This is a genomic window from Pantoea sp. X-Soil-OKNW-556, from assembly GCF_059730695.1.
Map to the genome: position 1 here is coordinate 574979 of NZ_AP035990.1, position 57128 is coordinate 632106.

Sequence of the window (57128 nt, forward strand, 5' to 3'; positions counted from 1 at the left end):
GCTGCGCTGGATCGTGTTGATTCGGCAGGTCTGGCGTTGTTGGTGCATTTACGTGAAATCGTTCGTGCGCAAGGCAGCACGCCATGCTTTAGCGGTATTACCGAGAAACTCCAGTCACTGATTACGCTTTATAACCTCCAGCAGATAATTGTTTCTGCGGAACAAACCGCCTAATCATTATCCACATCTATAAAGCCCCTGATGCTTTCAGGGGCTTTTGCGTATTTAAGAGTCAGGAACTTTCCTCTAAGATGTCTGGCTTATTCTTATTAACTTGAAGCAAAGAGCGATGGAAAATAGTGAAGTTCAGGCTGTGCTGATGCAGGCGCTGCCGTTAGACGAAGTACATGTCCTCAGCAACGATGGCAGCCACTTTCAGGTGATTGCCGTCGGTGAGATGTTTGGCGAGCTGAGCCGGGTTAAAAAACAGCAGGCGGTTTACGCGCCTCTGATGGAATATATTGCGGATAATCGCATTCATGCGGTTTCTATTAAAACTTATACCCCTGCCGAGTGGGCGCGCGATCGGAAACTTAACGGTTTCTAAGCGCACAAGCCTGCTCAGGCGGGCTTGTTGGGATGGATATTGAGAACCATGTTAATGGACAAATTTCGTGTGCAAGGCCCGACCCGTTTGAGTGGTGAAGTCACCATCTCCGGGGCGAAAAACGCTGCGCTACCTATTCTGTTTGCAGCGCTGTTGGCTGAAGAGCCAGTAGAGATTCAGAATGTGCCGAAACTGCGTGACATCGACACCACCATGAAGCTGCTGAGTCAGCTGGGTGCGAAAGTTGAACGCAATGGTTCGGTACACGTTGATGCGCGCGAAGTTAATGTCTTCTGTGCGCCTTACGATCTGGTTAAAACCATGCGAGCCTCCATTTGGGCGCTGGGGCCGCTGGTTGCGCGCTTTGGTCAGGGACAAGTGTCACTGCCGGGCGGCTGCGCGATTGGTGCACGTCCGGTTGATCTGCACATTACCGGCCTTGAGCAGCTGGGTGCGGAGATCAAACTGGAAGAGGGCTATGTCAAAGCCTCGGTTGATGGTCGTCTGAAAGGCGCGCATATCGTGATGGACAAAGTGAGCGTGGGTGCCACCGTGACCATTATGAGCGCAGCGACCCTGGCGACCGGTACCACTATCATTGAAAACGCCGCGCGTGAACCGGAAATTGTCGATACGGCAAACTTCCTCAACACCCTGGGTGCGAAAATCAGTGGCGCAGGTACTGATAAAATCACCATCGAAGGTGTAGAACGCCTGGGTGGCGGCGTGTATCGCGTACTGCCAGACCGTATCGAAACCGGTACTTTCCTGGTGGCGGCGGCGATCTCGCGTGGCAAAGTGCTGTGCCACAATACCCAGCCTGATACGCTGGATGCCGTACTGGCTAAACTGCGTGATGCCGGTGCGGATATCGAAACCGGTGAAGACTGGATCAGCCTTGATATGCATGGTAAGCGTCCGAAAGCGGTCAATGTTCGCACTGCTCCGCATCCGGGCTTCCCGACTGACATGCAGGCGCAGTTCACGCTACTTAACCTGGTGGCAGAAGGTACTGGCGTGATCACCGAGACGATCTTCGAAAACCGCTTTATGCACATCCCTGAGCTGATCCGCATGGGTGCGCACGCGGAAATCGAAAGCAACACGGCGATCTGTCATGGCGTTGAAACTCTTTCTGGTGCTCAGGTGATGGCGACTGACTTACGTGCGTCGGCCAGCCTGGTATTGGCAGGTTGCATTGCGGAAGGCACCACGTTGGTTGATCGCATTTACCATATCGATCGTGGTTATGAGCATATCGAAGATAAGCTGAAAGCGATGGGTGCGAATATCGAACGCGTCAGCGGCGAATAACGATCTTATCGGCTTGAAATAAAGAAACCAGTCGCATGATGCGGCTGGTTTTTTTTGTCAGAGATCCGGGCAAGAGGCTTCAGGATCTACAGGCAATTCAGGATCTTTTTCAGCGGGCAGGCGTACTTTGCGATCGCGTAAGCAACGTGTCTTAGGATCATAATACCGGCTCGGCCAGATCTCTGAGGGATGAATATTGAGTGCTCCGGCAATCAACCATTCACCTTTCGGCCAGGGGCGAACGATTGCATTGGCCAGCGTTGATGAGCTCAGACCTGACTGTCGTGACAATTCCGCCATTGTCATCCCCTTTTTTCTCAGGCGGGCGATAATGTCAGCCGAATGCCAGTCTTTTCTCCTTATGCGCATAAACTTCTACTCCTTGTCCATGTTGCCATCTAATCCAACGGGAGAATATGCCTTTCCTTCGCAAAGGTAGCTGGAAAGTTACAGATATTTATAGCAAAAAGATTCCAGAAATTTCCAGTAAGTTTCAAGTAATGATCAATAACTGCGTGATATTTCGCAAAAGTTTTGCAAACGATGTAAAAGGATGGAGCAGAAGTGAGAGCGAGAAGGGGCCAGAAACGGCCCCATAGAGATTAAAAATCGCGTTGGACGGACATATGGGCCAGGGCCTCAAGTGCGCTACGCCACGGCGTTTCCGGCAGGATTTTCAGCGCAGCGATCGCTTTATCAGCCTCTTCTTCCGCGCGTTGGCGCGTCCACGCCAGCGAGCCGCATTGTTGCATCGCTTCCAGCACGGGTTCCAGCAGATGGCGGCCATTACCCTCTTCAATGGCGCGACGAATCATCTGCGCCTGCTCAGGCGTGCCGTGGTGCATGGCATGCAGCAAGGGCAGCGTCGGTTTCCCTTCACTCAGGTCATCACCGGTATTTTTGCCCAGCGTCTCACCGTCGGCGCTGTAGTCCAGCAAATCGTCAATTAACTGGAAAGCGGTGCCAATATAGCGACCATAATCCTGGAGCGCTTTTTCTTGTGCCGGGGTGGCTTCAGCGAGAATGGCGGACGCTTGCGAAGCAGCTTCAAACAGACGGGCGGTTTTGCTGTAAATCACCCGCATGTAATTCTCTTCAGTGATATCCGGATCGTTGACGTTCATCAGCTGTAACACTTCGCCCTCGGCGATCACGTTTACCGCTTCAGACATCAGTGCAAGGATCTTCAGGGATCCCATGCTGGTCATCATCTGGAAAGCACGGGTGTAGATAAAATCACCGACCAGCACGCTGGCAGCGTTGCCAAAGGCGGCATTGGCCGTCGCTTTGCCACGACGCATATCGGATTCATCCACCACATCGTCATGCAGCAGCGTGGCGGTGTGGATAAATTCGATCAGCGCCGCATTGGTGATATGTTGCGAACCCTGGTAATTCAGTGCGCGTGCTGACAGCACCGCAATCATCGGGCGAATACGTTTTCCGCCGCCGCTGATGATGTAATAACCCAACTGGTTAATCAGCGAGACATCTGAATTCAGCTGGTCGAGGATGGTCTGGTTGACGGCCGCCATGTCCTGCGCGGTTAATTCATTAATCTGTTCTAAGTTCATTCGTCTGTTCAGCTATGACTCGTTTCTCGGCATGGTAAGCGCTTTTACCCAGCGTGAGTTCAGGTAATCTGTTACTGATTGTACTTGAAAAATCGCCTCGATAAACGTTTGCATTCATCCTGCGCTTTTTTTCTGCAAGAGAGTGCAAAGTGCACTTGTCTTCTGCTGGAGATTTGCGTAGAATTCGCGCCCTATTGTGAATATTTATAGCGCCGCCTGATAAACAAAAAGGCATGCGCAGAAGCGGAGTTTTATATGTACGCGGTTTTCCAAAGTGGTGGTAAACAACACCGAGTAAGCGAAGGTCAGACCGTTCGCCTGGAAAAGCTGGACATCGCAACCGGTGAAACCATCGAGTTCGACCAGGTTCTGATGATTGCAAATGGCGAAGACGTGAAAATCGGCGCGCCACTGGTTTCAGGCGGCGTGATCAAAGCAGAAGTTGTTGCTCATGGTCGTGGCGAGAAAATTAAAATCGTTAAGTTTCGTCGTCGTAAGCACTACCGTAAGCAGCAGGGCCACCGTCAGTGGTTCACTGATGTGAAAATCACTGGCATCAGCGCCTAAGAGGAGATCTGACAAATGGCACATAAAAAGGCTGGTGGCTCGACTCGTAACGGTCGTGACTCCAATGCAAAACGTCTGGGTGTTAAACGTTTCGGTGGTGAATCTGTTCTGGCAGGTAGCATCATCGTTCGTCAGCGTGGTACCAAATTCCACGCTGGTAACAACGTAGGTTGTGGTCGTGACCACACCCTGTTTGCTACCGCAGACGGCAAAGTTAAATTCGAAGTTAAAGGTCCGAACAACCGTAAATACATCAGCATCGTTGCTGAGTAAGGTTGTCGTGACGCAGACGGTTAACGTCTGAACGAACGAATGAAAGGCCCCGCAGCTTTGCGGGGCTTTTTACATTCTGCTGCGGAGCGCGCGTAAGCCTGCATCCTGACGCAGATTGCTGTACAATTTATGTACACAAGGCATTGCCCATCCTGTATTATCCGCCGCCGGTCAGCGCAGAAGACCCTGGCGGACCCGTTCGCAGTTGGGAACCCGCTGAGAACGTTAGTGTGACGGAGAAAGAAAATGAAGTTTGTTGATGAAGCGACGATCCTGGTGGTCGCGGGTGATGGCGGTAATGGTTGCGTCAGCTTCCGCCGCGAAAAATACATTCCGAAAGGTGGTCCGGACGGTGGTGACGGCGGCGATGGCGGCGACGTTTACCTGCTGGCGGATGAAAACCTGAATACCCTGATCGATTATCGTTTCGAAAAATCTTTCCGTGCTGAGCGTGGCCAGAATGGCCAGAGCCGTGACTGTACCGGCAAACGTGGTAAAGACATCATCGTCAAAGTCCCTGTGGGGACGCGTGTCATTGACCAGGGCACCGGTGAAACGCTGGGCGATATGACACGCCACGAGCAGAAGTTGATGGTCGCCAAAGGCGGCTGGCATGGTCTGGGCAATACCCGTTTTAAATCCTCTGTGAACCGTACTCCGCGCCAGAAAACGATGGGTACGCCGGGTGAAAAACGTGACCTGCAACTGGAGCTGATGCTGCTGGCTGACGTCGGTATGCTTGGTTTGCCGAATGCAGGTAAATCGACCTTTATTCGTGCTGTTTCTGCCGCTAAGCCAAAAGTTGCTGATTATCCGTTTACCACCCTGGTGCCAAGCCTGGGCGTGGTGCGTATGGACAGCGAAAAAAGCTTTGTGGTCGCCGACATTCCGGGCCTGATTGAAGGTGCTGCGGAAGGTGCGGGCCTGGGTATTCGTTTCCTGAAACACCTTGAACGCTGCCGCGTGTTGTTGCACCTGATCGACATCGCGCCGATTGACGAGTCTGATCCGGTAGAAAACGCGCGCATCATCCTCGGCGAGCTGGAAAAGTACAGCGATAAACTGTATCAGAAGCCGCGCTGGCTGGTGTTCAACAAAACTGACCTGCTGAGCCGTGAAGAAGCGGAAAGCCGTGCTAAAGCGATTGCAGAAGCACTGGGCTGGGAAAATAAATACTATCTGATTTCCGCTGCCAGCCGTGATGGCGTCAACGACCTGTGTTGGGACGTGATGAGCTTCATCATCGCGAACCCGAAAGAAGTCGAAGAAGAAGCGAAAGAGCCGGAGAAAGTTGCCTTCATGTGGGATGATTACCACCGTGAAGCGATGGAAAACGCGCAGGAAGTGGAAGAAGACGAAGACTGGGATGACGACTGGGATGAAGATGACGACGAGGGCGTCGAAATCATTTACCAGCGTTAATTGCTCCAGCAAAAAGCGGCCAGATGGCCGCTTTTTTGTTGCCGATGCGTAGCGGCGCGATTTATCGCGCAATACCCTACACAATGCCGGAAACACCCGCGCGATAAATCGCGCCGCTACGGCAGAAAGGATGGCATACCAGGTCAAATTACCCGAGCACTGCCACCGTCAAACGGCTACTACAGCACAACTGATCGCGTCCATTGCGGATCTCGATCTGCCAGCTTTGATTACGTGCACCGAGATGCAGTGGGCGGCAGATACCGCGCACTTCGCCGCTGCTGACCGCGCGGTGATGACTGGCACTCACCTCAATCCCCACCACGCTTTTTCCCTCTTCCACGCTGAGATAGCCGGCAATCGATCCCATCGATTCCGCCAACACCACCGATGCGCCACCGTGCAACAAACCAAATGGCTGCTGCGTGCGTGCATCTACCGGCATGATGGCCTCCAGGTAATCGTCGCCGATCACGGTAAACACAATGCCCAGATGTGCCACCAGTGAGTTCTCACCCATCCGGTTCAGTTCATCCAGTTCTATCGATCGTTTCCAGATTGCCATGCATCAGGCTCCCAGCGTCGCGCCACCGTCCACCACGATATCCTGGAGTACCACATGGCTGGCGAGATCGGAAGCAAGGAACAGAATGTTGGCAGCGATCTCCTGCGGTTTGGCGATCTTACGCAGTGGGATCCCGAGTTTATATTGATCCTGGAAACCGTTGATCATCTCCTGCTCCGCCTCCGGGGTATGCCACAGGCTGCGCTGCATATCGGTATCGGTCGATCCTGGTGAGACGATATTGCAACGCACGCCGAGCGGAGCCATCTCCAGACCTACGGTAAGGCACAGGCTACGTAGCGCCGCTTTGGATGCGCCATAGGCAGACATGCCAAGGCGTGGTGCATGGGCGGCATTCGAAGCGATGGTGACGATAGCGCCGGCCCGTTGCTGGCGGAACACCGGCAGCGTCTGCTGGAACATATTGAACGCACCACCGGCGTTGACGGCGAGGCAAGCCTGCCAGTCCTCAAACGCCAGCTCTTCGGTGCTGCCAATACGCAGAATGCCAGCACCGTTTACCAGCACATCGAGACGCGGTTGATCCGCCAGCAGACGCTGGCAGACGGTTTTCACTTCAGCAGCATCAGCAACGTTCATCACCTGACAGGCAAACGGATAGTCTGCCTGATCAAAACGCAGATCGAAGCCCACCACCTGCGCGCCCGCCTGATGAAAAGCCAGCGCCGTATGGTAGCCGATGCCTTTACCGGCCCCGGTTACCCAGACAATTTTTCCACGGAAATCAAACGGCAGGCTCATTTCGTCGACTCCCGCGACAGCAGTGCCCACCAGCCGTCAATGCTGGGATTCTTCGCCAGGCTAACGAAATCGATATCGCTGTGCACCTGACGCCAGCGCGCTGCCAGCGCCATCACGCGTACGGAATCAAGACCGTAGTCGATCAGATTCTCATCATCTTCCGGCACATCGTCATCTTCCAACAGCGGCAGGATCAGCGCGCGCAGATCGTCTTTGCTCAGCGGCAGCGGCATCAGATCAGCGGTCATCACCACTTTGCCGCTACGGCCAGCGGTGTAGGTCAGCGCCATCAGATGTTCTTCACGGGTAAAATCAGCCAGCGCATCGGCCACCATAAATGGTTGGATGTTGCGCATAAAGGCGTCAGTGGCGGTGGTCAGGCAACCGATATGGGCGTAAACGCCGGTAATGATCAGCTGATCGCGGCCCATCTCTTGCAGGATCGACTCCAGCGGAGAACGATGAAAGGCGCTGTAACGCCATTTGGTCAGTACATGATCGTGCTGATCCGGTGCCAGAGCATCAACGATCTTCTGTTGATCGGGATGCTTGTTGAGGCCGGGTCCCCACATATCATTCAGTAGCGCACGATCTTCATCGCTCTGCTGGTTAGGCTGCGCGGTGTAGAACACCGGGATGCCTTGCGCTTTGCAGTAAGCCCGCAGCCGCGCGATGTTTTCGACAACCTGATTCACCAGCGGGCTGTTTTCGCCCCAAAAATTAAGGAAATAGGCCTGCATATCGTGAATCAGCAGCGCCGCGCGTTGCGGCTCCAGCGCCCATTTCACCTTGTTGGCAGGCAACTCGGTGGCGGTCGGCAGCGGATAAGAGGTCAACTTTGGAATAGCCATACAATCTCCGGAACAGGTCAGGCTTGCGCTTGTTGGTCGGCAAGTTGTTGGCGCAGACGTTTTTTATCTACCTTACCAACCGGGGTCAGCGGCAGGGCGTCTACGCAGGTAATACGATCGGGTAATTTGAACTCGGCTACGCCCAGTTCGCGCAGATGGCGACGCAGCACCACCGGCTTAATCGGCTGGCTGGCGACAATAAAGGCGCAGCTCTTTTCACCCATCAGCTCATCATTCATCGATACCAGCGCAGCGTGAATCACATCCGGGTGACGTTGCAGCAGGTTTTCGATCTCCTCTGCGGCGATCTTCTCTCCGCCACGGTTGATCTGATCTTTTTCGCGTCCCTGTACGGTGATGTAACCCTGCGGGTTAATCTCAATCAGATCGCCGGAACAGTAAAACCCGTCGGCATCAAAGCTGGCGGCGTTATGCTCCGGGCTGCGATAGTAACCACGGAAGGTATAAGGACCGCGTGTCATCAGACGGCCCACTTCACCCACCGGCAATGCATTGCCATCGGCATCGGCGACCCAGACTTCATCATCATCAGAAATTGGACGTCCCTGGGTGGTGAGGATGGTTTTCTCGTCGTCGTCGAAGCGTGTGTAGTTCACCAGCCCTTCCGCCATACCGAAAACCTGTTGTAACCGGCAGCCAATTTCTTGTTGGATGCGGGAAGCCAATGTCTCACCCAACTTAGCACCGCCCACCTGCATCCGTTCCAGTGAGGCCAGCTGTTTGTTGCTGCCCCATTCCTGAATCGCCTGCAACCACAGGCTCACCGCAGGCGGCACCAGGCCGGTATCGGTGATCTGATGTTTTTCGATCAACGGAAAGCACAGTGTTGCGCTGGGATCGGCGGCCAGTACCACCTGACCACCGGCATAAAACACGCCGAGTGCGCCGGGTGAACTCATCGGAAAGTTATGTGCCGCAGGCAGTGCCACCAGATAGCGGGTGCGGTCGGTCACGGCGCAAATATCCACGCTGCCACGAATGCTGTAGTAGTAATCGTTGTGGGTACGCGGGATCAGCTTCGGCGTACCGGTACTGCCGCCGGAGAGCTGGAAGAAGGCCACTTCATCACCCGCACTCGGCGTTGGGGTGAAATCACCGGCGCTTTCCGCCAGCAGCGTTTCCAGGGTGTTTTCCGGCTGGGTGTCATTGCGCAGAATCACCTGCTGCAACGAGGGATGGCTGCGGCACAGCACATCGATAAAGCTATCATCAGCGAACAGCGGATGGGTACGATCGGCAATCAGCAGCACCGGTTCAATCTGCGCCGCGTAGGCGGTCATTTCTGTGCGCTGATGGCTGAACAACGCATTGACGGGTGCCACGCCGATTTTAAATAAGGCAAACAGGGTCAGATAGAAATCCGCCACGTTGCCGAGCTGCACCAATGCGGTATCGCCGGTTTTCAGGCCGCGACGTTGCAGGGCAGCCGCCAGGTTGTCGGTCAGCTGATTCATTTCGCGATAACTGATTTGGCGTTCGCCGTCGATCACCGCGATGGCGTCATTCTGTTGCTGACGCGCCAGGATGTCGGTCATTGGTACGTCGAGCCAGTAGCCTTTTTCGCGGTAACGGGCGGCGAGTTCGTCAGGCCAGCGGTTGTAGGGAATACTCATGGTCTTTCCTTTATTGCAGTCCAAAGGCGCGCAACATGGTGTCCAGCTTCACGCCGGTTTCACGCCATTCTGATTCGGGTTGAGAGTCGGCCACAATTCCGGCACCCGCGAACAGGCGCACGCGGCTGTCATGTACCGTGCCGCAGCGGATGGTGACGACCCATTCGCCATTGCCTGCGTCATCGCACCAGCCGACGATGCCGCCAAACAGCTGACGATCGAACGGTTCCAACTGTTGGATCAGCTGTTGCGCTTGCTGATGCGGGAAACCGCTGAGAGCCGGAGTCGGATGCAGCAGGCAGGCGAGGGACAGGGCATTCTCGCGCGGATCCTGCACTTCACCATCAATCTGCGTGGCGAGATGCCATAACGTTGAGGTGGTGATGAGCGAGGGCACTGTCGGCACCGACAGCAGACGGCTGCGCGGTTGCAGCGTGGAGCGCATCGCATCGGTGACCAGCTGATGTTCGTGCCGATCTTTACTGGAGTTCATCAACGTTTCGCCGGCTGCGCGGTCGGTTTGGCTGTCGCTATCGCGACGTGCGGAACCGGCGAGAGGACAAGAGCTGAAGTCACGCCCCTGCTTGCGCAACATCAGTTCCGGACTGGCTCCCAGCAACACACCACCCTGCGGCAGCGGCAGATGGAAATGGTAGCTGTTAGGGTTTTGCGCCATGACCCGCTGCATCAGCGCAGCGCTATCCACCGGTTGTTCAGTCACGATATCCATCAGGCGCGACAGGACCACTTTATCGAGATCGCCACGTTGTGTGGCCGCCACCGCATCTGCCACCATTTGGGTAAAGGCGTCGTGATCCGGCACTGCCGCACGGCGGCGCACGGCGGGCAGCGCACTCAGTTCGGTCGGTAACGCGGCCAGTAAATCGGCACGCTTAAAGGTCTGATGGGATTCAGGAATAAACAAAGCGGCAGGTTGGCTGACATCAAACGGGATCGCACCGACCAGAATCGGTTTCTCGATACCCTGTTTTTTCGCCGCCGCAAAATGCTGGCGCAGCTGTTGCTGAAAATCACCGTCTAACGCAGCAGCATCCTGAACCAGTTCGGTCAGGGTGGTGTAGCAACCCTGAGTCACCAGGCTGCGCCAGGGAGATGTGAACAGGAATCCGCGACAAAGTGCGGAAAAATCCTTCAGCCAGGCATTTTCAAACGTGGAGGATTCCACCATAATTTTCACCTATAAATGATAAGATTATTAAGAATGATTATCATTTTTATTATGGCCCTGTAACCTACGTCGAATGGTCCAAAGAGTCAATCAGTTCGCGGGTGTTCCCTTATCTTTAAGCGTTTTCCGGCATTTACGCCGGGGGCGGAAATAAGCTAAATGATGGATGAAAACTTATGAATAAATGCGGTTTATGGGGCATGGTTGTCCTGTTGTTCATTTTACAGGCTTTTAGTGGACTTGCGCGTGCCGAACAGGGCTGGCCACGCAAAATTCAGACCGAACAGGGCGTGGTGACATTGACCAAAGCCCCCCAGCGTATTGTCTCAACCAGCGTCACCTTGACCGGTTCACTGCTGGCGATTGATGCGCCGGTGATTGCATCGGGTGCTACCGCCCCCAACAGTCGCCTCTCCGACGATCAGGGCTTCTTCCGTCAGTGGGGCGAGGTGGCGAAACAACGCGGCGTCAAACGCCTGTATATTGGTGAAGCCAACGCTGAAGCGGTGGCAGCCGAAGCACCGGATCTGATTATCGTCAGCGCCACGGGCAACGACTCCGCCATCAAGCTGGTGAGTCAGCTTTCTGCCATTGCACCGACGCTGGTGATTAACTACGACGATAAAAGCTGGCAGGACCTGATGACGCTGCTCGGTGAGGCCACCGGTCATGAAACCGAAGCGGCGCAGCATATTAAAGCCTTTGCCGATCGTCAGGCCGCGCTGAAAAAAGCCATCACATTACCGCCGCAGCCGGTTTCCGCCCTGGTGTGGAATGGCGATGGACGCGCGGTGAATTTGTGGACCGCTGAATCGGCGCAGGGCAAATTGTTGCAGCAACTGGGCTTCACCCTGGCGATGCCCCCGGCCAATATTCAACAAAGCCACAGCATGGGACAGCGCAAGGACATCATTCAGCTCGCGGGTGAAAACGTTGCCAGCGGCCTGACGGGACACAGCTTCCTGTTATTTGCTGGCGATGACAAAACCCGTCAGTCGGTGCTGGCTAATCCGTTCCTCGCACAAAACGCCGCCGTGACGCAGCAACAGGTTTATGCAATGGGCGTTGACAGCTTCCGCCTTGATTACTTCAGCGCCAGCAACCTGCTGGCTCGCCTGGAAAAACTGTTTGTGAAGTCATGATGCTTCTTCCGCCAGCGTTACGGCTGGCGGTTGATAGCGACGTAACGATCCCATCACCAGCCACATCAGCACGCCCAGCAGGGTGGCAGCAAAGCCAAACACCGCGGCCGCCTGCTGAGGTAACAGCCAGGCACCGATCCCGCCAATCAGCGCCGCGCCCAGCGCATCCCCGGTGACGTTTTGTGCCGTCCATAAGCTGTTAATACGTCCCAGCAGCGCATCAGGGGTTAATGCCTGAATCAGGGTGTACTGCACCAGGCTGGTAATGGAACTGAAGTAACCAAACGCCACCAGGCAGAGCAACGCGAGGGGGAAGTCTGGCATCAGGCCAAACAGCCCGAGCGCCAGAAATGAGGCGATAGCGCTACTGAGAATCAATAAACCGGGACGTGCGGCCTGTGCTAACCGACCACTGGTGACAGCGCCGATTGCGGCACCCAAAGGCACGGCAGCGAACATCAATCCCAGTCGGTCGGCACTCACCTCCCAATGCGGAGCCAGCGCCGGATAGAGCACGCGAATCGCGCTCGCCAGCGTCACCAGTGCGCCCATCAACGCCGCCATCCCCACCAAAGGCGTGGTAAAAATAAATTGCACACCGGTTGCCAGCGATTTCAGGGGGTGCTCGCGCGGCTGTGGTGGCGGAGGTAGCATCGGCAGTTTTAGTAAGGTCAGCACGGTCAGTAAGGTCCCCAGCGCCGCGAGGATGAAGTTCCATACCACGCCGCCACTGGCAATCACCATGCCGGCTATCGCCGGTGACAGGATGGAGCCGAAACGTACCGAAAGCATGGTAATTGCGCCCGCCTGCATCAAATTCTCGCGTCCGACCAGCGCCGGAGTCGCGGCCAACAGCGCGGTGACGCCAATCGCACCGAAAAAGCCATCCCACAGCCCCAGCAGATACACCGCAGTCAGTGAGGGTTCAGGCAACGCCGCGTTGATCGCCAGTCCGACAAAGCCCAGACCACAGGTCGAGCGGGCGAATAAAATCAGTTTCTTACGTTCATAACGATCGGCCAGTACCCCGCCGGCTAGCAAACCAATAAACATGCCGCAGGCGGCTACCGTAACGCCGAGTCCAACCAGCAGGGGGGATTTTGTCATCTGCTGAATTTGTACCGGCACCGCCACCGCCAACATGCCGAGTGCGACAATCGAGATAAAGCGGGCGATAAATACCGCGCGAAACGCCGGATGGGATTTAAGCAGGGAGAGATCGATAAAGTGGGAGGGTTTGTTCATTTCTTCGCCTTTTTGCACCAATTTTCCTCATCTTCCGCGAGGCGAGTCATGATAACATAGACAAATACGAGTAATAACGATAACAAATATCATTATCACATTTACCCTACGCACGCGATTACGTTGATCATTAAAGGTTCATAACGCTATGCACCAGACTCGCGCACTTGCAGGATCAGGGATGCTGCTGGTGCTCCTTATTGCCCTGAGTTTAATGCTGGGGGCAAAATCCATCTCTCTTTCCGATGTTTATCATGCCGTGACCACCACCTGTGGTAGTGCGGATTGCGTTATCGTTCGCGAGGCGCGTCTGCCGCGTACCCTGGCCGGATTGCTGGCGGGCGTGGCTCTGGGGCTGGCCGGCGCGTTAATGCAAAGCCTGACGCGTAATCCACTCGCTGACCCCGGTATTCTTGGTGTCAACGCCGGAGCCAGTTTCGCCGTGGTGTTGGGGGTGGCATGCTTTGGTGCCAATGCGCCGTCCGAATGGCTTGGTTTTGCTTTTGGCGGTGCGCTACTGGCTTCATTGCTGGTGTCGATGACCGGCGCGATAGGTGGCGGGCGCGTCAATCCGGTGCGTTTAACCCTGGCCGGTGTCGCGTTAAGCGCGGTACTGGAAGGGCTGACCTCAGGCATCTCGCTGCTCAATCCTGACATCTATGATCACCTGCGTTTCTGGCACAGTGGTTCGCTGGATATTCGCGACTTCAGCATCCTGCGTACCCTGTGGCCAGCCGTTGCCGTCGGAAGCGTGGTGGCTTTCTGTTTGTCGCAAGCGTTAAACAGCCTGAGTATGGGCGGCGATATGGCGACCGCGCTGGGTACGCGCGTGGCCCGTACCCAGGTACTGGGGCTGCTGGCGATTGCGCTGCTGTGCGGTGCAGCCACCGCAGCGGTTGGACCGATTGCGTTTGTTGGGTTGATGACGCCGCATCTGGCGCGCTGGCTGGTGGGGAATGACCATCGCTGGCTACTGCCTGCTACCGCGTTGGTGACGCCGATCCTGCTGTTAACGGCGGATATTATTGGTCGCCTGCTGGTGCCAGGTGAGCTGCGCGTTTCTATCGTCACCGCCATGCTGGGAGCACCGATGTTGATTGTACTGGTGCGGCGCAAACTCGCGCGAGGTGTTGTATGACCCGGCGCGTCATGTTTCATACCTTCTGGTTGCTGCTCGGTTGCGGATTGCTCGCGTTTCTGGCGATGACACGGGGTGCTCTGCCGGTCAGCGGTGAACAAATCTGGCAGGTGATGCTGGGGCAGGGTGCCAGCAATATCAAACTGATCGTGCTGGAGTGGCGTCTGCCACGCGTGTTGATGGCGTTGCTGATTGGCGCAGCGTTGGGCGTGAGCGGCGCGATTTTCCAGTCACTGTTGCGTAATCCATTAGGCAGCCCGGATATTCTTGGCTTTAACACCGGTGCCTACAGCGGTGTGCTGGTGGCGCTGGTGTTGTTCAACCAAAACGCCTCGGCGATGACGGCTGCTGCGATGATTGGCGGCATTGCCACTGCCGCGCTGGTTTACCTGTTTGCCTGGCGTAACGGCGTGGAAACTTTCCGTTTGATTATCGTCGGCATCAGCGTGCGCGCGTTGTTGATGGGGCTTAACAGCTGGTTGATTATCAGCGCTTCGCTGGATGCTGCCCTCAGCGCCGGTCTGTGGAGCGCCGGTTCGCTGAACGGTATTACCTGGACAAAAACGCCGCCGGTGATCGTGGTGTTACTGCTGGCGCTGCTGTTGGTGGCGCTGCTGGCCCGCCGGATGCGTTTGCTGGAGATGGGGGATGACACCGCCTGCGCCCTTGGCGTGCCGGTGGAGCGTAGCCGCCTGTGGTTGATGCTGCTTGGCGTGGTGCTGATCGCTGCTTCAACGGCGCTGGTCGGCCCGATCTCCTTTGTGGCGCTACTGGCACCGCAGATTGCGCGCCGTCTCGGCGGCGGCATGCCGCTGGCCGGATTGTGTGGTGCGCTGTTGCTGATTGCTGCCGATTTCGCAGCCCAGCATCTGTTCTTACCTTATCAATTGCCGGTGGGGGTGATTACCGTCAGCATCGGCGGCCTTTATCTGATTGCTTTACTGGTGCGGGAGGCACGACGCCAATGACCGAAATCTCCAGTCGTCTCTATGGCGAAGGGTTGACGCTGGGTTACGACAAAAAAGTGGTGGCAGAAAATTTGTCGGTGGCGATCCCGGAAGGGGAACTGACGGTGATTATCGGCCCGAATGCCTGTGGCAAATCAACCCTGTTGCGCACCCTGAGTCGTCTGAATACGCCGTTAAAAGGTCAGGTGTTTTTGGACGGAGAAGCCATTGCGCGCTATCCCACCAAAGAGGTGGCACGCCGCCTGGGCCTGCTGCCGCAAAGTTCTAACGCCCCGGCAGGCATCAGCGTCACTGAGCTGGTGGCGCGTGGACGTTATCCACATCAGGCGCTGTTCGGGCGCTGGCGTGCTGAAGATGAAGCTGCGGTGCAGCAGGCGATGCTGGCGACCGGGGTGTCTGATCTCGCTGATCAGCAGGTGGATACCTTGTCTGGCGGTCAGCGTCAGCGTGTGTGGATTGCGATGGTGCTGGCGCAGCAAACGCCGTTGTTGTTACTGGACGAGCCGACCACCTGGCTGGATATCACCCATCAGATTGAATTGCTGGAATTGATGCAGGATCTCAATCAACAGCATGGCCGTTCGTTGGTGGTGGTGCTGCATGATCTGAATCACGCCTGCCGCTATGCCACGCACCTGATTGCTATGCGTCATGGACGGATTATCGCGGAAGGGAAACCGGCAGAGATTGTCACGCCCGCGTTGATTGAGCAGGTATACGGCTTGCGCTGCGTGATTGTGGAAGACCCGGTGGCGCATACGCCAATGATTGTGCCGCTGGGACGGCCGTAGCGGTGTGATTTATCGCGCGGTTCCGTGCGCGGTGCTGGAAAAAATCGGCGCGATAAATCGCGCCCTACATTCTGGATCAGAGTTTGCTCAGTAGCCGTTGTAATAACGGTCCGATTTGCTCAAACATCTTCGGTGAAATGATATCGACGTGGGCGCAATCCATCGGCCACACCTCCAGCTCGCCGACATAAGGTGCCCAGGCGCGACGTGCATCCTGTCCCGGCTGTTGCGTCTGTTCTGCGAGGAACAAGGTTGCGCGGCCACTGAAGCTGGCGCTGCGTGCCGTTGCCAACAGACGTACTGAACTGGCGTAGTTGGCTTCGATAGTGTCAAACATCACCTGCATCTCTTCACCCGCCTGATGCCGTTGCGCCGCAATAAACTGCTCGCGCTCGCGGTTCACTTCGTCCAGCACTGCCGGGTCCAGCACGTTTTCGCCGCGTTTTTCATCCCAGTTCTGCGTCTCTGGCGGCCAGGTATCAAGCAGGCCGAGGAACGCTACCTCTTCACCGGCAGCCGCCAGCCGTGCCGCAATCCCCTGAGCCAGCGTACCGCCAAGTGAATAGCCGAGGAAATAATAAGGGCCGTGCGGCTGTACCTCGCGCAGGGTGCGCAGATGGGCGTCGCACACCTCGTCCAGATGCGTGCTTTGATTCAACGGGCTGGCGGTGTCCGGCGACTGAATGCCGATCAACGACCAGCGCGCATCAAGGTAGCGTTGCAGAATGCTGAATTGCCACGCAAAGCCAGAGGCCGGATGGAAACAGAACAAATTTGGCCCAGTGCCCTGGCGCAGCGGCAGCACGGCCTCAAAACCGGCCTGCTGGTGGGATTGCGCATCACTTAACAATGCAGCCAGCTTCTCGACGGTGGAGGCAACCATGATCTGTCCGACGGTCACCGGCTGCCGGAGTTCACGGCGCAACTGGGCAGCAAGGCGCATCGCCAGCAGTGAATGACCGCCCAGGGCAAAGAAATCATCCTGGGCGCTGATGCTGTCGCGTGCCAGCAACTGACAAAACGCCGCAGCCAGTTGGCTTTCCAGGCCGGGATGCGGTTCACGCCCGGCGCTGGCGCTGCTCGCCTGCGGCAGCGGCAGGGCTTTGCGATCCAGCTTGCCGTTGCTGCTGAGCGGGAAAGCCTCCAGTTGGACAATCGCCACTGGCACCATATGGGTGGGCAGTTGCTGGGCCAGCGCGTTACGCAGGGCCTCACCGTCTACAGCATGATCGGCAATGACATAACCCACCAGTTGGCGGGCATCGCCTTGTGCCGTGGCCCCCCCCAACACCACGGCGTGCGTCACCGCTTGCTCAATGCCGGGTTGAGCGCACAACACATGATCGATTTCGTTGAGTTCGATGCGCTGACCACGAATTTTTAACTGGTCGTCACTGCGGCCAAGATATTCCACCGCGCCGTTGTCGAGCCAACGCGCCACGTCGCCAGTGCGATACATGCGTTCACCCTTGCCGGCCGGATCGGCGACAAAGCGGCTGGCGGTGAGATCGGGACGCCCCAGATAACCGTGTGCCAGTTGAATGCCGGTCAGATAGAGATCGCCCGCCACACCCGGCGGCACCGGTTGCAGACGCGCATCAAGGATACGCAGGCCGGTGTTCCAGACCGGATAGCCAATCGGCACGCTGGCACCTTCAACCGCCGCCAGTGACTCGCCGAACGCTGGATACCAGCTCACATCCACCGCCGCTTCAGTCGGACCGTATAAATTGTGCAACGGCACCTGAGTCAACTGCTCCCACTCGCGGGATAAATCGGTTGGCAGTGCTTCGCCGCTACAGAACACGCGGCGCAGGCTGGCACAACTGTTAATCGCGGCATCGTCCTGCAATGCGGCGACAAACGCCGCCAGCATCGAAGGCACAAAGTGGGTGGTGGTGACCTGATGTTGCGCGAACAACTGTTGCAGAGCTTCCGGGTCGCGATGGGCTTCCGGTGGGGCCATCACCAGTTGGGCACCGACCAGCAACGGCCAGAAGAATTCCCACACCGAAACGTCAAAGCTGCTCGGGGTTTTCTGCAACACCACATCGTCAGCCTGCAACGGATAGTGATTTTGCATCCATAGCAGACGGTTAACGATCGCCTCATGACCGACCAGCACCCCTTTGGGACGCCCGGTAGAACCCGAGGTATAGATGATGTAGGCACCGTCCTGCGGTTGCGGCGCGCTGAGCGGGGCTGGCGCATCCGTGTGATTAAACAGCGCATCGAAATGTAGCTGGCTGACGTCGGAGATGGCAGCAAAACGTGGTGCGAGTGACGCTGAGGTGATTAACGTTTGTGGTGTGGCATCTTCCAGCATCAGTTGCAGGCGATCATCAGGGTAGCCGGTATCAAGCGGCAGATAAGCCGCACCGAGCGTAACGATCGCCTGGAGTGCCAGCGACAACTGCACCGAACGCGGCAGCGCGACGGCAACAATATCGCCCCGTGCGACACCGGCGGCGCTTAGCTGTTGTGCCAGCGCAAATACCTGCTGCTGCATCTGACAGTAGCTGAGTTGATGCTGTGCATCGGCCAGCGCTGGCGCATCCGGGGTGCGGGTTACCTGCTGAGCCAACAGCGATGCCAGAGTCTCGGCAGGCACCGGGTGAGGGGTATGGTTAATATCCGCCAGCCAGTGATGTTCTGCTGCGGTCAACAGATCCAACTCGCCGCACGGGCGCTGCGGTTCCGCGGCCAACTGGGTCAGCAGCAGCGCAAAACGGCTGGTGTGGCGTTGCAGCGTCGCCAGATTGTAGCGTTCCGCATTCGCCAGCAACTCCAGCGTCAGCTCACCCTGTTCACTGATATAGATGGCGATTTCCAGATCGCGTACCGGACCAGAAGCCAGTTGATGGGTGATGCCCTCCACACCGGCGAAATCCAGCTGATAATCAAACATCTTCAGGTTGATCACCGGACCGTAGATCGGATCGCCATCGCCAAGGCGTCCCAGATCGCGTTGCACCTGTTCAGCGTCATAGCGCTGGTGGCGGCGCATTTTCTTCACTTCACCCGCCAGTTGCGTTGCCAGTGCGGCCAGTGGCTGTGACGGGTCGTAATGGATCGCCATCGGTAACACGTTAATCACCGGCCCGGTGGCGCATAGCGCGGCCGAACCGATACGCCGCATAAAGATGAAACCTGCGGAAAAATCGTTTTGCCCGCTGAGGCGTGCCAACCATAAGCCAACCAGCGCGAAGGCGAGATCGGCGGCGCTGTGCTGCGGATGTTGGCTGACCAGCGTCTGGAAGGAGGCGTGATCCATCGTCAGGCTATGGCGCAGCAGTTGGGTGCTGGCGCTTTGTCCGGCCAGCGGTTGCGCCGCCAGTGAGGCAGGGGCGGGCAGGGACGCCCCTTTTTCACGCCAGAACTGGCGATCACGTTCAAAGGAGGAGGATTGCTGATAACGCTGATACTCCTCCACCACTTCGCTAAAGGGGATAAACGGCGTGGGTTCTGGCTCCTGCTGGCGCGCCCAGGCGCTGTACAGGTTGGCGATGCGCCGCGTCAGGGCGGTAAAACTGAAGCCATCCACCACCAGGTGGTGATAACGCTGATACCAGAACCAATGCTGCTCGCCGAGGCGATACAGGCAATGATGATATAAGGGGGAACCGCTCAGCACGCGCAGATCGCCATTCATATCGTCACGCATCAGCGCGCGGGCTTTGTCTGCGGGATTCTCGTCTGAGCGCAGGTCAACCACTTGCGGTGCGGTGAAATGCTGGATCTGCGGCCATTGCAGCGCTTCGCCGTCTACCTCGCCAAACGCCATATTCAGCGTATCGGCCTCCTGCATCCCATTGATGATCGCTTTGCTCAGCAACTCACTGTCAATATCGCCCTGCAATTCAATAAAGTGCGCGACCGCATAGGCGTTGTGATGGGGCGACAGCTGATCGGCAATCCAGATGCCGGGCTGTGCTGCCACCAGCGGCAGGGTTTGTTGTTCGGTATGGGGTCGATTCATCAGGGATTCAGACATTGTCGCTCCGGTTGGTGTCCTGCGTCACTGGGCGGATATTCCCCCAGTTCTGTTCCAGCCAGTTGAGGCAATCAGGCTGTGGCTGCGGGCCATACACGGCGAGCCAGCCAGCGGGGAGGGCGCTGAACGCGGGCCATAAACTGTATTGTTGCTGCGGATTGCGCAGCACCAGACAATCCTGCTGCGGATCGTCGAAGGGATTGCGATGTTCCATGTCGGCTCCTGAGTCCGGGCGAGATGAATTTATGTCGGGGTGCGCCACAACGCCTGTAAACCATCAATCAGGCCACCACGCCAGCACAGCGCGTCGTGTCCCCCTTCTACTGGCTGGTAGTGCACCTGATAGCCAGCGGCCTGCAACTTCTGCTGTAGTTGCTGATTTGCCTGCAAAATCAGTCCTTCACGTTTACCCGCTTCCAGCCAGAAACGCAGCGGCTGGCGCGGTGCCAGACCTTGATCCAGTTGCTGCAACAGCCAGCCATGCGGATTACCACGCTCCGGCCACCAGAAGGAGCCCGACAAACTGATGGCGTTGCCAAACTGCTGCGGCCAGTGCAGCGCCGCAAACACTGATGCCAGACCGCCGAAGCTCTGCCCGGCGACCACGGTACTGGTGGCCTGCGGTTGGTACGGTGCCCACTGCGCGACCTGGGGAAGTAATTCTTCCTGCAAGGCTTGCCAGAACAGCGGGTTACACGGCAACTCACGGCTGCGGTGCTCACGATCAATGATGTCGATAAACAGATAGACGGCAGCAGGCAATGCGCCCTCATCGGTGAGTTGTTGCAGCGGTCCGGCAATCGGCATGCTGTTGGCCCAGAACTGACCGTCGAGCAAAATTGCCAGTGGCCGTGACGCGGGTTGGGCCTCGCCGGTGCAATAGATCCACACCCGGCGACTGTTGCCGAGTAAGTGGCTGTCCCAGCGATATTCTTGCAAAGGGATTGCAGGGGCGTGGCCTTCATCTATCGCACGCCATAGCTGCTGATTGGGTGCCAGCGGCAGATGCAATGGGGATACCCCCATGCCGCGTCCACCAGACCAGCCTCGCAGGGCATTGAGCGGATCCGCCTGGGCGGTCGGGAATTTGTCGCGCCACCAGTTGCGCAGCGTGTACATATCGACATCGCCGGAAAAATCCGTCGCCTGCTCATCTGGCATCAGGCAGTAGCTGCCACGCCAGTTGGCTGGCAGGGTGGTTTGCCAGTACCAGACATCGGTATTGGCTACTCGCATCAGGGATTGTGGGGCGCGGCGCTGGTGGTGATCGGTCACACCGGTGATGTTAATCCATACCCGCTGGATAGGTGACTGCGTCTCGTTGCCCTGCGGATCGCGCCAGAGGAAAGTGACCTGGCACTCGCCGTTCACTTCGCCTTCCACACGCGGGATACCTTTACGTTGTTGCTCCTGCCACCAGGCTTCACTGCCGGTTAGATCATTTAGCCAGGTCATAGGTGCTGCCAGTCGCCATTTACTCAAGGATTCTTTCACAAAGGTTATAAATAATACTATTGATAATTATTTGCATTTGCAATAGGGTGTTTCCGCTCATAAATGAGCACGCTCGTTCCGCCTGTCAACTTTCCCATTAAGGAAAGGATGCGCAACGGATAGCACTGCCAGGCTTGGAACGGGGTTTTGATAAGGACTGTGACCTTCTCACCGGCTCGCCAGCCACCTTTGCTGGCAATCCAGGAACGAAAAAATGACAAAATATTCGCGTTTATCATTAGCCATTCTGATTGAACTGGGCCTACTTTCCAGCAGCGCCTGGGCAGCAGATACCTCCAGTAGTACGACTACCAGCACAGACGCCAGTTCACATGATGGCGGCACCATGATGGTGACCGCCGAGCAACAGACGCTACAGGCTCCCGGTGTTTCCACCATCACCGCTGATGAAATCAAAAAGCATCCGCCAGCCCGTGACGTCTCTGAAATCATTCGAACCATGCCGGGTGTTAACCTGACCGGTAACTCCACCAGCGGCCAGCGTGGCAACAATCGCCAGATCGATATTCGTGGCATGGGGCCAGAAAACACCCTGATTATGGTTGATGGTATGCCGATCACCAGCCGTAACTCGGTGCGACTCGGCTGGCGTGGCGAGCGTGATACCCGTGGCGATACCAACTGGGTGCCACCCGAGTTGATCGACCATATCGACGTGATCCGTGGACCGGCAGCGGTGCGCTACGGTAACGGCGCGGCGGGCGGTGTGGTGAACATCATCACCAAAAAATACACCGATCAGCAGTGGCACGGTTCCTGGAATACCTATTTCAACGTACCGCAGCATAAAGATGAAGGCGCAACCAAACGCACCAACTTCAGTCTGCAAGGGCCGCTGGGCGATGATTTCAACTTCCGTTTATATGGCGGTTTAGCCAAAACTCAGGCTGATGCTTACGATATCAACGAAGGCCATGCGGCAGATCGTACCGGGACTTACGCGGGCAGCTATCCGGCGGGACGCGAAGGTTCAGTCAATAAAGATATCAATGCCTTATTAAGCTGGGCGTTTGCGCCGATGCAGACCCTGGAACTTCAGGCGGGTTATAGCCGTCAGGGCAACCTGTATGCCGGTGATACCCAGAACACCAACACCAGCACGCTGGTGAAAAGCCTGTACGGTGACGAAACTAACCGCCTGTATCGTCAGAACGTCTCGCTGAAGTGGACCGGTGCCTGGGATAATGGCGTCAGCACCAATACCTGGGGACGCTACGAGAAAACCCGTAATACCCGCATTAATGAAGGCCTGGCAGGCGGCACCGAGGGGATCTTCTCCAACAGTGGTTTTAACACCATTCAGTTGGATGACATCATGCTGCACAGTGAAATCAGCATCCCGTTTGAATGGTTGATCAACCAGACGGCGACCCTGGGCACTGAATGGAACCAGCAGCGTATGAAGGATCCGTCTTCAACCACGCAGGCGGCCAACTACGGTAGCGTGCCGGGTATCTCCAATACCGGACGTAGTCCTTACTCACAGGCTGAAATCTTCTCGTTGTTTGCTGAAGACAATATGGAAGTCACGGACAGCACCATGCTGACCCCAAGCCTGCGCTTCGACCATCATTCGATTGTTGGCAACAACTGGAGCCCATCACTGAACCTGTCGCAAGGTCTGGGTGATGATTTCACGTTGAAGATGGGGATTGGCCGTGCTTATAAGGCACCAAGCCTGTATCAGACCAACCCGAACTATCTGTTGTACAGCAACGGCCAGGGTTGTGCTGACGCCTCCAGCGCCTGTTATCTGCAAGGTAACAAAGACCTGAAAGCGGAAAACAGCATCAACAAAGAGATTGGTCTGGAGTGGAAACACGAGGGTTATCAGGCCGGTTTGACCTGGTTCCGTAACGATTATCGCAACAAAATTGAAGCGGGTATGGTGTCAACCGGTACCGCTTCCAACGGCACCACTAACATCTACAAATGGGAGAACGTGCCAAAAGCGGTGGTTGAAGGGCTGGAAGGAACGGTTAACATTCCTTTCTCCGATACGGTGACCTGGAATAACAACTTCACCTACATGTTGCAGAGTAAGAACAAAACTACGGGCGACCGTTTGTCGATTATTCCGCAATATACCCTGAACTCGACACTGAGTTGGCAGGCAATGGAAGATCTGTCACTGCAAACCACCTTTACCTGGTATGGTAAGCAGGTGCCGAAGAAGTATGACTATCATGGCGATCCGGTTACCGGCAGCGCCACCGATCAGGTTAGCCCTTACTCCATCCTCGGCATGAGCGGTACTTATGATGTGAACAAGTACATCAGCGTGACAGTAGGTATCGACAACCTGTTCGACAAGCGCCACTGGCGTCAGGGTAATGCCCAGACTACCGGTAACTCAACTACCGGCGCTTACCTGTACGGTGCGGGTGCCAATACCTACAACGATTCAGGCCGCACTTACTACATGAGCCTCAACACCCAGTTCTAATTCAGCAACTGAGGCAAATGGCAGCGGGCAATCAGTCCGCTGCCATCTTTACGGTTCAGTAACTCCAGACGACCACGATGCATCTGCACGATGCGCAGCACGATATTCAAGCCCAGCCCACTGCCGCCATAACGTTGATCGCGCCGCCGAAAGGCTTTGGTTAACTCCTCTGCCGCGCTGGCTTCGATGCCTGGCCCTTGATCCCAGACTTCAACAATCACTTGTTGTTGTTCCTGACGTAACACCACCTTCACTTCACTCCCTTCCGGGCTGTAGCGCGAGGCGTTTTCCAGCAGATTGCGCAGCATCAGGCGCAGCAATACCGCTTCGCCCTGCTGCGCTACGTCGGCACCCTGCGGCCAGTGCAGTTGCTGCTGGCGTTGCTGATAAAGTTCGGCCATCTCGGGCTGGAGCGGTTGCATGATGTCTTGCTGCCAGTGCAGCTGTTGATAATGACCACTGGCCAATGCCTGACCGGCGCGTGACAGCATCAACAACTGTTCGACGGTGTGCATCAGCTGGTCAATACGCGCCACCAACATTTCGCTCTGCGGTACATTCTGTTGTTGCAGTAATTCCAGATGCAGACGTAACCCCGCTAACGGTGTACGCAACTCGTGGGCGGCATCGGCGGTGAATAAGCGCTCCTGCTGAATGGTATGGTCAAGGCGTGACAACAGCTGATTAATGGAGGTGGTCACTGCCACGATCTCTTCCATCTCAGAGTAGATCGGCAAGGGGGACAGGTTATCGGCAGAGCGATGTGCCAGGCTGTTTTGCAGTGACTTCAGTGGGCGGATAATCCAGTTGATTGCCCAGAAGGAGAACAGCAGCGTCAGGCACACCATCACCAGCGAAGGCAGCAGTAACGAGGCTATCGCTTCACGGATTTCATTTTCAACGTGTTCATTGCGCGCTTTGGCGGAGAGGGTTTCACTCACCAGAAAGCCAATCTGCTCCCGGCTTTCGTGCCATAGCCACACGGCGCTCATGATCTGGCAGGTGAGCAGAATCAGCGCCAGCATAATCAGTAACCGCTGACGCATGCTGTTCATTCGCGCACTTCCAGCCGGTAACCCACACCACGGACGGTTTTGATGCGGTCTTTGCCGAGTTTGCGGCGCAGATTATGGATATGGACTTCCAGGGTGTTGGAGCCGGGATCATCATTCCAGCTGTAGAGATCCTGCTGCAAGGTTTCACGGTGCACGTTCTGCCCGACCCGCATCAGCAGGCGCGTCAGCAGCGCGAACTCTTTGGGGGTGATCTCCAGCGGCAGGTTTTCCAGCAACACCTGTTGAGAACTGAGGTTGAGGGTCAAATCGCCCTGCTGAAGCAGGTTGTCGCTGTGCCCCTGATAGCGCCGAATCAATGCGCGTGCCCGGGCCTGTAACTCGACCAGCGCAAAAGGTTTTACCAGATAGTCATCGGCACCGGCATCCAGCCCGTCTACGCGATCTTCCAGCGCATCGCGAGCGGTGAGAATCAATACCGGCACGTTGATGCCGTCACGTCGCCACTGGCGCAACAAGGTTGCGCCGTCACGATCCGGCAGACCGAGATCCAACACGATCAGGCTGTACTGGCCGCTGCGCAGCAAGGCATTGCTCTCTGCGGCGTTGGCGGCACAGTCCACGGCGTAACCCTGAGCGCTCAATGCCTGGGCCAGGCCCGATTGCAGCAGCGCATCATCCTCAACGATTAACAGTTTCATCAGTTGTTCTGGTAAATATCCTTGTAGAGGCGGCTCTCAAAACGTACCAGTGGGATACGTCGCGTCTTCTGATCTTCCGGTGGCACAGCATAACCTGAAAGGTATTGCACAAAGGCGACACGCGCGCCGCTGGCTGTGGTGATAAATCCTGCCAGATTATAGACACCCTGAAGTGAACCGGTTTTGGCCGAGACTTTGCCATCGACACCCGCTTCATGCAGACCACCACGATATTGTAGCGTGCCGTCATAACCCGCAAGCGGTAACATCGAGATATAATTCAGCGTCGAATCATTTTTGGCAATGTATTGCAGCACCTGCATCATGGTATCCGGTGCGATCAAATCATGGCGTGACAGGCCGGAACCGTCTACCTGAATGCTGTTACCGAGATCAATACCGGCTTTTTCGCGCAGGATACGCCGCACCGCGTCAGAACCGGCGCGGAAGGTGCCAGGCACGTTAAAGTAATGATGGCCGATGGTACGGAATACGGTGTCGGCGATCATGTTGTCCGATTTCTTCAGCATGGTGTGCAGCAGATTATGCAGCGGCGCAGATTGTGTTGAGGCCAGCACCGTGCCCGGCGATGTAACCTGCGTCTGGCGTACCAGATGACCGCTGTAATCAATGTCTGCGGCGCGCAGTTCATCGCGCAGAATCTCTCCGGCCCAGGCGGCACCATCCTGAACGGCAAACGCCAGCGGGAGCGGTTCGGCACGTTGACGCATGCAGCCGGTCAGGGTGTAACGATTCAGTTCACCTGGCACCACATCCAGCTCACAATATTGTCCTTCACCGCTGTTGCGGCCCAGGGTGCGTACCTGGCTGAACATGTGAGCCGGATAATAAGAGGCGATGCGCACAAAGGCATTTTCGCCCGGCGTGTTGGCGCTGTAGAGCGAAACGGAGAAACAGTTCTTATCAACAATAGCCGCGCCCGGCGGGGCGCTGAAGCATTGGGTCAGGTCGTTCCACGGCCAACCCGGTGCCATATCATGGCTGGCGAAGACCGAGGTATCGATCACCAGGTTGCCTTTAATATGGGTGATACCCTGCTTTTTCAGTGCGGCAACCATGTTGCGCAGATCCTGACGGCTGAGCGTCGGATCACCGGCAAAGCGCGCCACCAAATCGCCATTCAACGTACCATCGCTAACGGCGCCTTTGGTTTCCAGCGTGGTCTGAAAACGGAAGTCGGGTCCGAGCTCCAGCAACGCCGCCAGCGCGGTGACCACTTTCATGGTACTGGCGGGCAGCGCCATCTGTTTGCCATGAAAGTCGATTATCGGGGTTGATGCGCCCACTTTTTGTACCATCAGCGCCAGGTTTGCGCCGTCTGGCAAATACTGCATGTATTCTTCAACGGGGGCTGCTTGTGCCTGCAGCATAAACGCACAGGTTAGTCCGGTAACAAGTCGTGAAAATCGCATAATCTCGCGGTAACTGACGGGTGAAGGCGACAATACTACGTCCCCGGACGGTGCAAAGTAAACGATGACCCACAGGGAACTCTGGGGTAAAATACGTATCAAAATGCAAAACCGATCCTGACCCGGAACGCTTTCCGGGTCAGGATTCTTTTGCTTGTGAAATGAGGTAACGCGCCGCAGAAGCTGTTTTCTGCTGTCACCTGTCAGGATGACGCCGTTAACCAGGAAAGATGACGAGGAGCTAAAATGAATCAGATTCCGATGACGTTGAAAGGCGCTGAGAAGCTGCGCGAAGAGCTGAACGAACTGAAAACCGTTAAGCGCCCGCGCATCATCGCCTCAATTGCCGAAGCCCGTGAGCACGGCGATTTGAAAGAGAATGCCGAATATCATGCCGCCCGCGAAGAACAGGGTTTCTGCGAGGGTCGTATTCAGGAGATCGAAGCTAAGCTCTCCAATGCGCAAGTGATTGATGTGACTCAGATGCCGAAAACCGGCCGCGTCATTTTTGGTGCGACCGTGCAGGTGCTGAACCTTGATACCGACGAAGAATCCACCTACCGCATCGTGGGGGATGATGAAGCCGATTTTAAACAAAATCTGATTTCGGTGAACTCGCCAATGGCGCGTGGTCTGGTCGGAAAAGAGGCGGATGACGTCGCCATCATCAAAACCCCGGGTGGCGATGTGGAATATGAGATCCTGAAGGTGGAATACCTTTAAGATATTGCTACGCTTTGAAATGCATTGCTGCATATTGTAAAGAAAGGAAAAAGGCCGCATAGCGGCCTTTTATCCCATGCAGGAGCATGGCACTTTCTTTGCCCGCCTTATGAGCGAGGCAGAGAAATTTTGCTCTCTTTTGCAGGGCGATACAGCACCAGCGTTTTGCCGATGACCTGTACGTTGCAAGCTTTCGTTTCGCGAATGATTGCGTCAACGATCAACAGTTTGGTTTCACGATCTTCCGAGGCAATTTTTACCTTGATTAATTCGTGATGTTCCAGCGCCTGTTCGATCTCGGCGAGCACGCCTTCAGTCAGGCCATTTCCGCCCAGCATAACAACGGGTTTCAATGGATGGGCAAGACCTTTCAGGTGCTGTTTTTGTTTGGTACTCAGATTCATCGTATTTTTTTGCTTACTTAGGGATTGAAAACGGTTCATTCTACCGCCATCTCGGGTATATCGCCAAATCAACGCAACCGATGCGTGCTGATTTATCGCTACGATGACGATTTAACTGGAAAAATTATGACGGGTAAAAAGCGTTCGGCCAGTTCCAGTCGCTGGCTTCAGGAACACTTTAGCGATAAATATGTGCAACAGGCACAGAAAAAAGGGTTGCGTTCGCGCGCCTGGTTTAAACTTGAGGAAATACAGCAGGGTGACAAGCTTTTCAAACCCGGTATGACAGTGGTAGATCTGGGAGCTGCACCCGGTGGCTGGTCGCAATATGTGGTACAACTGATTGGCTCTTCTGGCCGTATTATTGCGTGTGACCTGCTGCCCATGGACCCGATTGTTGGGGTCGATTTTCTGCAAGGCGATTTTCGTGACGAAGCCGTGCTGAAGACGCTTCTGGAACGTGTTGGTGACGAAAAAGTGCAGGTTGTCATGTCGGACATGGCTCCGAACATGAGTGGTACACCGGCGGTTGATATTCCACGTTCCATGTATTTGGTAGAGTTAGCGTTGGAAATGTGTCGGGATATCCTGGCACCAGGCGGCAGTTTTGTAGTGAAAGTGTTTCAGGGAGATGGCTTCGATGAATACCTGCGGGAAATTCGCTCCCTGTTTACGAAAGTGAAAATTCGTAAGCCGGATGCTTCGCGTTCACGTTCGCGCGAAGTGTACATTGTGGCGACAGGGCGCAAACTATAACCTGATTGACAGGAATCAAAGCAAGGCGACCAATGCGTTTACACCGATGAGTATTCTGACTTTCAGGGTAAACAAGCAAAATCATCAGCGCCGCGATTCCAGGTATGAAGGATATATAGTACCCTACGCTGTCTGTTAACACCGTTGTAATATGAGGTTAATCCCTTGAGTGACATGGCGAAAAACCTGATTCTCTGGCTAGTCATCGCGGTTGTGCTGATGTCAGTATTCCAGAGCTTTGGGCCCAGCGAGTCGAATGGCCGTAGGGTTGATTATTCAACCTTCCTGTCGGAAGTGAACCAGGATCAGGTCCGCGAGGCACGTATTAACGGGCGTGAGATTAACGTTACCAAAAAAGACAGTAATAAATACACGACCTATATTCCTGTCAACGATCCCAAGTTACTCGATAACCTGTTGACCAAAAACGTCAAAGTGGTTGGCGAACCGCCGGAAGAGCCGAGCCTGCTGGCTTCGATCTTCATCTCCTGGTTCCCGATGCTGCTGCTGATTGGCGTGTGGATCTTCTTTATGCGTCAGATGCAAGGTGGCGGCGGGAAGGGCGCGATGTCCTTCGGCAAGAGCAAGGCCCGCATGCTGACCGAAGATCAGATCAAAACCACTTTTGCGGATGTGGCCGGTTGTGATGAGGCCAAAGAGGAAGTGGGTGAGCTGGTCGAATATCTGCGTGAACCGAGTCGCTTCCAGAAACTGGGCGGTAAAATCCCGAAAGGCGTACTGATGGTTGGTCCGCCGGGTACGGGTAAAACGCTGCTGGCGAAAGCGATTGCCGGTGAAGCTAAAGTGCCTTTCTTTACCATTTCCGGTTCTGACTTCGTTGAAATGTTCGTGGGTGTCGGTGCATCTCGTGTGCGTGACATGTTCGAACAGGCGAAAAAAGCCGCACCTTGCATCATCTTTATCGATGAGATCGATGCAGTGGGTCGCCAGCGTGGCGCAGGTTTAGGCGGTGGTCACGATGAACGTGAACAAACGCTGAACCAGATGCTGGTTGAAATGGACGGCTTTGAAGGCAACGAAGGTATTATCGTTATCGCGGCTACTAACCGTCCTGACGTGCTGGACCCGGCGCTGCTGCGTCCTGGCCGTTTCGACCGTCAGGTGGTGGTCGGTCTGCCAGACGTGCGTGGCCGTGAGCAGATTCTGAAAGTGCATATGCGTCGCGTGCCGCTGGCAACCGATATTGATGCTGCCATCATCGCGCGTGGTACGCCGGGCTTCTCCGGTGCTGACCTGGCGAACCTGGTCAACGAAGCTGCATTGTTTGCTGCCCGCTCCAATAAGCGTGTGGTATCGATGGTTGAATTCGAGAAAGCGAAAGACAAAATCATGATGGGTGCGGAACGTCGCTCTATGGTGATGACGGAAGCGCAGAAAGAATCGACTGCCTATCACGAAGCGGGGCACGCGATTATTGGTCGCCTGGTGCCGGAACACGATCCGGTACATAAAGTGACGATTATTCCGCGCGGTCGTGCATTGGGTGTGACCTTCTTCCTGCCGGAAGGCGATGCGATCAGCGCCAGTCGTCAAAAACTGGAAAGCCAGATCTCTACGTTGTACGGTGGCCGTCTGGCTGAAGAGATTATCTACGGTGTGGAACACGTATCGACGGGTGCATCAAACGACATCAAAGTTGCCACTAATCTGGCGCGTAACATGGTGACCCAATGGGGCTTCTCAGAAAAACTCGGTCCACTGCTGTATGCAGAGGAAGAGGGAGAAGTGTTCCTCGGACGTTCTGTGGCGAAAGCCAAGCATATGTCTGATGAAACGGCGCGTATTATCGACCAGGAAGTTAAACACCTGATCGACAGCAACTACCAACGCGCACGCCGTATCCTGGGTGAAAACATGGATATTCTTCACGCGATGAAAGACGCGCTGATGAAGTATGAAACCATTGATGCACCGCAGATTGATGACCTGATGGCACGCCGTGAAGTGCGTCCACCTGCTGGCTGGGAAGATCCAGGCAGCAACTCTTCTGACAACAACGGTACGCCGAAGGCGCCACGTCCGGTTGATGAACCGCGTACGCCGAACCCAGGCAACACCATGTCAGAACAGCTCGACAAATAAGAGGCGCAAACCTCGACAAAAACCCCGGCCGGTCCGGGGTTTTTTACATCCCGCAGTTCCGTAATTCCTCAAGGAGGCTCTCGCCATGAAGTTGTACGCCCGTGATACCCATCTCGATCTCTCGTTTCCCCATGTGATGGGCATTTTGAATGTCACGCCGGACTCCTTCTCCGATGGCGGTAAGCACAATTCATTGGTGGATGCGCTGACGCACACCAATGAGATGGTCAATGCCGGGGCAACCATTATTGATGTTGGTGGTGAATCGACCCGTCCGGGAGCCGATGAGGTGAGCGTTGAGGAGGAGCTGGAGCGGGTTATCCCGGTGGTGGAAGCCATCGCCCAGCGTTTTGAGGTATGGATTTCTGTCGATACTTCAAAGGCTGAAGTGATCCGTGAATCTGCGCGAGTGGGTGCTCACATCATTAATGACATTCGCTCATTATCTGAACCCGGTGCGTTGCAGGCTGCGGCTGATACCGGATTGCCGGTGTGCCTGATGCATATGCAAGGTGAGCCGCGCACCATGCAGCAAGCACCCCAGTATCAAAACATCGTCAGTGAAGTGGACGCTTACTTCACAGAACAGATTACGCGTTGTGTCGACGCCGGTATTAAAAAAGAGAATCTGCTACTCGACCCCGGCTTTGGTTTCGGTAAGAATCTCAGCCACAACTATGAGCTACTGGCTGAACTGAGCCATTTTCATCATTTCGGTTTGCCGTTACTGGTGGGGATGTCGCGTAAATCAATGATTGGTCAGTTGCTGAATGTCGGCCCGGCGCAGCGCCTGACCGGCAGCCTGACGTGTGCGGTCATTGCCGCCATGCAAGGCGCGCACATTATTCGCGTGCATGACGTGAAAGAAACTGTTGAAGCGATGCGTGTGGTTGAAGCGACACGCAGAGCAAAAGGATAAAAAGGCATGAGTGATCGTAAATATTTCGGTACGGATGGGATTCGCGGCAAAGTGGGGGAAGCGCCAATTACCCCGGATTTCGTTCTGAAGCTGGGTTGGGCGGCAGGAAAAGTGCTGGCCCGTCACGGTTCTAAGAAAGTGTTGATTGGGAAAGATACGCGTATTTCGGGCTACATGCTGGAATCGGCTCTGGAAGCCGGGCTGGCAGCGGCGGGCCTGTCTGCGGCGTTTACCGGTCCGATGCCGACGCCGGCGATTGCTTATCTGACACGCACTTTCCGCGCCGAAGCTGGCATTGTGATTTCTGCTTCACATAACCCGTTCGACGATAACGGCATCAAATTTTTCTCTGCTGAAGGCACCAAATTGCCAGATGAAGTGGAAGAAGCGATCGAACTGGAGATGGAAAAACCGATCACTTGTGTTGAGTCTGCTGAGCTGGGACGTGCCAGCCGCATTGTCGATGCTGCCGGGCGCTACATCGAGTTTTGCAAAGGCACCTTCCCCAGTGAACTGAGCCTGAATGGCTTAAAAATCGTGGTGGATTGCGCGAACGGGGCGACCTATCACATTGCGCCAAACGTGCTGCGTGAACTGGGGGCTACGGTGATTGCCATCGCGACTCAACCGGATGGTATGAACATCAATAAAAATTGCGGCGCAACCGATTTGAAAATGTTGCAGCAACGTGTGCTGGAAGAGAAGGCCGATATTGGCCTGGCTTACGATGGCGACGGCGACCGCATCATGATGGTTGACCATTTAGGCGCGAAGGTTGATGGTGACCAGATCCTCTACATCATTGCGCGAGAAGGTTTACGTCAGGGCCAACTGCGCGGTGGCGTAGTAGGGACGCTGATGAGTAACATGGGCCTCGAACTGGCGCTGAAGCAGCTTGGTATCCCGTTTGTGCGTGCCAAAGTTGGCGACCGCTACGTGCTGGAGAAAATGCAGGAGAAGGGCTGGCGTCTGGGGGCGGAAAACTCCGGCCATGTCATCCTGCTGGACAAAACCACCACTGGCGACGGCATCGTTGCAAGTTTGCAAGTACTTACTGCAATGGTGCAAAACCACATGAGCCTGCATGACCTGTGTAGCGGCATGAAGATGTTGCCCCAGGTGTTGGTCAATGTTCGCTTCAGCGGCAACAACGATCCTTTACAAAGTGATGCCGTCAAGGCGGCCAGCGCAGAAGTGGAAAAAACGCTGGCGGGTCGTGGTCGCGTGCTGTTACGTAAATCCGGCACTGAGCCACTGATTCGGGTGATGGTGGAAGGTGAAGATGAAGCGCAGGTGACCGCGCTGGCGCACAAAATTGCCGATGCGGTGAAGGCGGTTTAAGTGCCTTTCAGGCGGTAAGATTTTTCTCTTTCCGCCTGTAAAATCACCATGATGGCGCTTTTTTCCGCAATTGATGAGGTTCGTGAAAATTGCGCTTGCAGAGCAATGTGCCTTTGGTTAGTATTCACACCCGCTTCTGATGGGTGATGACGAGACTCCCCATCGATACTGGTTGAAGCTTTAACTGTGCGGTTTACGCGCAAGGAAACAGGTTGATTATGTACGAAGCTCTTTTAGTTGTTTTCCTTATTGTGGCGCTGGGCCTTGTTGGTCTGATCATGCTGCAACAAGGTAAAGGCGCTGATATGGGAGCATCATTTGGTGCAGGCGCTTCTGCGACGCTGTTCGGTTCTACCGGGTCTGGTAACTTTATGACTCGCATGACCGCAGTGCTGGCGACGCTGTTCTTCATCATCAGCCTGATTCTGGGTAACCTGAACACGAATAAAACTTCCAAAGGAAGCGAGTGGGAAAATCTGACTGCGCCGGCTAAATCTGAACAGACTCAGCCAGCCAAACCGGCAACCCCGGGTAACGATATCCCGCAGTAAGATCGTCAGCTTGCAGTGCGACATATTATCGTCGCCGTCAGTGAAGTGCCGAGGTGGTGGAATTGGTAGACACGCTACCTTGAGGTGGTAGTGCCCGATTGGGCTTACGGGTTCAAGTCCCGTCCTCGGTACCAAATCTCAGTATGACTTGCAATTTTTGCATGTTCGGCGTAACATTCGCCACGTTTTCGGACGCGGGGTGGAGCAGCCTGGTAGCTCGTCGGGCTCATAACCCGAAGGTCGTCGGTTCAAATCCGGCCCCCGCAACCACTTTCCCTTAGAGTTCTTTTTCAAATATACTGTATGCATCGACGGACGCATTCGCAGTGAGTTTTGAAAAAAATTCTTCTGGATTGTGCTCCGAGCCGCATCGCGGCATACAGGGTCCAGTCACAAAAAGCCCCGATTTTTCGGGGTTTTTTGTTATCAGGAAATCGCAACACTGGGCTATTAGGCCCTTTTTTTATGTCTTGGGGGTGGGCTTGTCCACATTAGAGCAAAAATTGACAGAGTTGATCTCTGCTCCGGTAGAAGCGCTTGGCTACGAATTGGTCGGTATCGAATTTATTCGTGGTCGCACATCAACCTTGCGCATCTATATTGATAGTGAAGAGGGTATCAATGTTGATGATTGCGCCGATGTCAGCCACCAGGTCAGCGCTGTGATGGATGTGGAAGATCCCATCACCGTGGCTTACAACCTTGAAGTTTCCTCACCGGGTCTTGACCGTCCTCTTTTTACTGCTGAACACTACGCGCGTTTTGCCGGTGAAGAGGTAAGTCTGGTACTGCGTATGGCCGTGCAGAACCGCCGTAAATGGCAGGGCATCATTAAGTCTGTCGAAGGCGAGATGATCACGGTAACCGTTGAGGGTAAGGATGAAGTGTTCGCGCTGAGCAACATTCAGAAAGCGAACCTGGTCCCCCACTTTTAAAAGTCCGGATTGAGGCTAACCAGGATGAACAAAGAGATCTTAGCTGTAGTAGAAGCCGTTTCTAACGAAAAAGCCCTGCCGCGTGAGAAAATCTTCGAAGCGCTGGAGAGCGCTTTGGCCACTGCGACCAAAAAGAAGTATGAGCAGGAAATCGACGTGCGTGTCAGCATTGACCGCCGTAGTGGCGATTTCGATACTTTCCGTCGCTGGCTGATTGTTGATGAAGTGACGCAGCCGACTCGCGAGATCACGCTGGAAGCAGCCCGCTTCGAAGATGAAGCATTCAATCTGGGCGATTTTGTTGAAGATCAGATTGAATCGGTCACGTTTGACCGTATCACCACCCAGACGGCGAAGCAGGTTATCGTGCAGAAAGTGCGCGAAGCTGAACGCGCGATGGTGGTGGATCAGTTCCGCGAGCAGGAAGGCGACATCATCACTGGCGTGGTGAAGAAAGTGAACCGCGACAACATCACGCTGGATCTCGGCAGCAATGCTGAAGCAGTCATCGTGCGTGAAGATATGCTGCCGCGTGAAAACTTCCGCCCTGGCGACCGTATTCGCGGTGTGTTGTATGCCGTGCGTCCGGAAGCGCGTGGTGCACAGCTGTTCGTGACCCGTTCGAAGCCGGAAATGCTGATCGAACTGTTCCGCATCGAAGTACCGGAAATTGGCGAAGAAGTTATTGAGATCAAAGCGGCAGCGCGTGATCCCGGTTCTCGCGCCAAAATCGCGGTGAAAACCAATGACAAACGTATCGATCCGGTGGGTGCCTGCGTAGGTATGCGTGGCGCTCGCGTGCAGGCTGTCTCCAGCGAACTGGGTGGCGAGCGTATCGATATCGTGCTGTGGGACGATAACCCGGCACAGTTCGTCATCAACGCTATGGCTCCGGCTGATGTAGCGTCAATTGTGGTGGATGAAGACAATCACACCATGGATATCGCTGTTGAAGCTGGCAATCTGGCTCAGGCGATCGGCCGTAACGGCCAAAACGTACGTCTGGCTTCCCAGCTGAGCGGTTGGGAACTGAACGTAATGACCGTCGATGACCTGCAGGCGAAGCATCAGGCTGAAGCCCACGCGGCCATCGATATGTTCACCAAACATCTCGACATCGACGAAGAGTTTGCCACCATTCTGGTGGAAGAGGGCTTCTCTTCTCTTGAAGAGCTGGCATATGTACCGATCAACGAGTTGCTGGAAATTGACGGCCTCGATGAAGACACGGTAGAAGCCCTGCGTGAACGAGCAAAAAATGCGTTAACTACCCTGGCACTGGCGAAAGAAGAGAGCCGTGGCAATCAGGAGCCTGCTGAGGATCTGCTGAATCTCGAGGGTCTGGATCGTGCGATGGCTTACCGTCTGGCAGCGATTGGCGTTTGCACGCTGGAAGATCTTGCCGAGCAAGGTGTCGACGATCTGACAGATATCGAAGGGCTGGATGATGAGAAAGCCGGCGCGCTGATCATGGCCGCGCGTAATATCTGCTGGTTCGGCGATGACGCATAATTACAGGAAGGAACAGCATGACAGATGTAACCGTAAAATCGCTGGCCGCCGAAATTCAGACTCCGGTAGATCGCCTGGTACAGCAATTTGCTGATGCGGGGATCCGTAAGTCTGAGAATGACGCGGTGACCCAGCAAGAGAAAGAAACCTTATTGTCCCACCTGAATCGTGAACATGGTCAGGCCGGTTCAGGTAAACTGACGCTGCAACGTAAAACTCGCAGCACCTTGAATATTCCTGGCACCGGGGGTAAAAGTAAGTCGGTGCAAATCGAAGTCCGCAAAAAGCGCACCTATGTGAAGGGTGATGCAGAAGCCGAAGCGCAGGCTCAGGCTGAAGCTGAAGCCGAGGCGCAGCGTGAAGCGGAAGAGAAGGCGCGTCGCGAGGCGGAAGAACAAGCCCGTCGCGAAGCTGAACAAAAAGCGCAACGTGAAGCCGAAGAAAAAGCCAAGCGCGAAGCCGCTGACAAGGCGAAGCGTGAAGCAGCGGAAAATGACAAAGTGACTAATCAACCTACCGACGAACTAACCAAAGCCGCGAATTCTGATAAGGCCCGTCGTGAAGCCGAAGCCGCAGAACTGAAGCGTAAAGCCGAAGAAGAAGCGCGCCGTAAGCTGGAAGAAAACGCACGACGTGCGGCTGAAGAAGCCCGCCGTCTGGCAGAAGAAAAAGCTGCTGAGTGGGAAAAACCGGAAGAAGAGGATAAAGGCGACTATCACGTCACCACCTCGACCCATGCCCGCCAGGCTGAAGATGAAAACGATCGCGAAGTTGAAGGCGGTCGTGGCCGTGGCCGCACCACTAAAGCTGCTCGCCCTGCCAAGAAAGGCAACAAGCATTCTGAAGCCAAAACTGACCGTGAAGAAGCGCGCGCCGCTGTTCGTGGTGGTAAAGGCGGTAAACATCGCAAACCGAGCTCCCTGCAACAAGGCTTTAACAAGCCAGCTCAGGCAGTGAACCGTGATGTTATCATCGGTGAAACCATCACCGTTTCAGAATTGGCTAACAAAATGGCCGTGAAAGGTTCACTGGTCATCAAAGCCATGATGAAGATGGGCGCTATGGCGACCATTAACCAGGTTATCGACCAGGAAACTGCCCAGCTGGTTGCGGAAGAGATGGGTCACAAAGTGATCCTGCGCCGTGAGAATGAGCTGGAAGAAGCGGTGATGGACGATCGTGATACCGATGCTGCGCAGGAAAGCCGCGCACCGGTCGTGACTATCATGGGTCACGTTGACCACGGTAAAACCTCACTGCTGGACTACATCCGCTCCACCAAAGTCGCCTCAGGCGAAGCGGGCGGCATTACCCAGCATATCGGTGCTTACCACGTTGAAACCGAAAACGGCATGATCACCTTCCTGGATACCCCGGGCCACGCCGCGTTTACCGCGATGCGTGCGCGTGGTGCACAGGCAACGGATATCGTTATCCTGGTCGTGGCCGCGGATGACGGCGTGATGCCGCAGACCATTGAAGCTATCCAGCACGCGAAAGCGGCCGGTGTGCCGGTTGTGGTTGCCGTGAACAAGATCGACAAACCAGAAGCCGATCCGGATCGCGTTAAGAACGAGCTGACTCAGTACGGTATCATCCCGGAAGAGTGGGGCGGCGAGAACATGTTCGTCAACGTTTCTGCGAAAGCCGGTACCGGCATTGATGACCTGCTGAACGCAATTCTGCTGCAAGCGGAAGTTCTGGAACTGACTGCTATCCGTGAAGGTATGGCAAGCGGCGTGGTGATTGAATCGTTCCTCGACAAAGGTCGTGGTCCGGTCGCTACCGTTCTGGTGCGTGAAGGTACCCTGAATAAAGGCGATATCGTGCTGTGCGGCTTCGAATATGGCCGTGTGCGTGCGATGCGTGACGAGCTGGGCCGTGAAGTGTTGGCTGCTGGTCCGTCAATTCCGGTCGAAATCCTCGGTCTGTCCGGTGTTCCGGCTGCGGGTGATGAAGCCACCGTGGTCCGTGACGAGAAGAAAGCGCGTGAAGTTGCTTTGTATCGTCAGGGTAAATTCCGCGAAGTGAAACTGGCGCGTCAGCAGAAATCTAAGCTGGAGAACATGTTCGCCAACATGACCGAAGGCGAAGTGTCCGAGCTGAACATCGTACTGAAATCCGACGTACAGGGCTCTGTGGAAGCGATCTCCGACTCCCTGCTGAAACTCTCCACCGACGAAGTGAAGGTGAAGATTATCGGTTCGGGTGTAGGTGGTATCACCGAAACCGACGCGACGCTGGCTGCGGCTTCCAACGCGATCATCCTCGGCTTCAACGTGCGTGCTGATGCTTCGGCTCGTCGCGTAATTGAAGCGGAAAGCGTGGACCTGCGTTACTACTCCGTCATCTATAACCTGATTGACGAAGTGAAAGCGGCGATGAGCGGCATGCTGGCTCCGGAATACAAACAGCAGATCATTGGTCTGGCTGAAGTTCGTGATGTGTTCAAGTCACCGAAATTTGGTGCGATCGCGGGCTGTATGGTTACCGAAGGCAACATCAAACGTCACAACCCGATCCGTGTTCTGCGCGACAACGTTGTTATCTATGAAGGCGAGCTGGAATCCCTGCGTCGCTTCAAAGACGATGTTAACGAAGTGCGTAACGGCATGGAGTGTGGTATCGGCGTGAAGAACTACAACGACGTTCGTGTCGGCGATATGATCGAAGTCTTTGAAGTGATTGAAGTTAAACGCACCATCGATTGATCATCATCTGATGTGTTGCAATTTGGGAGGCCGCTGGCCTCCCGAATTATTTGGGAGAAAGCATAATGGCGAAAGAATTTGGCCGCCCACAGCGCGTTTCACAGGAATTGCAGAAAGAGATCGCAATCATCCTGCAACGCGAAATTAAAGATCCGCGCCTTGGTATGATGGTGACGGTTTCTGGCGTTGAAGTGTCACGCGATCTGGCTTATGCCAAAGTGTTTGTCACTTTTTTGAATGATAAAGACGAAGAAGCGGTGAAAAACGGTCTGAAGGCACTCAAAGAGGCTTCAGGTTATATCCGTACTTTAGTCGGTAAAGCGATGCGTCTGCGCATTGTGCCCGAGCTGACCTTCTTCTATGACAACTCGTTGATCGAAGGTATGCGCATGTCAAACCTGGTCACCAACGTTGTCAAAAATGATGCTGAACGCCGTGGCGATCATGCAACGGACGACGACAAGGAGGATTGATGAGTCGTCCTCGTCGTCGCGGTCGCGATGTGCATGGTGTATTGCTGCTGGATAAGCATCAGGGTGCGTCCTCTAACGACGTGCTGCAAAAAGTAAAACGCATCTTTAATGCGAACAAAGCGGGCCACACCGGTGCGCTGGATCCGCTGGCAACCGGCATGCTGCCCATCTGTCTCGGTGAGGCCACCAAGTTTTCGCAGTATCTGCTGGATTCGGATAAGCGTTACCGGGTGATTGCTCGCCTGGGTGAGCGTACCGATACCTCTGATGCCGACGGCAATGTGGTCGAAACCCGTCCGGTCAGCTTTACTCAGGCTGAGCTGGATGCGGCACTGGAAAGTTTTCGTGGCGATACCCAGCAGGTGCCGACCATGTTTTCGGCGTTGAAGCATCAGGGGCGTCCGTTGTATGAGTATGCACGCCAGGGGATTACCGTTGAGCGTGATGCCCGTCCCATCACCGTGTATGAACTGCTGTTTATTCGCTGGGAAGGGGATGAGCTGGAGCTGGAAATCCACTGCTCTAAAGGTACCTATATTCGGACCATCATCGACGACCTCGGCGAGAAACTCGGTTGTGGTGCCCATGTGATCATGCTGCGTCGTTTGCAGGTTTCCCGCTATCCGGCAGAGAAAATGGTCACGCTTGAGCAGTTGCAAGCGTTGTTGGAACAAGCCACAGCGGCAGAAATCGCGCCTGCTGAACTGCTCGATCCGCTCTTGTTACCGATGGATAGCCCGGCTGCGGATTTTCCGGAAGTGAATCTGCCCGATGCCGTTGCCGCTTTCTTTAAGCTGGGCCAGCCGGTGCAGGCCGAAGGGGTACCTGCGGCGGGCCTGGTGCGAGTCACGGAAGGCGAAGCGCGTAAATTTATCGGTATGGCAGAGATTGACGAGCGACTGCGTGTTGCGCCACGCCGTCTGGTGGTAGAATTTCCGCAATAATGCGGTTCGCCCAACGGGGTATTTGCGTTGCCGCTGGGCGAAGAGTAGAATAGCGCGGCTTTAAAAGCGGGCTGCTGAATTAGAGATCGGCACCCATACATTCATTAATAACTGGAGTTTATTATGTCTCTAAGCGTAGAAGCTAAAGCAGAGATCGTTGCCAAATACGGTCGTGGTGCTAACGACAGCGGTTCAACTGAAGTTCAGGTTGCTCTGCTGACTGCTCAGATTAACCACCTGCAGGGTCACTTCTCTGAGCACAAAAAAGACCACCACAGCCGTCGCGGTCTGCTGCGCATGGTATCCCAGCGTCGTAAGCTGCTGGACTACCTGAAGCGTAAAGACGTTGCACGCTACACCAGCCTGATCGAAAACCTGGGTCTGCGTCGCTAAGTCTGAAGAATCTGATCAAGGGTGTAGCGCAGACAGTATGCAAAAAAACGCATCTGATGATCAGATTTGTGCGAGTTTCGCGAAAAGGGGGCCTTTATGGCCCCTTTTTTCGAGCAATCGGCAGCAATCCGGTCCAAACTCATGTATTGTTGCTGAGAGTGATCTTCGCTTGCAGAGGTTCGCGCGGCTAATGAGAGGCTTTACCGCAAGGGCGGTTAAAGGTTGTCATTAGTCGCGAGGATGCAGCTGAAGATCGGTAATCCCCGGCGGGCCTGAGATGGGTCTGCCCCGACGTTAAGGACTTTAATTTTGCTGAACCCGATCGTACGCAAATTCCAATATGGTCAGCATACCGTCACGCTGGAAACTGGCATGATGGCACGCCAGGCCACCGCTGCTGTGATGGTAAGCATGGACGACACCGCGGTTTTCGTAACCGTTGTTGGCCAGAAAAAAGCTAAACCAGGTCAGGACTTCTTCCCGTTGACCGTCAACTATCAGGAGCGTACTTACGCTGCTGGCCGTATCCCGGGTAGCTTCTTCCGTCGTGAAGGCCGTCCGAGCGAAGGTGAAACCCTGATCGCGCGTCTGATTGACCGCCCGGTTCGCCCGCTGTTCCCGGAAGGTTTTGTTAACGAAGTTCAGGTTATCGCTACCGTTGTTTCTGTTAACCCACAGGTTAACCCGGATATCGTTGCGATGATCGGTGCTTCTGCTGCGCTGTCGCTGTCTGGTATTCCGTTCAACGGCCCGATCGGTGCTGCGCGCGTTGGTTACATCAACGATCAATACGTACTGAACCCGACGGCTGACGAAATCAAACAATCTCGTCTGGATCTGGTGGTTGCCGGTACACAGAACGCCGTGCTGATGGTGGAATCTGAAGCTGATATCCTGACTGAAGATCAGATGCTGGGTGCGGTGGTATTCGGCCACGACCAGCAGCAGGTTGTCATCGAAAACATCAACGCGCTGGTGGCTGAAGCCGGTAAACCGCGTTGGGACTGGCAGCCAGAGCCTGCTAACGATGCGCTGATTTCACGCGTTGCTGCACTGGCTGAAGCACGCATCAGCGATGCTTACCGCATCACTGATAAGCAGGAACGTTACGCTCAGGTTGGTGTTATCAAAGACGAAACCATTGCAGCGCTGCTGGCTGAAGACGAAACGCTGGATGACGCTGAAATCGGTGACATCGTGCACAGCCTGGAAAAGAACGTGGTACGTACCCGTATTCTGAACGGCGAACCGCGTATCGATGGCCGTGAAAAAGACATGATTCGTGGTCTGGACGTGCGCACTGGCGTGCTGCCGCGTACCCACGGTTCTTCGCTGTTCACCCGTGGTGAAACTCAGGCGCTGGTTACTGCTACCCTGGGTACTGCGCGTGATGCGCAGAGCCTGGACGAGCTGATGGGCGAACGTACCGACAGCTTCCTGTTCCACTACAACTTCCCTCCGTACTCGGTGGGTGAGACCGGTATGGTCGGTTCACCAAAGCGTCGTGAAATTGGTCACGGTCGTCTGGCGAAACGCGGCGTGCTGGCGGTGATGCCGAAGCAGGAAGATTTCCCGTACACCGTACGTGTGGTATCTGAAATCACCGAATCAAACGGTTCTTCTTCTATGGCTTCCGTGTGTGGCGCTTCTCTGGCGCTGATGGATGCTGGTGTGCCGATCAAAGCTGCCGTAGCCGGTATCGCGATGGGCCTGGTAAAAGAAGACGAAAAATTTGTGGTTCTGTCTGACATCCTGGGTGACGAAGATCACCTCGGCGACATGGACTTCAAAGTGGCCGGTAGCCGTGAAGGTGTGACCGCGCTGCAGATGGATATCAAAATCGAAGGGATCACCCGCGAGATCATGCAGGTTGCTTTGAACCAGGCTAAGGGTGCGCGTCTGCACATTCTGAGCGTGATGGAGCAGGCAATCAGCACGCCGCGTCAGGAGATTTCTGAGTTCGCACCGCGTATTTACACCATCAAGATCAATGCAGACAAGATCAAAGATGTCATCGGTAAAGGCGGTTCTGTCATTCGTGCGCTGACTGAAGAAACCGGCACCACCATCGAAATCGAAGATGATGGCACCGTGAAGATCGCCGCGACCGATGGCCTGAAAGCGAAAGAAGCTATTCGTCGTATCGAAGAGATCACCGCAGAAATCGAAGTGGGCCGCATTTACAGTGGTAAAGTGACCCGTATCGTTGATTTCGGTGCCTTTGTTGCGATTGGCGGCGGCAAAGAAGGTTTGGTACACATCTCTCAAATCGCTGACAAGCGCGTTGAGAAGGTGACCGACTATCTGCAGATGGGCCAGGAAGTTCCGGTTAAAGTACTGGAAGTGGACCGTCAGGGCCGTGTACGTCTGAGCATCAAAGAAGCGACAGAGCAGAAACCGCAGGCGGTCGAGACTACCGCTGCGACCGATGCACCTGACGCCGAGTAAGCGTTTCCTGATTAGCCTCTCCCTGCCGTTTGGTGGGGAGAGGTGTTTGTATCATCGCGAGGGCGGGAATCCTTGTGCACAGCAGGCGGATGACAGGATGGTTATCCCAATGTTTGTATTCGGGAGTGGGAAATGAAGCCTTTTTTGCGCTGGTGTTTTGTTGCGACAGCTTTGACGCTGGCAGGATGCAGCAACTCCAATTGGCGTAAGAACGAAGTTCTGGCAGTACCTTTGCAGCCCACACTGCAGCAGGAAGTGATTTTGGCGCGAATGGAACAAATTCTTGCCAGTCGCGCCCTGACCGATGATGAACGCGCACAGCTATTATATGAGCGTGGAGTGTTGTATGATAGCTTAGGTCTGAGAGCATTAGCGCGGAACGATTTCTCGCAAGCGCTGTCTATCAGACCGGATATGCCTGAGGTGTTTAACTATCTCGGCATATATTTAACGCAGGCAGGCAATTTTGATGCTGCCTATGAAGCGTTTGATTCTGTACTTGAGCTTGATCCAACTTACAACTATGCGCATTTAAACCGTGGTATCGCCCTCTATTACGGCGGTCGATACAAGTTAGCGCAAGATGATCTGCTGGCGTTTTATCAAGACGATCCTAATGATCCATTCCGCAGCCTGTGGCTCTACCTCGTTGAACGCGAGATGGATGTCGACAAAGCAAAAGTTTCGCTGAAACAGCGTTACGACAAAGCGGTCCGGGATCAATGGGGATGGAATATTGTCGAGTTCTACCTGGGCGACATCAGTGAAAAAACATTGATGGAACGTCTCAAGGCGGACGCAACGGATAACACCTCGCTCGCTGAACATCTCAGTGAAACCAACTTCTATTTAGGTAAGTACTACCTAAGTCTGGGGGAGAAGGACGACGCGAAAGCGTTGTTCAAACTGGCGGTGGCCAACAACGTTAACAACTTTGTTGAACACCGATACGCATTGTTGGAACTGGCGCAACTCGGCCAGGCACAAGACGATTTATCAGAATCTGACCAGCAATAGCTGACGAACTTTTATTGCCTGAATTACCCGTTAAGTCATCATCTTCCGGGATGAGGGCTTTTCTGTTCGTCGAAACTTCTAATTTGAGCCGGTTCACACTTTTCGATGAAAATGACTGAAAATTTTCATGACGAGTTATGTAGACTGGCCGCCGCAATCTAAGAGGCACGTGTACTACATGACTGATATTCAAACCACTTTTGCTGATCTGGGCCTGAACGAATCCATCCTGTCTGCTCTTAACGACATGGGATACGTCAAGCCGTCACCGATCCAGGCTGAGTGCATTCCGCACCTGCTGGCTGGCCGTGACGTGCTGGGTATGGCACAGACCGGTAGTGGCAAAACTGCAGCATTCTCTCTGCCGCTGTTGAATAACATTGATCCAAATTTGAAAGCACCGCAGATTCTGGTGCTGGCACCGACCCGTGAGCTGGCGGTGCAGGTTGCTGAAGCAGCAACTGAATTCTCCAAACACATGCGTGGCGTAAACGTGTTGGCCCTGTACGGCGGCCAGCGTTATGACGTACAGCTGCGTGCACTGCGTCAGGGCCCGCAAATTGTCGTGGGCACCCCGGGTCGTCTGCTTGACCACCTGAAACGCGGTACGCTTGATCTGTCCAACCTGCGTGGTCTGGTACTGGACGAAGCTGACGAAATGCTGCGTATGGGCTTTATTGAAGACGTTGAAACCATCATGGCGCAGATCCCGGAAGGTCATCAGACCGCTCTGTTCTCTGCCACCATGCCGGAAGCGATTCGTCGTATCACCAAGCGTTTCATGAAAGATCCGCAGGAAGTGCGCATCCAGTCCAGCGTGACTACCCGCCCGGACATCTCTCAGTCTTACTGGACCGCTTATGGCCGTAAAACTGACGCGCTGGTGCGTTTCCTCGAAGCAGAAGACTTCGATGCTGCGATCATCTTCGTGCGTACCAAAAACGCAACGCTGGAAGTGGCTGAAGCGCTGGAGCGCAGTGGTTACAACAGCGCAGCACTGAACGGCGACATGAACCAGGCACTGCGTGAGCAAACGCTGGAGCGTCTGAAAGATGGTCGTCTCGACATCCTGATCGCAACCGACGTTGCTGCCCGTGGTCTGGACGTTGAGCGTATTAGCCTGGTTGTTAACTATGACATCCCGATGGACGCAGAATCTTACGTTCACCGTATTGGCCGTACCGGTCGTGCAGGCCGTGCAGGTCGTGCGCTGCTGTTCGTTGAGAACCGCGAACGTCGTCTGCTGCGTAACATCGAACGCACCATGAAGCTGACCATTCCGGAAGTTGAACTGCCGAATGCTGAGTTGCTGGGTGAGCGTCGTCTGGCTAAATTCGCGGCGAAAGTTCAGCAGCAGCTGGAAAGCAGCGATCTGGAAATGTACCGTGCCCTGCTGAGCAAAATGCAGCCGGAAGAAGATCTGGATATCGAAACCCTGGCTGCGGCACTGCTGAAAATGGCTCAGGGCGAACGTCCTTTGATCGTACCTGCTGATGCACCGCGTCCGCCGCGTCGTGAATTCCGTGATCGTGATGATCGTCGTGATTCCCGTGACTCTCGCGATTCTCGTGGTCCGCGTGACAGCCGTGATGGCGACCGTCCGCGTCGTGAGCGTCGTGATGTGGGCGAAATGCAGCTGTACCGCATTGAAGTGGGCCGTGATGATGGTGTTGAAGTTCGTCATATCGTGGGCGCGATCGCTAACGAAGGTGACATCAGCAGCCGTTACATCGGTAACATCAAGCTGTTTGCTTCTCACTCTACTATCGAGCTGCCGAAAGGCATGCCGGGCGAAGTTCTGCAACACTTCACCCGCACGCGTATTCTGAACAAACCGATGAATATGCAGTTGCTGGGCGACGCACAGCCGTTTGAGCGCGGTGAGCGCAGCGAACGTCGTGGCGGTGGTCGTGACTTCGGTGGTGAGCGTCGCGGTGGTAACCGTGAAGGTGGCGCACCGCGTGGTGAAGGTCGTGAAGGCGGTCGTCGTTTCTCTGAACGTCGTGAAGGTGGTCGTGAAGGTGGCCGTTTCAGCCGTGAAGGTAACCGTGGCCCTCGTCGCGAAGAAGCGGGTGCAGCAGCACCGCGTCGTCGTGATATCTAAGCGATAAACGCTGAATAACAAAATGGGACGCCTCGGCGTCCCATTTTTTTTCCTATTTCCTACACGCCGCCAGCAATCAGCACCCGTTCGCCGCTGACATAGGCAGACTCCTCCGATGCGAGGAACAGCGCGACCTGCGCCACATCCTCCGGTAAGCCAAAGCGTCCCAGCGGTGTTGCTGCAATTAACTGTGCTTTCAGTTCCGGGTGCATCTTCTTCGCCGCCAGTAAACCTTCGGTCAGGATAATGCCTGGGGCCAGGGCATTGACGCGGATATTACGCGGCCCAAGTTCTCGTGCCAGACCCTGTGTCAGGGTATCGATCGCGCCTTTGGTGGCGGCCCACAGCACTGAACCGGGCGTGCTGCGCTGGCTATTCAACGCACTCAGGTTGATGATGCAACCACCGCGTGACGGAAAATGCTGTGCTGCTCGCTGGCAAACCAGAAGCGTGCCGAACAGGTTTACATTCAGCTGTTGCTGCATCTCAACGACACTCAGCGCGGTGAAATCACCATGATGAAAAATGCCTGCGTTGTTCACCACGATGTCCGGTGCGCCGAATTGATCAATGGCGGTAGCAAAGAGCCGTGCAACATCAGCTTCACGCGAGACATCAGCCTGCACGGCGATGGCATCGCTACCCAGAGCACGGATATCCGTCACCACGTCAGCTGCGCCGACTTCATCCTGACGATAATTCACTACCACCCGGGCGCCGGCCGCCGCGAAAGTCATGGCAATGGCGGCACCAATGCCTTTCGAAGCGCCCGTCACCAGCGCAATTTTGCCTTCAAGTGCTTTCATTGTGTCTCTCCACCTGAGGTTTCGGGGAAGCATAAGAATGCGCTGTCCATACAATCTACCGGTAGCGCAATCCTGCAAGCTTTTTGCACGATCCTGCAAATCTCCATCCCAGGGAGCAGGCGTAACAACCACGCCAGGTTAGAATAGCGACTTGACGATCTTTCATCGCGGAGCGCCCAACGCATGATTCATCAGGAACAGTGGCAGCAACTGGTTGCCATGATAGCCCGCCACGCCCCGGCTGATGGCCGTCACCACAGTGCTATCGATTTTCTCTCTTTTGGCCGCAGTTCCAGACCCACCAGCCTGACGCATGTTGCCACCTGGGCCAGCTTTGCGCTGGTCGCACAGGGACAGAAAGCGCTGCGCATGGGAGAGGATGTGATGCATTACGGGGCGGGCGATTTGTTGTTGGTGACGCTGGATATGGCTGTGCAATCCTGCGTGGTGATGGCGACGGAGGAGAAACCCAATCTGGGGGTGGGCATCACCATCAATGAGGCACGTCTGATGCGTTATCTGGAGCACTTTCCGTTGCATCAGGTAGCCGCCGCCACCACCAATGAGCGTGGCATCACGGTGCATAAAGTGGCCCCGCCGTTAGTGGATGCGGTCATTCGCCTGATTGAACTGCTGGATCAGCCACAGGACATCGCGGCGCTGGCACCGTTAATTGAGCAGGAGATTTTTTATCGTCTGCTGACCGGGCCGGAAGGGCCGCGCATTCTGAATATGGCGCTGGCAGAACGTCCGGGTAACAAAGTGGCGCGCGCTGCGCGTTGGTTGCGGGAAAACTTTCATCAGCCGTTAAAGATGGATCAGCTGGCAAGCAACGTAGGCATGAGCATTTCGTCACTGCACCATCACTTCAAATCGGTCACTGCCATGACGCCAATGCAGTATCAAAAGCAGCTGCGTCTGAATGAAGCGCGGCGTCTGATGTTGATGGAAAAACTGGATGCCGGAACGGCGGGCTATCGGGTGGGATATCAAAGCGCTTCACAGTTCAGCCGTGAATACAGCCGATTCTATGGCCAGTCTCCGGGACGGGATATCCGTCAGATGGCGGTGGGCCAGGAAGCGTACCCACCGCAATAACCGTTACAGCGAGCGAGCGGCTTCCATCGCGATAGCGAAGGAGCGAAGGCGTGCCTGCGGATCGAAAATCTGGCCATTCACCATGATTTCATCCGCCTGAGTTTCGCGCACCAGCGCTGCGAGGCCGTGGCGAACTTTATCGCTATCTCCGACGATCGACATGCTGAGTGCTTGCTGCACGCCGTACTGCTCTGACGGCGACCATAAGTTGTCCATATTCTCCACTGGTGCCGGGAGTGGACCCGGTTTACCGCGACGCAGATTGATAAATTGCTGCTGCATTGAGGTAAACAGGAAGCGCGCATTACGTTCGCTATCGGCGGCCACCACATTGACGCACACCATTGCGTAAGGTTTTTCCAGACGCGCTGATGGCTGGAACTTCTCACGGTACAGGTGCAATGCCTGGAGCAGCAGATCCGGGGCAAAATGCGAGGCAAAGGCAAATGGCAAGCCAAGCTGTGCGGCCAACTGGGCGCTGTAAAGACTGGAACCCAGCAGCCAGACCGGAATTTTAGAGCACAGGCCGGGCACCGGTTGAACCGGTGGACATTCACCCACCTCAGCATCAAACCAGTTCAGCAGCTCAACGACATCATCGGGGAAGCTGTCGGCCTGTGCGCTCGACAGATGGCGACGCAGCGCCAGCATAGTACGCTGGTCGGAACCCGGCGCACGGCCCAGCCCTAAATCGATACGTCCCGGATAGAGCGCCTCCAGGGTGCCAAACTGTTCGGCGATCACCAACGGTGAATGGTTCGGCAGCATAATGCCGCCGGAGCCGAGGCGCAGGGTTTCGGTGTTGGCAGCCAGATAACCAATCAATACGGAGGTTGCCGCGCTGGCAATGCCGGTCATATTGTGGTGCTCTGCCAACCAGTAGCGATGAAAGCCAAGGGCTTCAGCCTGACGGGCCAATGCCAGCGAATTCTGGAACGCATCGCGGGGCGTTGAACCCTGTGGAATAGGAGCCAGATCCAGCACGGACAGGCGAACTGTTTTTTTCTCAGACATGGGCACTCCAAATAAGTATGGCGCAGGTGTTCATCAAACCTGCGCCATCCAGTATTACGCATCAGTACCCATATTAAAACTGCTAATAACCGCAGGAATATAGCCGGAACGTGCCTTTCAGCGGCCTGTCGTATCCAGCGCCATCCCGGCCAGGCGTCGCCAGTAACCGTTGCTGTCGCTGCCGCGCGCCACCATTAAGGGCGCTTCACCGGCTTCGTTGGCGCGGAAGCGATCCACATCTTCCAGTGTGCTTTCATCCTGTGGCGATAAACGCACGATATCGACCCAGTTATGCATACCGGCCAGATCATTGCCAAGGTTGTAGCAGTAACCGCTCATGGTCTGGATACCGTTGAGCACGAACACCTGCTGGCCTTCCTGGGATAGCACGCGTCGGCCATTGGGATAATCAATGCAGCAGGTCTGGCAATCATCTTTGGCACGATTTTCCGAGCGGGCGGTAAAGCAGCGTGCGGATAACGCCAGCGGCAGATGGCCGTAACCCAGCACCTCTACCTCAAAACGATCACGTACGCCTGCCGTATCACACTGCTGCAACAGCTGGATCAGCCAGTCGCGTGACATCTCGACCGGCATGCACCAGCGCGTCATTCCTTCCTGCAACAGCAGCTGAAGCGTTTGCGCGTTGTAGACGTTGAGGGTCGGGCCAGCGACAAACGGCAACTGGCGTTCAGCCGCCATATTCACGGTGCCAATATCGTTGGCTTCAATCAGAAACTCGCCGTTTTCCACATAGCGTCGCAGCTCCTTGAGTTCCGAAGGCGATTGCAGCAGCGCCAGCGTGCTGATAACCACCTGCTTACCGTGCTGCGCCAGCGCCCGGCCCATCTCCATCCATTGCGCGAACGGCGTGGCGCGGCGTTTGCTGCATACCGCTTCCCCCAGATAAACGATTTCCGCGCTGGATTGCGCGGCACGTTGATAAAAATTTTCCAGTTTGTCGCTGGGCCAGTACCACAGCACCGGTCCGATTGCGTATTTCATGCTGACTCCTTACTGCCAGTCGCGATGGTAAGCGCCGAGCGTGGTCTGGCTACCTTCAGAAAGTTCTCCCAACGCCTGCATCCACGGGGTCTGCACGGCAAACTGTTCCGGTGCGGCGATACATCGATCAATCGCCTGGCGCCACACTTTCGCCACTTGCGCCACGTAGGCCGGGCTGCGCTGGCGTCCTTCGATCTTCACGGATGCCACACCGGCCCGCAGCAAGTCCGGCAACAGCGACAGGGTGTTCAGGCTGGTCGGTTCTTCCAGGACGTGATAACGCTGGTCATCGACTTCATAGCGCCCCTTACACAGGGTGGGATAACCGGCGCTTTCATCGGGGCCGTAACGGTCAATCAATACTTCATTCAGGCGTGACTCCATGCCATTTGGCGTCTGCTGCCAGCGCACGAATTTGGCGGGTGAGCAGGCTCCGGCGCTGTTGGGCGATTCACCCGTCAGCCATGAGGAGAGATAACAACGACCTTCGGCCATGATGCACAGGCTGCCAAAAGCGAACACCTCCAGCGGGACGGGTGTTTCACGCGCCAGCTGTTTCACCTGATGTAGCGACAGTACGCGCGGCAGCACCACGCGGTGCAACTGAAAATGGCGATGATAAAAACGGATCGCTTCCAGATTGGTGGCCGAAGCCTGTACCGACAGATGGCGTTCAACCTGTGGATAGTGCTTCGCCGCATATTCCAGCGTGGCGATATCCGCGAGGATCAGCGCATCTGCACCATTCTGGGCAGCGATATCAATCGCTTGCTGCCAGCGATTCATGCCATCGGGATGGGCAAACGTGTTAATCGCCACATGCAGTTTGCGCCGATGCTGGTGCAGATAGCGCGCGGCTTCGGCCAGTTTTTTATCGGTAAAATTAAGGCCGGCAAAGTGGCGGGCATTGGTATCGTCTTTCAGGCCGACATAAACGGCGTCGGCGCCATGCTCCACCGCCGATTTCAGCGCAGGCAGATTACCCGCCGGGCACAGCAGTTCCATACTTTTTCCTCCCCCAGGTTCTGGACGGCGTTGAGTGTAGGTAAGCCCTCGCCGCAGAATGTTGATTTAAGGCAGTGAAACGGCCAATGGTGATGCAGAGTGAAGATTTTTCACACAACCAGACTGCGAATTCCTTGATCTCAGTGGATGCGAAGCCAAACGGATGTGGCAGAATAGGTAAAATTTTCTAAAGGGAGTGCAGATGGTGTTTACTCGCTTACGCGGCCTGATTGTTGAAAAAGGCCCAAAATTCCTCGGGTTACCGGTTTCATTGACCCCTTTTGCGCTGAAAAAAGCCGTTTTGCAACAACTCCTAAACTGGCAATTTCGCCATGCTTTGGCTGAAGGTGAGTTAGACTTTCTGGAAGGACGTTCCCTGGGGATCGAAATCAGCGACATCAATTTGCGCTGGATGACGACCTTGCAGGATGGGCGTCTGACCGTTTCACACGATACAGAGGCTGATGTCTGGTTTCGTGGTGAAGCTAACGATCTGTTGCTGGTGGCAGCACGCAAAGCAGACCCCGATATGTTGTTCTTTCAACGCCGCCTGGTGATTGAAGGCGACACGGAGCTGGGACTGGAGGTGAAAAACCTGATGGATGCCATTGAACTGGATGCCATGCCCACGCCGTTGCGCACGGGGTTGCAACAGCTGGCTGCCTTTGTTGAGGCAGGACTGAAACAGGACGCGAAGGCCAGTGAGTCGCGCGCGAGGATCTCATGTTAATTCGTACTGAAATTGGTGTTGATGCAGCCAGCATCGACAGCCTGTTAAAGCGCTGTTTTGCCAGCGCCGCCGAAGCGGAACTGGTACAACAGTTACGTGAAGATGGTTTGCTGACCCTCGGCGTGGTGGCGACTGATGATGAAGGCCAGGTATTGGGTTACGCCGCCTTCAGCCCGGTAACCTTGCAGGGTGAGGATCGCGGCTGGGTGGCGTTGGCACCGCTGGCGGTGGACGAGACGGTACGTAAACAGGGTATCGGTAAACAGCTGGTGTACGAGGGATTAGACGCGCTGAACGAATTTGGTTACAGCGCGGTGGTGGTGTTGGGTGACCCGGCTTACTACAATGCCTTCGGTTTTGAACCGGCAGCGCGTCATGGTTTGCATTGCCGCTGGACCGGTTCAGAAGCGGCGTTTCAGGTGTACAAGTTGGCCGACGATGCGTTCGTCGGGGCAGAAGGGCAGATCGATTTTGCCGAGCCTTTCAATCGCTTTGCGTAAACCAGTTCGTCAGGTTGAGCGGTTGTTGCGCTACCAGTTGTAACTTTTGCGCCCGGCTTAACTGTTTAACCTGATACTCCAGTCGTGATGCGGCGGCGCGATCCCCGGCATCACAGTGAAATACCAGCGTCAGCGGGCCTTTGCCGCGCAGTGATCGTGCTCCACGCCCCTGCTGATGCTGTTGTAAACGCCGGTTAACATCCGTTGTGATGCCGGTGTAAAGCATGCCTGCGGCGGTTTGCAGCATATAAAGCTGCCAGCCCTGCTCCATATGACTAACCTCGGAAAAATTGCTGGCAGGCAGTGTAGCGCGCATCCGGCGTTGCCGCTATTGGTCAGCACAGGCCTCTGGCCTGCAAGGGAGTTCGATTGTGTCCGACCATTCCCATCTGATTCGCTACCTGAAGAAACAGCATGCGCTGTCGCTGTGCGCGACAGACGGTGACGATCTCTGGTGCGCCAACTGTTTTTATGTTTTTGATGAATCCCGCATGGTGTTCTGGCTGATGACCGAGCCAGATACCCGTCATGGTCAACTGATGTTGGCTAATCCGCGCGTGGCGGGCACGGTTAACGGGCAGCCGAAAACCGTGTTGCTGATTAAGGGTGTACAATATCGCGGCCATATTCAGCGCTTAAGGGATGAAGCTGAGCAACAGGCGCGTCATGCCTACCAGAAACGTTTCCCCATTTCGCGAGCCGTCACGGCTCCACTGTGGGAAATAGTGCTGGAAGAAGTGAAGATGACGGATAACGCGCTGGGGTTTGGCAAAAAAATTGTCTGGCAGCGCGCGGATTAAGCGTTCTGCTACCCTCTATCCGTAGCGGCGCGATTTATCGCGCAATTTAGTGCGCGATGGATGATAAAACCGCGCGATAAATCGTGCCGCCGCGGGTTAATCCGTCGTGCCTCCGGTACGGCATTCGTTATTCAGTCTGAATACGGAATCCTGTCATGACTCAACTCACTTCAACTGCTGCGGCAACGCGTTTTGCCTGGTGGAAACCGCTGCTATTTCTGCTGGTGGTGATTGTTGGCCTCTGGTACGTCAAATGGCAACCCTACTACGGCAAAGCCTTCACGGCGGCAGAGACTCATTCGATCGGTAAATCGATTTTAGCCAACGCGGATGCGTCACCCTGGCGTGCCGCGCTGGATTACGCGATGGTCTATTTTCTGGCGGTGTGGAAAGCAGCGGTACTCGGCGTACTGCTCGGATCGCTGGTACAGGTGCTGATCCCCCGTAGCTGGCTGTTGCGTCTGATGGGCAAGAACCGTTTTGGTTCCGCATTGATTGGCACCGGGCTTGGGCTACCTGGCATGATGTGTACGTGCTGTGCCGCACCGGTTGCGTCGGGTTTGCGGCAGTCGCAAGTTTCCAGCGGTGCGGCGATGGCATTCTGGCTGGCAAACCCGATACTGAATCCGGCCACCCTGATTTTTATGGGTTTTGTCCTGGGCTGGCAGTTCGCGGCCATCCGCCTGGTGGCGGGGATCATCATGGTGCTGGGCATTGCCTGGCTGGTGCAACGTAGCGTGCCGCAGAAAGTCGGTGCACTTGAGGCCAGGGCATCGGTCCCCCCGGAAGAACCCTTTCTCCAGCGCTGGTGGCGGGTGCTGTGGCGGCTGTTCTGGAATACCATCCCGTTGTATGTGGCGGCGGTGCTGCTGCTTGGCGCGGCCCGCGTCTGGCTGTTCCCGCATGCGGATGGGGCCGTGGGTAACACGTTGTTCTGGGTGGTGGTGATGGCAGTGGCGGGATGCCTGTTTGTCATCCCGACTGCGGCAGAGATCCCGATTGTCCAGACCATGATGCTGGCCGGGATGGGTATCGCGCCCGCGCTGGCATTGCTGCTGACATTGCCAGCGGTCAGCGTCCCCTCATTACTGATGCTGCACCGGGCATTCCCGGCTCGCGCGTTGTGGATAGCCTTGTTGGGCGTCGCTTGCAGCGGAATGCTGGTCGGTGTGCTCGCCCTGTGGCTGGCGTAGATACCAGATTTTCTGATTGCGGCTGCCGCGCCATAGCAGCCGCGCATCTTTCTCCGCTTCGATAAATCGCCCATCGATTAACACGTCGATTTCGGCGATCACTTCCCGCTGCGCGGCGCTCAGTTCCGCTAACTGGTAGCCGGTCCACAGCCAGATATCCTTATCGGGGCATTCACGCCGCACCCGTTTCACCAGACGGCGGATATGCGGCACGTTATGGGGATGCAGCGGATCGCCGCCGCTGAGCGACAATCCCTGACGCGGAATGCGCCGATCTTTGAGATCGGCGATCAGCTGTTCTTCCATCGCCAGCGTGAAAGGCACGCCGGAGTCCAGTCGCCAGGTACTTTGGTTGTAGCAGCCGCGACATTGGTGTTCGCAACCGGCGACAAACAACGTGCAGCGTGTGCCCGGACCGTTAACAATATCGACGTCATAATAGCGATGGATATGCATCATCCCAGTTGTCCCGTATCCAGATGTTTCACGCGGCGCTGCACCTCTTCCTGTTTACCGGCGTTAAACGGACGTGCATCCGGGCTACCGAGATAGCCGCACACGCGCCGTGTCACCGACACCCGCGCCGGATCATGATTGCCGCAGCAGGGGCAGGTAAAGCCTTTGCTGGTGCAACTGAATTCGCCGCTGAAGCCGCATTCGTAGCACTCATCAATGGGCGTGTTGGTGCCGTAGTAGGGCACGCGGTCGTAGCTATAGTCCCAGACATCTTCCAGCGCCTTGAGGTTATGCTGGATATTGGGATATTCGCCGTAACAGATAAAACCGCCGTTGGCGATCGGTGGGTAAGGCGCTTCAAAGTCGATTTTGTCGTACGGATTAACCTTCTTCTCGACGTCGAGATGGAAGCTGTTGGTGTAATAACCTTTGTCGGTGACGCCCGGCACCACGCCAAACTCGGCGGCATCAAGGCGGCAAAAGCGGTCACACAGGTTTTCGCTTGGCGTGCTGTAGAGGCTAAAGCCATAGCCGGTTTCCGCTTTCCATGCATCCACCGCTTGACGCAGATGGGCGACGATCGCCACCCCTTTGGCGCGCAGATAATCGGCATCATACGGATGCACTTCGTTACCGCTCAACGCATTGAGGGTTTCATGCAGGCCGATATAGCCAAGGGAGATGGAGGCACGGCCATTGCGGAAAATTGGCCCGATATCGTCATCGGCCTTCAGGCGTACGCCACAGGCACCTTCCATATACAGAATCGGCGCGACGCGGGCCTTGGTTTTTTCCAGCCGCGCGATACGGGTCATCAACGCACGTTTCGCCAGTGCCAGGCGTTCATCCAGCAGCGACCAGAAACGTGCCTCATCCCCCTGGGCTTCCAGCGCAATGCGTGGCAGGTTGAGACTGATCACGCCCAGGTTGTTGCGTCCTTCGTGGATCTGCTCACCATGCTCTTCATACACGCCGAGGAAGCTGCGACAACCCATCGGCGTCTTGAACGAACCCGTGACTTTCACCACCTGGTCATAATTGAGGATATCGGGATACATCCGCTTGCTGGCACACTCCAGCGCCAGTTGTTTGATGTCGTAATTGACGTCACCCGCACGGCGGTTAACCCCTTCACGGATGGCAAATACCAGCTTCGGAAATACCGCGGTTTTGTGGTTTTTGCCCAGCCCGGCAATACGGTTGCGCAGGATCGATTGTTGGATCAAACGTGCCGCCCAGTCGGTACCGAGGCCAAAACCAAAGGTGACAAAGGGGGTTTGGCCGTTGGCGGTATGCAGCGTATTGACCTCATACTCCAGCGACTGGAAGGCGTCGTAACACTCTTTTTCGGTACGCGCGCGGGCATACGCCTCGGCATCGGCAATCTGCCATTCAAGGGCGACAGCACGATGTTTTTCCAGGCTTAGGGTGACAAAGGGGGCCAGCACTTCATCGATACGGTTAATGGTGGTGCCGCCGTAAATGTGGCTGGCGACCTGGGCGATGATCTGCGCGGTGACGGCGGTGGCGGTGGCGATCGATTTGGGTGGCTCGATCTCAGCGTTACCCATTTTGAAGCCGTTGGTTAGCATGCCGTGCAGATCAATCAGCATGCAGTTAAACATCGGGAAGAAGGGCGAATAATCGAGATCGTGGTAGTGGATCTCACCGCGTTCGTGCGCCAGCACCACGTCGCGTGGCAGGATCTGTTGTTGCGCGTAATGTTTGGCGACGATCCCTGCCAGCAAATCACGCTGGGTGGGGATCACCTTGCTATCTTTGTTGGCGTTCTCGTTCAACAGCGCGGCATTGGTTTGTTCAACCAGGCCACGAATAGCGTGATGTAGTTTCCCGCGCTGTTCACGCGCCAGGTCACGGTCGTGACGATATTCAATATAGGCGCGTGCCAGCTGCGGCCACGGACCGCTCATCAGCGTCTCTTCGACCGCGCATTGGATATCGCGGATATCCACCTCGTGGCGTGCAGCCAGTTGCTGTTCCACTTCTGCCGCAACCTGGGCGCACCAGGCCGCATCGTTCACCTGTACCGCACTGGCCGCAGCCTGTACGGCGCAGGCAATGCGCTGGGCATCGAACGGCACT

54 protein-coding genes and 2 tRNA genes (2 of these 56 running past the window's edge) are annotated in these 57128 nt (G+C 55.5%); 34 read left to right on the top strand and 22 right to left on the bottom strand.

What is annotated here, in order from left to right:
• The 3 genes from mlaB to murA form a co-directional block, all read left to right on the top strand.
• On the top strand, positions 1 to 174 hold the 3' portion of the coding sequence (mlaB, locus tag AC6I8T_RS02540) for a lipid asymmetry maintenance protein MlaB (protein WP_021184250.1). 132 nt of this gene lie to the left of the window's left edge; the window shows 174 of its 306 coding nt (coding positions 133-306); its start codon lies beyond the left edge, outside the window; it ends in the stop codon at positions 172 to 174.
• 115 nt (positions 175 to 289) lie between these two features.
• Positions 290 to 547 carry a BolA family iron metabolism protein IbaG gene (gene ibaG, locus AC6I8T_RS02545; RefSeq protein ID WP_021184251.1) on the top strand — a complete coding sequence of 86 codons (258 nt, stop codon included), beginning with the start codon at positions 290 to 292 and terminating at the stop codon, positions 545 to 547.
• Positions 548 to 601: 54 nt separating this feature from the next.
• Positions 602 to 1861 (top strand): UDP-N-acetylglucosamine 1-carboxyvinyltransferase, encoded by a 1260-nt coding sequence (murA, locus tag AC6I8T_RS02550; RefSeq protein ID WP_036626380.1) that lies wholly within the window; start codon positions 602 to 604, stop codon positions 1859 to 1861.
• Between the two features lie 57 nt (positions 1862 to 1918).
• On the opposite strand, the gene AC6I8T_RS02555 is transcribed toward murA, so the two are convergent.
• Complete coding sequence (locus AC6I8T_RS02555; protein ID WP_208724693.1) at positions 1919 to 2230, bottom strand: helix-turn-helix domain-containing protein; 312 nt, start codon at positions 2228 to 2230, stop codon at positions 1919 to 1921.
• 233 nt (positions 2231 to 2463) lie between these two features.
• Entirely contained in the window at positions 2464 to 3435 is a 972-nt protein-coding gene (ispB, locus tag AC6I8T_RS02560) for an octaprenyl diphosphate synthase (protein ID WP_013507672.1), read from the bottom strand.
• Between the two features lie 255 nt (positions 3436 to 3690).
• Between ispB and rplU the strand changes: the two genes are divergently transcribed.
• The 3 genes from rplU to cgtA all read left to right on the top strand — a co-directional run bounded on the left by rplU (position 3691) and on the right by cgtA (position 5697).
• The gene (rplU, locus tag AC6I8T_RS02565) at positions 3691 to 4002 is read left to right on the top strand and encodes a 50S ribosomal protein L21 (RefSeq protein ID WP_013507673.1); all 312 of its coding nucleotides are present in this window, start codon (positions 3691 to 3693) and stop codon (positions 4000 to 4002) included.
• Positions 4003 to 4017: 15 nt separating this feature from the next.
• The gene (rpmA, locus tag AC6I8T_RS02570; RefSeq protein ID WP_006121751.1) at positions 4018 to 4275 is read left to right on the top strand and encodes a 50S ribosomal protein L27; all 258 of its coding nucleotides are present in this window, start codon (positions 4018 to 4020) and stop codon (positions 4273 to 4275) included.
• Positions 4276 to 4521: 246 nt separating this feature from the next.
• Complete coding sequence (gene cgtA / locus AC6I8T_RS02575; protein WP_021184255.1) at positions 4522 to 5697, top strand: Obg family GTPase CgtA; 1176 nt, start codon at positions 4522 to 4524, stop codon at positions 5695 to 5697.
• 148 nt (positions 5698 to 5845) lie between these two features.
• On the opposite strand, the gene AC6I8T_RS02580 is transcribed toward cgtA, so the two are convergent.
• The 5 genes from AC6I8T_RS02580 to AC6I8T_RS02600 are packed head-to-tail and all read right to left on the bottom strand — an operon-like array spanning position 5846 to position 10698.
• Complete coding sequence (locus AC6I8T_RS02580; RefSeq protein ID WP_021185718.1) at positions 5846 to 6262, bottom strand: hotdog fold thioesterase; 417 nt, start codon at positions 6260 to 6262, stop codon at positions 5846 to 5848.
• Between the two features lie 3 nt (positions 6263 to 6265).
• On the bottom strand, positions 6266 to 7024 hold the full coding sequence (dhbA, locus tag AC6I8T_RS02585; RefSeq protein ID WP_021185719.1) for a 2,3-dihydro-2,3-dihydroxybenzoate dehydrogenase: 759 nt from the start codon (positions 7022 to 7024) through the stop codon (positions 6266 to 6268).
• Entirely contained in the window at positions 7021 to 7875 is an 855-nt protein-coding gene (locus tag AC6I8T_RS02590) for an isochorismatase family protein (protein ID WP_021185720.1), read from the bottom strand. Before AC6I8T_RS02590 ends, dhbA begins: the two co-directional genes overlap by 4 nt.
• A 17-nt stretch (positions 7876 to 7892) precedes the next feature.
• Entirely contained in the window at positions 7893 to 9509 is a 1617-nt protein-coding gene (locus tag AC6I8T_RS02595) for a (2,3-dihydroxybenzoyl)adenylate synthase (RefSeq protein WP_497833476.1), read from the bottom strand.
• Positions 9510 to 9519: 10 nt separating this feature from the next.
• Complete coding sequence (locus tag AC6I8T_RS02600) at positions 9520 to 10698, bottom strand: isochorismate synthase (protein ID WP_497833477.1); 1179 nt, start codon at positions 10696 to 10698, stop codon at positions 9520 to 9522.
• A gap of 176 nt (positions 10699 to 10874) precedes the next feature.
• On the opposite strand from AC6I8T_RS02600, the gene fepB reads away from it, so the two are divergent.
• Complete coding sequence (fepB, locus tag AC6I8T_RS02605) at positions 10875 to 11840, top strand: Fe2+-enterobactin ABC transporter substrate-binding protein (protein WP_208724696.1); 966 nt, start codon at positions 10875 to 10877, stop codon at positions 11838 to 11840.
• On the opposite strand, the gene entS is transcribed toward fepB, so the two are convergent.
• On the bottom strand, positions 11835 to 13085 hold the full coding sequence (gene entS, locus AC6I8T_RS02610) for an enterobactin transporter EntS (protein WP_497833478.1): 1251 nt from the start codon (positions 13083 to 13085) through the stop codon (positions 11835 to 11837). The genes fepB and entS overlap by 6 nt on opposite strands.
• 181 nt (positions 13086 to 13266) lie before the next feature.
• Here entS and fepD point away from each other — a divergent pair, with 181 nt between their 5' ends.
• From fepD to AC6I8T_RS02625, 3 genes are read left to right on the top strand one after another with little or no spacing between them, the layout of a single operon-like run.
• Positions 13267 to 14223, top strand: coding sequence for a Fe(3+)-siderophore ABC transporter permease (gene fepD, locus AC6I8T_RS02615; protein WP_244634015.1), 957 nt, complete (start codon positions 13267 to 13269; stop codon positions 14221 to 14223).
• Positions 14220 to 15191: an iron-enterobactin ABC transporter permease gene (fepG, locus tag AC6I8T_RS02620; RefSeq protein ID WP_208724699.1), complete on the top strand. Its 972-nt coding sequence runs from the start codon at positions 14220 to 14222 to the stop codon at positions 15189 to 15191. The genes fepD and fepG overlap by 4 nt, the downstream gene beginning before the upstream one ends.
• On the top strand, positions 15188 to 15982 hold the full coding sequence (locus tag AC6I8T_RS02625) for an ATP-binding cassette domain-containing protein (RefSeq protein ID WP_021185727.1): 795 nt from the start codon (positions 15188 to 15190) through the stop codon (positions 15980 to 15982). Before fepG ends, AC6I8T_RS02625 begins: the two co-directional genes overlap by 4 nt.
• A 76-nt stretch (positions 15983 to 16058) precedes the next feature.
• Here AC6I8T_RS02625 and AC6I8T_RS02630 read toward each other — a convergent pair whose 3' ends face one another.
• From AC6I8T_RS02630 to fes, 3 genes are read right to left on the bottom strand one after another with little or no spacing between them, the layout of a single operon-like run.
• Complete coding sequence (locus AC6I8T_RS02630; protein ID WP_497833479.1) at positions 16059 to 19976, bottom strand: enterobactin synthase subunit F; 3918 nt, start codon at positions 19974 to 19976, stop codon at positions 16059 to 16061.
• The gene (locus AC6I8T_RS02635) at positions 19969 to 20190 is read right to left on the bottom strand and encodes an MbtH family protein (protein WP_021185729.1); all 222 of its coding nucleotides are present in this window, start codon (positions 20188 to 20190) and stop codon (positions 19969 to 19971) included. Before AC6I8T_RS02635 ends, AC6I8T_RS02630 begins: the two co-directional genes overlap by 8 nt.
• A gap of 29 nt (positions 20191 to 20219) precedes the next feature.
• Positions 20220 to 21431, bottom strand: a complete 1212-nt coding sequence (fes, locus tag AC6I8T_RS02640; protein WP_208724701.1) for an enterochelin esterase — start codon at positions 21429 to 21431, stop codon at positions 20220 to 20222.
• A gap of 253 nt (positions 21432 to 21684) precedes the next feature.
• Between fes and AC6I8T_RS02645 the strand changes: the two genes are divergently transcribed.
• On the top strand, positions 21685 to 23937 hold the full coding sequence (locus tag AC6I8T_RS02645; RefSeq protein WP_497833480.1) for a TonB-dependent siderophore receptor: 2253 nt from the start codon (positions 21685 to 21687) through the stop codon (positions 23935 to 23937).
• On the opposite strand, the gene pmrB is transcribed toward AC6I8T_RS02645, so the two are convergent.
• From pmrB to dacB, 3 genes are read right to left on the bottom strand one after another with little or no spacing between them, the layout of a single operon-like run.
• Entirely contained in the window at positions 23934 to 24992 is a 1059-nt protein-coding gene (gene pmrB, locus AC6I8T_RS02650; protein WP_021185732.1) for a two-component system sensor histidine kinase PmrB, read from the bottom strand. The genes AC6I8T_RS02645 and pmrB overlap by 4 nt on opposite strands.
• A complete protein-coding gene (gene pmrA, locus AC6I8T_RS02655; protein ID WP_021185733.1) occupies positions 24989 to 25651 on the bottom strand; it encodes a two-component system response regulator PmrA in 663 nt (220 codons plus the stop codon). The genes pmrB and pmrA overlap by 4 nt, the downstream gene beginning before the upstream one ends.
• A complete protein-coding gene (gene dacB / locus AC6I8T_RS02660; protein ID WP_036627468.1) occupies positions 25651 to 27084 on the bottom strand; it encodes a serine-type D-Ala-D-Ala carboxypeptidase in 1434 nt (477 codons plus the stop codon). Before dacB ends, pmrA begins: the two co-directional genes overlap by 1 nt.
• Positions 27085 to 27330: 246 nt before the next feature.
• Between dacB and greA the strand changes: the two genes are divergently transcribed.
• The gene (gene greA / locus AC6I8T_RS02665; RefSeq protein WP_013507692.1) at positions 27331 to 27807 is read left to right on the top strand and encodes a transcription elongation factor GreA; all 477 of its coding nucleotides are present in this window, start codon (positions 27331 to 27333) and stop codon (positions 27805 to 27807) included.
• Positions 27808 to 27914: 107 nt separating this feature from the next.
• On the opposite strand, the gene yhbY is transcribed toward greA, so the two are convergent.
• The gene (gene yhbY / locus AC6I8T_RS02670; protein ID WP_021185735.1) at positions 27915 to 28211 is read right to left on the bottom strand and encodes a ribosome assembly RNA-binding protein YhbY; all 297 of its coding nucleotides are present in this window, start codon (positions 28209 to 28211) and stop codon (positions 27915 to 27917) included.
• 126 nt (positions 28212 to 28337) lie between these two features.
• Between yhbY and rlmE the strand changes: the two genes are divergently transcribed.
• From rlmE to AC6I8T_RS02755, 17 genes are all read left to right on the top strand, one after another.
• A complete protein-coding gene (gene rlmE, locus AC6I8T_RS02675) occupies positions 28338 to 28967 on the top strand; it encodes a 23S rRNA (uridine(2552)-2'-O)-methyltransferase RlmE (RefSeq protein WP_013507694.1) in 630 nt (209 codons plus the stop codon).
• A 174-nt stretch (positions 28968 to 29141) separates the two neighbouring features.
• Positions 29142 to 31070, top strand: a complete 1929-nt coding sequence (gene ftsH, locus AC6I8T_RS02680; RefSeq protein WP_036627470.1) for an ATP-dependent zinc metalloprotease FtsH — start codon at positions 29142 to 29144, stop codon at positions 31068 to 31070.
• Between the two features lie 85 nt (positions 31071 to 31155).
• A complete protein-coding gene (gene folP / locus AC6I8T_RS02685; protein ID WP_208724702.1) occupies positions 31156 to 31989 on the top strand; it encodes a dihydropteroate synthase in 834 nt (277 codons plus the stop codon).
• 6 nt (positions 31990 to 31995) lie between these two features.
• The gene (gene glmM, locus AC6I8T_RS02690; protein WP_021185738.1) at positions 31996 to 33330 is read left to right on the top strand and encodes a phosphoglucosamine mutase; all 1335 of its coding nucleotides are present in this window, start codon (positions 31996 to 31998) and stop codon (positions 33328 to 33330) included.
• 218 nt (positions 33331 to 33548) lie between these two features.
• Positions 33549 to 33881: a preprotein translocase subunit SecG gene (gene secG, locus AC6I8T_RS02695; protein WP_013507698.1), complete on the top strand. Its 333-nt coding sequence runs from the start codon at positions 33549 to 33551 to the stop codon at positions 33879 to 33881.
• 47 nt (positions 33882 to 33928) lie between these two features.
• Positions 33929 to 34015 (top strand) — tRNA-Leu (locus AC6I8T_RS02700).
• A 59-nt stretch (positions 34016 to 34074) separates the two neighbouring features.
• A tRNA-Met gene (locus AC6I8T_RS02705) sits at positions 34075 to 34151 on the top strand.
• A 212-nt stretch (positions 34152 to 34363) separates the two neighbouring features.
• A complete protein-coding gene (gene rimP / locus AC6I8T_RS02710) occupies positions 34364 to 34816 on the top strand; it encodes a ribosome maturation factor RimP (protein ID WP_021185741.1) in 453 nt (150 codons plus the stop codon).
• A gap of 24 nt (positions 34817 to 34840) precedes the next feature.
• On the top strand, positions 34841 to 36328 hold the full coding sequence (gene nusA, locus AC6I8T_RS02715) for a transcription termination factor NusA (RefSeq protein ID WP_021185742.1): 1488 nt from the start codon (positions 34841 to 34843) through the stop codon (positions 36326 to 36328).
• A 17-nt stretch (positions 36329 to 36345) separates the two neighbouring features.
• Entirely contained in the window at positions 36346 to 39039 is a 2694-nt protein-coding gene (infB, locus tag AC6I8T_RS02720; RefSeq protein ID WP_021185743.1) for a translation initiation factor IF-2, read from the top strand.
• 65 nt (positions 39040 to 39104) lie between these two features.
• Positions 39105 to 39512: a 30S ribosome-binding factor RbfA gene (gene rbfA / locus AC6I8T_RS02725; RefSeq protein WP_013507702.1), complete on the top strand. Its 408-nt coding sequence runs from the start codon at positions 39105 to 39107 to the stop codon at positions 39510 to 39512.
• Complete coding sequence (truB, locus tag AC6I8T_RS02730) at positions 39512 to 40456, top strand: tRNA pseudouridine(55) synthase TruB (RefSeq protein WP_208724703.1); 945 nt, start codon at positions 39512 to 39514, stop codon at positions 40454 to 40456. Before rbfA ends, truB begins: the two co-directional genes overlap by 1 nt.
• A gap of 123 nt (positions 40457 to 40579) precedes the next feature.
• Positions 40580 to 40849, top strand: a complete 270-nt coding sequence (gene rpsO / locus AC6I8T_RS02735) for a 30S ribosomal protein S15 (protein ID WP_013507704.1) — start codon at positions 40580 to 40582, stop codon at positions 40847 to 40849.
• Positions 40850 to 41158: 309 nt separating this feature from the next.
• Positions 41159 to 43297, top strand: coding sequence for a polyribonucleotide nucleotidyltransferase (pnp, locus tag AC6I8T_RS02740; RefSeq protein ID WP_021185745.1), 2139 nt, complete (start codon positions 41159 to 41161; stop codon positions 43295 to 43297).
• A 132-nt stretch (positions 43298 to 43429) separates the two neighbouring features.
• Entirely contained in the window at positions 43430 to 44314 is an 885-nt protein-coding gene (gene nlpI / locus AC6I8T_RS02745) for a lipoprotein NlpI (RefSeq protein ID WP_021185746.1), read from the top strand.
• A gap of 105 nt (positions 44315 to 44419) precedes the next feature.
• Entirely contained in the window at positions 44420 to 44476 is a 57-nt protein-coding gene (yrbN, locus tag AC6I8T_RS02750) for a protein YrbN (RefSeq protein ID WP_100229640.1), read from the top strand.
• Between the two features lie 16 nt (positions 44477 to 44492).
• Positions 44493 to 46418 (top strand): DEAD/DEAH family ATP-dependent RNA helicase, encoded by a 1926-nt coding sequence (locus tag AC6I8T_RS02755; protein WP_021185747.1) that lies wholly within the window; start codon positions 44493 to 44495, stop codon positions 46416 to 46418.
• 59 nt (positions 46419 to 46477) lie between these two features.
• Here AC6I8T_RS02755 and AC6I8T_RS02760 read toward each other — a convergent pair whose 3' ends face one another.
• Positions 46478 to 47224 (bottom strand): SDR family NAD(P)-dependent oxidoreductase, encoded by a 747-nt coding sequence (locus AC6I8T_RS02760; RefSeq protein ID WP_208724705.1) that lies wholly within the window; start codon positions 47222 to 47224, stop codon positions 46478 to 46480.
• 183 nt (positions 47225 to 47407) lie between these two features.
• Between AC6I8T_RS02760 and AC6I8T_RS02765 the strand changes: the two genes are divergently transcribed.
• On the top strand, positions 47408 to 48322 hold the full coding sequence (locus tag AC6I8T_RS02765; protein WP_021185749.1) for an AraC family transcriptional regulator: 915 nt from the start codon (positions 47408 to 47410) through the stop codon (positions 48320 to 48322).
• A gap of 3 nt (positions 48323 to 48325) precedes the next feature.
• Here AC6I8T_RS02765 and AC6I8T_RS02770 read toward each other — a convergent pair whose 3' ends face one another.
• The 3 genes from AC6I8T_RS02770 to ubiU all read right to left on the bottom strand — a co-directional run bounded on the left by AC6I8T_RS02770 (position 48326) and on the right by ubiU (position 51346).
• A complete protein-coding gene (locus AC6I8T_RS02770; RefSeq protein ID WP_208724706.1) occupies positions 48326 to 49336 on the bottom strand; it encodes a luciferase-like monooxygenase in 1011 nt (336 codons plus the stop codon).
• 117 nt (positions 49337 to 49453) lie between these two features.
• Positions 49454 to 50341 (bottom strand): U32 family peptidase, encoded by an 888-nt coding sequence (locus AC6I8T_RS02775; protein ID WP_497833481.1) that lies wholly within the window; start codon positions 50339 to 50341, stop codon positions 49454 to 49456.
• 9 nt (positions 50342 to 50350) lie between these two features.
• Positions 50351 to 51346, bottom strand: coding sequence for a ubiquinone anaerobic biosynthesis protein UbiU (ubiU, locus tag AC6I8T_RS02780; RefSeq protein ID WP_021185752.1), 996 nt, complete (start codon positions 51344 to 51346; stop codon positions 50351 to 50353).
• A 202-nt stretch (positions 51347 to 51548) separates the two neighbouring features.
• On the opposite strand from ubiU, the gene ubiT reads away from it, so the two are divergent.
• Both ubiT and AC6I8T_RS02790 read left to right on the top strand, forming a co-directional pair.
• On the top strand, positions 51549 to 52076 hold the full coding sequence (gene ubiT / locus AC6I8T_RS02785; RefSeq protein WP_021185753.1) for a ubiquinone anaerobic biosynthesis accessory factor UbiT: 528 nt from the start codon (positions 51549 to 51551) through the stop codon (positions 52074 to 52076).
• Positions 52070 to 52576, top strand: a complete 507-nt coding sequence (locus AC6I8T_RS02790) for a GNAT family N-acetyltransferase (RefSeq protein ID WP_013507714.1) — start codon at positions 52070 to 52072, stop codon at positions 52574 to 52576. Before ubiT ends, AC6I8T_RS02790 begins: the two co-directional genes overlap by 7 nt.
• Here the strand turns inward: AC6I8T_RS02790 and AC6I8T_RS02795 are convergent.
• Complete coding sequence (locus AC6I8T_RS02795) at positions 52560 to 52847, bottom strand: GIY-YIG nuclease family protein (protein WP_013507715.1); 288 nt, start codon at positions 52845 to 52847, stop codon at positions 52560 to 52562. The two genes, AC6I8T_RS02790 and AC6I8T_RS02795, sit on opposite strands and share 17 nt — an antisense overlap.
• Positions 52848 to 52947: 100 nt before the next feature.
• Here AC6I8T_RS02795 and AC6I8T_RS02800 point away from each other — a divergent pair, with 100 nt between their 5' ends.
• Positions 52948 to 53376 carry a YhbP family protein gene (locus AC6I8T_RS02800; protein WP_021185754.1) on the top strand — a complete coding sequence of 143 codons (429 nt, stop codon included), beginning with the start codon at positions 52948 to 52950 and terminating at the stop codon, positions 53374 to 53376.
• Positions 53377 to 53531: 155 nt separating this feature from the next.
• On the top strand, positions 53532 to 54569 hold the full coding sequence (locus AC6I8T_RS02805; RefSeq protein WP_208724708.1) for a permease: 1038 nt from the start codon (positions 53532 to 53534) through the stop codon (positions 54567 to 54569).
• On the opposite strand, the gene nrdG is transcribed toward AC6I8T_RS02805, so the two are convergent.
• The gene (gene nrdG, locus AC6I8T_RS02810; protein ID WP_208724709.1) at positions 54462 to 55028 is read right to left on the bottom strand and encodes an anaerobic ribonucleoside-triphosphate reductase-activating protein; all 567 of its coding nucleotides are present in this window, start codon (positions 55026 to 55028) and stop codon (positions 54462 to 54464) included. The genes AC6I8T_RS02805 and nrdG overlap by 108 nt on opposite strands.
• On the bottom strand, positions 55025 to 57128 hold the 3' portion of the coding sequence (gene nrdD / locus AC6I8T_RS02815; RefSeq protein ID WP_021185756.1) for an anaerobic ribonucleoside-triphosphate reductase. 35 nt of this gene lie beyond the right edge of the window; the window shows 2104 of its 2139 coding nt (coding positions 36-2139); its start codon lies beyond the right edge, outside the window; its stop codon occupies positions 55025 to 55027. The genes nrdG and nrdD overlap by 4 nt, the downstream gene beginning before the upstream one ends.

Excerpts from the sequence above, each read along its gene's own strand:
- ibaG (WP_021184251.1), top strand. The coding sequence starts at position 290 with ATGGAAAATAGTGAAGTTCAGGCTGTGCTGATGCAGGCGCTGCCGTTA.
- murA (WP_036626380.1), top strand. The coding sequence starts at position 602 with ATGGACAAATTTCGTGTGCAAGGCCCGACCCGTTTGAGTGGTGAAGTC.
- AC6I8T_RS02555 (WP_208724693.1), bottom strand. The coding sequence starts at position 2,230 with ATGCGCATAAGGAGAAAAGACTGGCATTCGGCTGACATTATCGCCCGC.
- ispB (WP_013507672.1), bottom strand. The coding sequence starts at position 3,435 with ATGAACTTAGAACAGATTAATGAATTAACCGCGCAGGACATGGCGGCC.
- rplU (WP_013507673.1), top strand. The coding sequence starts at position 3,691 with ATGTACGCGGTTTTCCAAAGTGGTGGTAAACAACACCGAGTAAGCGAA.
- rpmA (WP_006121751.1), top strand. The coding sequence starts at position 4,018 with ATGGCACATAAAAAGGCTGGTGGCTCGACTCGTAACGGTCGTGACTCC.
- cgtA (WP_021184255.1), top strand. The coding sequence starts at position 4,522 with ATGAAGTTTGTTGATGAAGCGACGATCCTGGTGGTCGCGGGTGATGGC.
- AC6I8T_RS02580 (WP_021185718.1), bottom strand. The coding sequence starts at position 6,262 with ATGGCAATCTGGAAACGATCGATAGAACTGGATGAACTGAACCGGATG.
- dhbA (WP_021185719.1), bottom strand. The coding sequence starts at position 7,024 with ATGAGCCTGCCGTTTGATTTCCGTGGAAAAATTGTCTGGGTAACCGGG.
- AC6I8T_RS02590 (WP_021185720.1), bottom strand. The coding sequence starts at position 7,875 with ATGGCTATTCCAAAGTTGACCTCTTATCCGCTGCCGACCGCCACCGAG.
- AC6I8T_RS02595 (WP_497833476.1), bottom strand. The coding sequence starts at position 9,509 with ATGAGTATTCCCTACAACCGCTGGCCTGACGAACTCGCCGCCCGTTAC.
- AC6I8T_RS02600 (WP_497833477.1), bottom strand. The coding sequence starts at position 10,698 with ATGGTGGAATCCTCCACGTTTGAAAATGCCTGGCTGAAGGATTTTTCC.
- fepB (WP_208724696.1), top strand. The coding sequence starts at position 10,875 with ATGAATAAATGCGGTTTATGGGGCATGGTTGTCCTGTTGTTCATTTTA.
- entS (WP_497833478.1), bottom strand. The coding sequence starts at position 13,085 with ATGAACAAACCCTCCCACTTTATCGATCTCTCCCTGCTTAAATCCCAT.
- fepD (WP_244634015.1), top strand. The coding sequence starts at position 13,267 with ATGCTGCTGGTGCTCCTTATTGCCCTGAGTTTAATGCTGGGGGCAAAA.
- fepG (WP_208724699.1), top strand. The coding sequence starts at position 14,220 with ATGACCCGGCGCGTCATGTTTCATACCTTCTGGTTGCTGCTCGGTTGC.
- AC6I8T_RS02625 (WP_021185727.1), top strand. The coding sequence starts at position 15,188 with ATGACCGAAATCTCCAGTCGTCTCTATGGCGAAGGGTTGACGCTGGGT.
- AC6I8T_RS02630 (WP_497833479.1), bottom strand. The coding sequence starts at position 19,976 with ATGTCTGAATCCCTGATGAATCGACCCCATACCGAACAACAAACCCTG.
- AC6I8T_RS02635 (WP_021185729.1), bottom strand. The coding sequence starts at position 20,190 with ATGGAACATCGCAATCCCTTCGACGATCCGCAGCAGGATTGTCTGGTG.
- fes (WP_208724701.1), bottom strand. The coding sequence starts at position 21,431 with ATGACCTGGCTAAATGATCTAACCGGCAGTGAAGCCTGGTGGCAGGAG.
- AC6I8T_RS02645 (WP_497833480.1), top strand. The coding sequence starts at position 21,685 with ATGACAAAATATTCGCGTTTATCATTAGCCATTCTGATTGAACTGGGC.
- pmrB (WP_021185732.1), bottom strand. The coding sequence starts at position 24,992 with ATGAACAGCATGCGTCAGCGGTTACTGATTATGCTGGCGCTGATTCTG.
- pmrA (WP_021185733.1), bottom strand. The coding sequence starts at position 25,651 with ATGAAACTGTTAATCGTTGAGGATGATGCGCTGCTGCAATCGGGCCTG.
- dacB (WP_036627468.1), bottom strand. The coding sequence starts at position 27,084 with ATGCGATTTTCACGACTTGTTACCGGACTAACCTGTGCGTTTATGCTG.
- greA (WP_013507692.1), top strand. The coding sequence starts at position 27,331 with ATGAATCAGATTCCGATGACGTTGAAAGGCGCTGAGAAGCTGCGCGAA.
- yhbY (WP_021185735.1), bottom strand. The coding sequence starts at position 28,211 with ATGAATCTGAGTACCAAACAAAAACAGCACCTGAAAGGTCTTGCCCAT.
- rlmE (WP_013507694.1), top strand. The coding sequence starts at position 28,338 with ATGACGGGTAAAAAGCGTTCGGCCAGTTCCAGTCGCTGGCTTCAGGAA.
- ftsH (WP_036627470.1), top strand. The coding sequence starts at position 29,142 with ATGGCGAAAAACCTGATTCTCTGGCTAGTCATCGCGGTTGTGCTGATG.
- folP (WP_208724702.1), top strand. The coding sequence starts at position 31,156 with ATGAAGTTGTACGCCCGTGATACCCATCTCGATCTCTCGTTTCCCCAT.
- glmM (WP_021185738.1), top strand. The coding sequence starts at position 31,996 with ATGAGTGATCGTAAATATTTCGGTACGGATGGGATTCGCGGCAAAGTG.
- secG (WP_013507698.1), top strand. The coding sequence starts at position 33,549 with ATGTACGAAGCTCTTTTAGTTGTTTTCCTTATTGTGGCGCTGGGCCTT.
- nusA (WP_021185742.1), top strand. The coding sequence starts at position 34,841 with ATGAACAAAGAGATCTTAGCTGTAGTAGAAGCCGTTTCTAACGAAAAA.
- infB (WP_021185743.1), top strand. The coding sequence starts at position 36,346 with ATGACAGATGTAACCGTAAAATCGCTGGCCGCCGAAATTCAGACTCCG.
- rbfA (WP_013507702.1), top strand. The coding sequence starts at position 39,105 with ATGGCGAAAGAATTTGGCCGCCCACAGCGCGTTTCACAGGAATTGCAG.
- truB (WP_208724703.1), top strand. The coding sequence starts at position 39,512 with ATGAGTCGTCCTCGTCGTCGCGGTCGCGATGTGCATGGTGTATTGCTG.
- rpsO (WP_013507704.1), top strand. The coding sequence starts at position 40,580 with ATGTCTCTAAGCGTAGAAGCTAAAGCAGAGATCGTTGCCAAATACGGT.
- nlpI (WP_021185746.1), top strand. The coding sequence starts at position 43,430 with ATGAAGCCTTTTTTGCGCTGGTGTTTTGTTGCGACAGCTTTGACGCTG.
- AC6I8T_RS02755 (WP_021185747.1), top strand. The coding sequence starts at position 44,493 with ATGACTGATATTCAAACCACTTTTGCTGATCTGGGCCTGAACGAATCC.
- AC6I8T_RS02760 (WP_208724705.1), bottom strand. The coding sequence starts at position 47,224 with ATGAAAGCACTTGAAGGCAAAATTGCGCTGGTGACGGGCGCTTCGAAA.
- AC6I8T_RS02765 (WP_021185749.1), top strand. The coding sequence starts at position 47,408 with ATGATTCATCAGGAACAGTGGCAGCAACTGGTTGCCATGATAGCCCGC.
- AC6I8T_RS02770 (WP_208724706.1), bottom strand. The coding sequence starts at position 49,336 with ATGTCTGAGAAAAAAACAGTTCGCCTGTCCGTGCTGGATCTGGCTCCT.
- AC6I8T_RS02775 (WP_497833481.1), bottom strand. The coding sequence starts at position 50,341 with ATGAAATACGCAATCGGACCGGTGCTGTGGTACTGGCCCAGCGACAAA.
- ubiU (WP_021185752.1), bottom strand. The coding sequence starts at position 51,346 with ATGGAACTGCTGTGCCCGGCGGGTAATCTGCCTGCGCTGAAATCGGCG.
- ubiT (WP_021185753.1), top strand. The coding sequence starts at position 51,549 with ATGGTGTTTACTCGCTTACGCGGCCTGATTGTTGAAAAAGGCCCAAAA.
- AC6I8T_RS02790 (WP_013507714.1), top strand. The coding sequence starts at position 52,070 with ATGTTAATTCGTACTGAAATTGGTGTTGATGCAGCCAGCATCGACAGC.
- AC6I8T_RS02795 (WP_013507715.1), bottom strand. The coding sequence starts at position 52,847 with ATGGAGCAGGGCTGGCAGCTTTATATGCTGCAAACCGCCGCAGGCATG.
- AC6I8T_RS02805 (WP_208724708.1), top strand. The coding sequence starts at position 53,532 with ATGACTCAACTCACTTCAACTGCTGCGGCAACGCGTTTTGCCTGGTGG.
- nrdG (WP_208724709.1), bottom strand. The coding sequence starts at position 55,028 with ATGATGCATATCCATCGCTATTATGACGTCGATATTGTTAACGGTCCG.